The organism is Streptomyces sp. NPDC051105 (assembly GCF_040682795.1).
GTDB lineage: Bacteria > Actinomycetota > Actinomycetes > Streptomycetales > Streptomycetaceae > Streptomyces.
In genome coordinates this window covers 146,585-204,255 of the sequence record NZ_JBFBBR010000010.1, presented here as the reverse complement: position 1 = coordinate 204,255, position 57,671 = coordinate 146,585, and the positions used below count along the sequence as shown (strand labels likewise).

The 57,671-nt window shown below is 67.6% G+C and carries 44 protein-coding genes, 1 tRNA gene and 2 pseudogenes; 21 read left to right on the top strand and 26 right to left on the bottom strand.

What is annotated here, in order from left to right; all coding sequences use genetic code 11:
- Positions 1–336: 336 nt before the first annotated feature.
- The 3 genes from AB0N16_RS25305 to AB0N16_RS25295 all read left to right on the top strand — a co-directional run bounded on the left by AB0N16_RS25305 (position 337) and on the right by AB0N16_RS25295 (position 5,604).
- Positions 337–777: a hypothetical protein gene (locus tag AB0N16_RS25305; RefSeq protein WP_365800326.1), complete on the top strand. Its 441-nt coding sequence runs from the start codon at positions 337–339 to the stop codon at positions 775–777.
- Positions 777–1,712 (top strand): hypothetical protein, encoded by a 936-nt coding sequence (locus AB0N16_RS25300; protein ID WP_365800324.1) that lies wholly within the window; start codon positions 777–779, stop codon positions 1,710–1,712. Before AB0N16_RS25305 ends, AB0N16_RS25300 begins: the two co-directional genes overlap by 1 nt.
- A gap of 73 nt (positions 1,713–1,785) precedes the next feature.
- Entirely contained in the window at positions 1,786–5,604 is a 3,819-nt protein-coding gene (locus tag AB0N16_RS25295; RefSeq protein WP_365800322.1) for a CHAT domain-containing protein, read from the top strand.
- A 105-nt stretch (positions 5,605–5,709) separates the two neighbouring features.
- Here AB0N16_RS25295 and AB0N16_RS25290 read toward each other — a convergent pair whose 3' ends face one another.
- The 9 genes from AB0N16_RS25290 to AB0N16_RS25250 all read right to left on the bottom strand — a co-directional run bounded on the left by AB0N16_RS25290 (position 5,710) and on the right by AB0N16_RS25250 (position 24,189).
- Positions 5,710–11,259: a hypothetical protein gene (locus tag AB0N16_RS25290; protein ID WP_365800320.1), complete on the bottom strand. Its 5,550-nt coding sequence runs from the start codon at positions 11,257–11,259 to the stop codon at positions 5,710–5,712.
- On the bottom strand, positions 11,256–12,860 hold the full coding sequence (locus tag AB0N16_RS25285) for a hypothetical protein (protein WP_365800318.1): 1,605 nt from the start codon (positions 12,858–12,860) through the stop codon (positions 11,256–11,258). Before AB0N16_RS25285 ends, AB0N16_RS25290 begins: the two co-directional genes overlap by 4 nt.
- Positions 12,857–16,972: a protein kinase gene (locus AB0N16_RS25280; protein WP_365800316.1), complete on the bottom strand. Its 4,116-nt coding sequence runs from the start codon at positions 16,970–16,972 to the stop codon at positions 12,857–12,859. Before AB0N16_RS25280 ends, AB0N16_RS25285 begins: the two co-directional genes overlap by 4 nt.
- Positions 16,973–17,049: 77 nt before the next feature.
- The gene (locus tag AB0N16_RS25275) at positions 17,050–18,474 is read right to left on the bottom strand and encodes a restriction endonuclease subunit S (RefSeq protein ID WP_365800314.1); all 1,425 of its coding nucleotides are present in this window, start codon (positions 18,472–18,474) and stop codon (positions 17,050–17,052) included.
- Complete coding sequence (locus tag AB0N16_RS25270; protein ID WP_365800312.1) at positions 18,471–19,124, bottom strand: hypothetical protein; 654 nt, start codon at positions 19,122–19,124, stop codon at positions 18,471–18,473. The genes AB0N16_RS25275 and AB0N16_RS25270 overlap by 4 nt, the downstream gene beginning before the upstream one ends.
- On the bottom strand, positions 19,121–20,452 hold the full coding sequence (locus AB0N16_RS25265; RefSeq protein WP_365800310.1) for an AAA family ATPase: 1,332 nt from the start codon (positions 20,450–20,452) through the stop codon (positions 19,121–19,123). Before AB0N16_RS25265 ends, AB0N16_RS25270 begins: the two co-directional genes overlap by 4 nt.
- Positions 20,449–22,557 carry an N-6 DNA methylase gene (locus AB0N16_RS25260; RefSeq protein ID WP_365800308.1) on the bottom strand — a complete coding sequence of 703 codons (2,109 nt, stop codon included), beginning with the start codon at positions 22,555–22,557 and terminating at the stop codon, positions 20,449–20,451. Before AB0N16_RS25260 ends, AB0N16_RS25265 begins: the two co-directional genes overlap by 4 nt.
- 496 nt (positions 22,558–23,053) lie before the next feature.
- On the bottom strand, positions 23,054–23,311 hold the full coding sequence (locus AB0N16_RS25255) for a DUF397 domain-containing protein (protein WP_365800306.1): 258 nt from the start codon (positions 23,309–23,311) through the stop codon (positions 23,054–23,056).
- A complete protein-coding gene (locus tag AB0N16_RS25250; protein ID WP_365800304.1) occupies positions 23,308–24,189 on the bottom strand; it encodes a helix-turn-helix transcriptional regulator in 882 nt (293 codons plus the stop codon). The genes AB0N16_RS25255 and AB0N16_RS25250 overlap by 4 nt, the downstream gene beginning before the upstream one ends.
- Before the next feature lie 224 nt (positions 24,190–24,413).
- Here AB0N16_RS25250 and AB0N16_RS25245 point away from each other — a divergent pair, with 224 nt between their 5' ends.
- Positions 24,414–25,754 carry a hypothetical protein gene (locus tag AB0N16_RS25245; RefSeq protein ID WP_365800302.1) on the top strand — a complete coding sequence of 447 codons (1,341 nt, stop codon included), beginning with the start codon at positions 24,414–24,416 and terminating at the stop codon, positions 25,752–25,754.
- Positions 25,755–25,809: 55 nt separating this feature from the next.
- Entirely contained in the window at positions 25,810–26,514 is a 705-nt protein-coding gene (locus AB0N16_RS25240) for a 2'-5' RNA ligase family protein (RefSeq protein WP_365800300.1), read from the top strand.
- Here the strand turns inward: AB0N16_RS25240 and AB0N16_RS25235 are convergent.
- A complete protein-coding gene (locus AB0N16_RS25235; RefSeq protein WP_365800298.1) occupies positions 26,395–26,955 on the bottom strand; it encodes an ATP-binding protein in 561 nt (186 codons plus the stop codon). The two genes, AB0N16_RS25240 and AB0N16_RS25235, sit on opposite strands and share 120 nt — an antisense overlap.
- Before the next feature lie 212 nt (positions 26,956–27,167).
- On the opposite strand from AB0N16_RS25235, the gene AB0N16_RS25230 reads away from it, so the two are divergent.
- From AB0N16_RS25230 to fxlM, 6 genes are all read left to right on the top strand, one after another.
- Positions 27,168–27,575: a hypothetical protein gene (locus tag AB0N16_RS25230; protein ID WP_365800296.1), complete on the top strand. Its 408-nt coding sequence runs from the start codon at positions 27,168–27,170 to the stop codon at positions 27,573–27,575.
- On the top strand, positions 27,572–27,751 hold the full coding sequence (locus AB0N16_RS25225) for a hypothetical protein (RefSeq protein WP_365800653.1): 180 nt from the start codon (positions 27,572–27,574) through the stop codon (positions 27,749–27,751). Before AB0N16_RS25230 ends, AB0N16_RS25225 begins: the two co-directional genes overlap by 4 nt.
- A gap of 196 nt (positions 27,752–27,947) precedes the next feature.
- Positions 27,948–28,166 carry an FxLD family lanthipeptide gene (locus AB0N16_RS25220; RefSeq protein ID WP_365800294.1) on the top strand — a complete coding sequence of 73 codons (219 nt, stop codon included), beginning with the start codon at positions 27,948–27,950 and terminating at the stop codon, positions 28,164–28,166.
- A gap of 80 nt (positions 28,167–28,246) precedes the next feature.
- Positions 28,247–31,309: a lantibiotic dehydratase gene (locus AB0N16_RS25215; RefSeq protein WP_365800292.1), complete on the top strand. Its 3,063-nt coding sequence runs from the start codon at positions 28,247–28,249 to the stop codon at positions 31,307–31,309.
- Complete coding sequence (locus tag AB0N16_RS25210) at positions 31,306–32,481, top strand: lanthionine synthetase C family protein (RefSeq protein WP_365800290.1); 1,176 nt, start codon at positions 31,306–31,308, stop codon at positions 32,479–32,481. Before AB0N16_RS25215 ends, AB0N16_RS25210 begins: the two co-directional genes overlap by 4 nt.
- An 87-nt stretch (positions 32,482–32,568) precedes the next feature.
- On the top strand, positions 32,569–33,792 hold the full coding sequence (fxlM, locus tag AB0N16_RS25205; RefSeq protein WP_365800288.1) for a methyltransferase, FxLD system: 1,224 nt from the start codon (positions 32,569–32,571) through the stop codon (positions 33,790–33,792).
- A gap of 91 nt (positions 33,793–33,883) precedes the next feature.
- Here fxlM and AB0N16_RS25200 read toward each other — a convergent pair whose 3' ends face one another.
- From AB0N16_RS25200 to AB0N16_RS25175, 6 genes are all read right to left on the bottom strand, one after another.
- The gene (locus AB0N16_RS25200; protein WP_365800286.1) at positions 33,884–34,054 is read right to left on the bottom strand and encodes a hypothetical protein; all 171 of its coding nucleotides are present in this window, start codon (positions 34,052–34,054) and stop codon (positions 33,884–33,886) included.
- Between the two features lie 212 nt (positions 34,055–34,266).
- Complete coding sequence (gene haaN, locus AB0N16_RS25195) at positions 34,267–34,746, bottom strand: cyclophane-containing RiPP N-acetyltransferase HaaN (RefSeq protein WP_365800284.1); 480 nt, start codon at positions 34,744–34,746, stop codon at positions 34,267–34,269.
- A 92-nt stretch (positions 34,747–34,838) separates the two neighbouring features.
- Positions 34,839–35,999: an FxsB family cyclophane-forming radical SAM/SPASM peptide maturase gene (locus AB0N16_RS25190; RefSeq protein WP_365800282.1), complete on the bottom strand. Its 1,161-nt coding sequence runs from the start codon at positions 35,997–35,999 to the stop codon at positions 34,839–34,841.
- Positions 36,000–36,012: 13 nt separating this feature from the next.
- Positions 36,013–36,216, bottom strand: a complete 204-nt coding sequence (gene haaA / locus AB0N16_RS25185) for a HaaA family cyclophane-containing RiPP peptide (RefSeq protein WP_365800280.1) — start codon at positions 36,214–36,216, stop codon at positions 36,013–36,015.
- Positions 36,217–36,343: 127 nt separating this feature from the next.
- Complete coding sequence (gene haaT / locus AB0N16_RS25180; RefSeq protein ID WP_365800278.1) at positions 36,344–39,112, bottom strand: cyclophane-containing RiPP biosynthesis TPR protein HaaT; 2,769 nt, start codon at positions 39,110–39,112, stop codon at positions 36,344–36,346.
- A 321-nt stretch (positions 39,113–39,433) separates the two neighbouring features.
- A complete protein-coding gene (locus tag AB0N16_RS25175) occupies positions 39,434–40,141 on the bottom strand; it encodes a nucleotidyltransferase domain-containing protein (RefSeq protein WP_365800276.1) in 708 nt (235 codons plus the stop codon).
- A gap of 252 nt (positions 40,142–40,393) precedes the next feature.
- Between AB0N16_RS25175 and AB0N16_RS25170 the strand changes: the two are divergent.
- Positions 40,394–41,081, top strand: a pseudogene (locus tag AB0N16_RS25170) (DUF317 domain-containing protein).
- 43 nt (positions 41,082–41,124) lie between these two features.
- On the opposite strand, the gene AB0N16_RS25165 reads toward AB0N16_RS25170, so the two are convergent.
- The 5 genes and pseudogenes from AB0N16_RS25165 to AB0N16_RS25145 form a co-directional block, all read right to left on the bottom strand.
- Positions 41,125–42,837, bottom strand: coding sequence for a relaxase/mobilization nuclease domain-containing protein (locus AB0N16_RS25165; RefSeq protein WP_365800274.1), 1,713 nt, complete (start codon positions 42,835–42,837; stop codon positions 41,125–41,127).
- Complete coding sequence (locus tag AB0N16_RS25160) at positions 42,834–43,496, bottom strand: MobC family plasmid mobilization relaxosome protein (protein WP_365800272.1); 663 nt, start codon at positions 43,494–43,496, stop codon at positions 42,834–42,836. The genes AB0N16_RS25165 and AB0N16_RS25160 overlap by 4 nt, the downstream gene beginning before the upstream one ends.
- A 32-nt stretch (positions 43,497–43,528) precedes the next feature.
- Positions 43,529–44,860 (bottom strand): hypothetical protein, encoded by a 1,332-nt coding sequence (locus AB0N16_RS25155; RefSeq protein WP_365800270.1) that lies wholly within the window; start codon positions 44,858–44,860, stop codon positions 43,529–43,531.
- A gap of 90 nt (positions 44,861–44,950) precedes the next feature.
- Positions 44,951–45,646 (bottom strand): annotated as a pseudogene (locus AB0N16_RS25150) (ATP-binding protein).
- The gene (locus AB0N16_RS25145) at positions 45,643–46,584 is read right to left on the bottom strand and encodes a hypothetical protein (protein WP_365800268.1); all 942 of its coding nucleotides are present in this window, start codon (positions 46,582–46,584) and stop codon (positions 45,643–45,645) included. Before AB0N16_RS25145 ends, AB0N16_RS25150 begins: the two are co-directional and overlap by 4 nt.
- Positions 46,585–47,089: 505 nt before the next feature.
- Between AB0N16_RS25145 and AB0N16_RS25140 the strand changes: the two genes are divergently transcribed.
- From AB0N16_RS25140 to AB0N16_RS25120, 5 genes are all read left to right on the top strand, one after another.
- Entirely contained in the window at positions 47,090–47,347 is a 258-nt protein-coding gene (locus AB0N16_RS25140; protein ID WP_046494019.1) for a helix-turn-helix transcriptional regulator, read from the top strand.
- A 77-nt stretch (positions 47,348–47,424) separates the two neighbouring features.
- Entirely contained in the window at positions 47,425–47,802 is a 378-nt protein-coding gene (locus AB0N16_RS25135) for a helix-turn-helix domain-containing protein (protein WP_365800266.1), read from the top strand.
- Between the two features lie 38 nt (positions 47,803–47,840).
- Positions 47,841–49,358 (top strand): LacI family DNA-binding transcriptional regulator, encoded by a 1,518-nt coding sequence (locus AB0N16_RS25130; protein ID WP_365800264.1) that lies wholly within the window; start codon positions 47,841–47,843, stop codon positions 49,356–49,358.
- A gap of 119 nt (positions 49,359–49,477) precedes the next feature.
- On the top strand, positions 49,478–50,119 hold the full coding sequence (locus tag AB0N16_RS25125; protein ID WP_362327236.1) for a DUF433 domain-containing protein: 642 nt from the start codon (positions 49,478–49,480) through the stop codon (positions 50,117–50,119).
- Entirely contained in the window at positions 50,116–50,568 is a 453-nt protein-coding gene (locus AB0N16_RS25120; RefSeq protein ID WP_365800262.1) for a DUF5615 family PIN-like protein, read from the top strand. Before AB0N16_RS25125 ends, AB0N16_RS25120 begins: the two co-directional genes overlap by 4 nt.
- A 106-nt stretch (positions 50,569–50,674) precedes the next feature.
- On the opposite strand, the gene AB0N16_RS25115 is transcribed toward AB0N16_RS25120, so the two are convergent.
- Together AB0N16_RS25115 and AB0N16_RS25110 are read right to left on the bottom strand one after the other, a co-directional pair.
- Positions 50,675–51,409, bottom strand: coding sequence for a hypothetical protein (locus AB0N16_RS25115; RefSeq protein ID WP_365800260.1), 735 nt, complete (start codon positions 51,407–51,409; stop codon positions 50,675–50,677).
- A 135-nt stretch (positions 51,410–51,544) separates the two neighbouring features.
- The gene (locus AB0N16_RS25110) at positions 51,545–52,051 is read right to left on the bottom strand and encodes a hypothetical protein (RefSeq protein ID WP_365800258.1); all 507 of its coding nucleotides are present in this window, start codon (positions 52,049–52,051) and stop codon (positions 51,545–51,547) included.
- Positions 52,052–52,271: 220 nt separating this feature from the next.
- On the opposite strand from AB0N16_RS25110, the gene AB0N16_RS25105 reads away from it, so the two are divergent.
- The 3 genes from AB0N16_RS25105 (at position 52,272) to AB0N16_RS25095 (ending at position 54,650) form a co-directional block, all read left to right on the top strand.
- Positions 52,272–52,973 carry a hypothetical protein gene (locus tag AB0N16_RS25105; protein WP_365800256.1) on the top strand — a complete coding sequence of 234 codons (702 nt, stop codon included), beginning with the start codon at positions 52,272–52,274 and terminating at the stop codon, positions 52,971–52,973.
- A gap of 90 nt (positions 52,974–53,063) precedes the next feature.
- Positions 53,064–53,405 (top strand): hypothetical protein, encoded by a 342-nt coding sequence (locus AB0N16_RS25100; RefSeq protein WP_365800254.1) that lies wholly within the window; start codon positions 53,064–53,066, stop codon positions 53,403–53,405.
- Positions 53,406–53,651: 246 nt separating this feature from the next.
- Entirely contained in the window at positions 53,652–54,650 is a 999-nt protein-coding gene (locus AB0N16_RS25095) for a DUF4238 domain-containing protein (RefSeq protein ID WP_365800252.1), read from the top strand.
- A gap of 201 nt (positions 54,651–54,851) precedes the next feature.
- Here AB0N16_RS25095 and AB0N16_RS25090 read toward each other — a convergent pair.
- The 3 genes from AB0N16_RS25090 to AB0N16_RS25080 all read right to left on the bottom strand — a co-directional run bounded on the left by AB0N16_RS25090 (position 54,852) and on the right by AB0N16_RS25080 (position 56,849).
- Positions 54,852–54,925, bottom strand: a tRNA-Pro gene (locus AB0N16_RS25090).
- A gap of 74 nt (positions 54,926–54,999) precedes the next feature.
- The gene (locus tag AB0N16_RS25085; RefSeq protein WP_365800250.1) at positions 55,000–55,758 is read right to left on the bottom strand and encodes a Pr6Pr family membrane protein; all 759 of its coding nucleotides are present in this window, start codon (positions 55,756–55,758) and stop codon (positions 55,000–55,002) included.
- A 164-nt stretch (positions 55,759–55,922) separates the two neighbouring features.
- Positions 55,923–56,849, bottom strand: coding sequence for a metallophosphoesterase (locus AB0N16_RS25080; RefSeq protein WP_365800248.1), 927 nt, complete (start codon positions 56,847–56,849; stop codon positions 55,923–55,925).
- Positions 56,850–56,951: 102 nt separating this feature from the next.
- Between AB0N16_RS25080 and AB0N16_RS25075 the strand changes: the two genes are divergently transcribed.
- Entirely contained in the window at positions 56,952–57,419 is a 468-nt protein-coding gene (locus tag AB0N16_RS25075) for a GatB/YqeY domain-containing protein (RefSeq protein WP_351713699.1), read from the top strand.
- Positions 57,420–57,671 lie beyond the last annotated feature (252 nt).

The following is a 57,671-nucleotide window of genomic DNA, read 5'->3' as shown; positions in this document are numbered from 1 at the left end:
CCACCTGCTGTGGGTGGTATCTGCGCAGGTCAGCGCGTTGGTGGTAGTTGGTCTCGGGTGGTCTTGCGGGGGTTCTGGGAGAAGATCTTCTCCCAGATTTCTCCCAAGCGGCGGGGTGACAGCGTGATGGTCGCTTCAGCACGCCGCGTTACGCAGGCGAATTTGCACGACGCGGTGCGGTGTCAGCGGCCGCGTGGCGCGTGGTGCACCGCCGCCTACGCATCGCTCGCGCAGAGGAGATCGGCTGAACCGTCCTTTCAAGGACCTCGACGCCTCCCTGCTCTGCCAGAGGGAGTTGGCCCAACCCGGGCGTGCACCTTCACATTTGGAGCAAGAATGGCTGCCTGGTGGATCAACAGGGAACAGGGGGCTGAGTTCTGCATGACGAGCCAGGTGGAAGTAGTCGGCCTGAGGATCGCCAAGGCACTGTCGTACGTGTGTGGGCATCGGGACGAACTCGCCGCGCTGCTCGACGAGGATGACGCTCCCTTGCGTGCTGTCGAAGCCGCAGTCGGCAGGCCGCCCGCGGACGACGTCTCGCTCACTGCCCTTCTGGACGCCTTGCACGCAGCGGTTCGACGCGCAGGCGACCCGTCGGGGGTGTATGGGGGAACGGGCCGCAGCGCGATGCCGGCCGGTGTTGCTGATTTGGACGTCGTGTACCGGTGCCCCTTGCAGCTGTGCATCGGTCGATCCGGTCATGAAGTGGACGACGACGTGCCACGCTGCCAGTTTGCCCCCGCCGAGACGGCGCTGATCCGGGAGAGGCTCCCGTAGTGGGAGTACTTCTCGGCGAACTCGGCAAGAAGCTGGCCGAGCGGTGGCTGACCCTGCTCGTACTGCCAGGCGCGCTGTACTTGGCGGTCGCCGCAGCCGGACACACCCTCGGGCACAGTACCGCGCTGGACGTTGGCCGACTCGTCCACGCGATCTCGGATGCCGCCCGCTCTCCCCAGGTGACCACGGTGGGCGGCCAGGTCGTGCTGCTGGCTGGCGTCCTGGCCGGTGCGGCCGCCGCCGGACTTGCCGCCCAGTCCCTCGGCTCCGTCGTCGAACGTGTCGCTCTGGCCGCCGGCTGGGGTGTCTGGCCGTGGCCGTTCGGCGAGCTGGCCGAGTACCGCGTGGCACGCAGGCAGCATCGGTGGGACGAGGCGCGGGCGGAGTACGAAGCCCTGATGCTTCGGGAACGCGCTCCGCGTCCGGCTGACCGGCCCAAGACCCGGGAGCGTCATCGTGCGGCGCGCAAGTGCGAGCGCATCTCCGTAGAACGGCCTGAACGGCCGACCTGGAGCGGTGACCGAATCCATGCCGCGACGGCCCGGCTGGACCGAGACGCGCACGTCAATCTCCTCATCGTTTGGCCACATCTCTGGATCCTGCTGTCAGAAGAGATACGCGGTGAGATCGGAAGAGGCCGCGCCGCACTGACACGGGCTGCCGTTCTCGCTGGGTGGGCCCTGCTCTATCTGCCTCTGGCCTGGTGGTGGTGGCCCGCGGCGCCGCTCAGCGCCACGCTCCTGATCATTTCGTCACGTCGCCTCCGTACGGCTGCGGACACCTATGCCGCGCTGCTCGAGGCATCCGTGCGCCTTCACCTGACGGACCTGGCCGACAAGCTACGCATCGAGGAACAACCGATGGGACCTTTGCTGGGTGGCGAGGTCATGCGACGGCTGAACAGTCCGGCGCCCGTGTCGGAACCAGTTTTGTGAGCTCCATCGAATGCAAAGGTTCGCCTCGTCGGGCCTGAACGGTGCAGCAACCAGATCTACCGAGGAACGGGAAGTGACAGGGCGATTCATGCAGGGTCGTGAGCAGGACTTCGCAAGGGAAGACGAACTGGAGAAGCGGATTGCTGTAGTGGGCTTACGGCTGGAACGGATGGCCCGCGAACAAGACCTCGCTGTGGTGCTGGAGCCGGAAGCATTGGTTGAGGCACGCCAACTTGCCGCGATACTCCGAAACGACGAGTCCGACCTGGAAGGTCATCACGTCCTCGGCTGGTTGCACGCTTTCAGGTACCGGGCACTTCCCGAAGAGGCTGGGCAGCGGGACAGAGAGCAGGCCGTCGCCAAGTTCACGCCCTGCTTCCTGTTCGGTGCCGGTGAGGAGGAATTGCCGGACGAACTGCTTCCAGATGTGGCCCAGCGCGCGCTCGCTTTCGTCTGGAGGATCCAGCAAGGGATGAACCCTTCGCCGGACCCGGCGCTGCGCGCAAGAGTGACCGATCTCCTGCGGCGCATCGCAGGAGCTATTCCACATGGAGCAAGTGAGCACGCGGAAACGCTGTCCAATCTTTCCGTCATGCTGAAAAGCCACTTCGACGCCGGTGGCGAACCAGCGGATCTGGACGCGGCGATCGACGCTACCCAGGGCGCAGTGGAAAGCACGGCAACAGGGCACCCGAACCAGCCGGTCATGCTGTCCAACCTGTCAGGTGTGCTGATGCAGCGCTTCACCCATACAGGCGCGGCGGCGGACCTGGACGATGCGATCGCGACCGGCCGATTGGCAGTCCAAGCTTCCGCGGGCGCCCCTGCCGACAGGGCTGGCGGGCTCAACAACCTGGGTACCGCGCTGAAGACCAGGTTCACCGAGAGAGGCATCCTGTCAGACCTGGACGCGGCGATCGAAGCCTTTCAGGAAGCGTCAGACCTTTGTAGCGAGGACCACGAAAAGGCAGGAGTTCTTCATAATCTGGGGACCGCCTGGCACGGCCGATATGAAAGCACCGGCGTACTGGCGGATTTGGACAACGCGATCGAGTGCTGCCAGGCCGCAGTCGAAGCGGCTCCCGAGGAACATCCTGCGCGCTCAATGTTCCTGTCTGGGCTCGGCACCGTCACGCTGACTCGATTCCAGCGCACCGGTGAAACAGCATATTTAGACCGATCTGTCATTGCTTTCCGGGAAGCTCTGGAGATGCTCCCGCCGGGGCACCGGGCTCGTGGGCTTCGTCTCTCCGGCCTGGGTCAAGCTCTCCTGGCGCGATACCGTCTCGGCGGCGACAGATCTGACCTCGATACGGCGATCGAGATGAACCGCGCTGCCTCCCGGGAAATCTCCCCGCACCAGACCGAGTTCAACGCGGTCCTCAACAACCTGGCCATCTCCCTCGGGCAGCGTTTCGAATGCACTGGTGATATGACAGACCTGGACGAGGCGATCAGTGCCAGTCGCGCTTCCGCTCAGGCCACCGCGGACGGTCACGTCGACCGGCCGACCCGTCTGTCCAACGTCGGTCTGATGCTGTGGACTCGGTTCAAGAACACCGGGGCGTTGTCGGACCTGGACGCCGCGATCGAGTTCGCGCACGGAGCTGTGGATACGGCACCCCGTGAACACTCCGCCTTGGCGGCGATGCTGTCCAATCTCGCCACAGTGTTGTTGCAACGCTACGAACGGAACGGCGACCCTCAAGACCTCGACGAGGTGATCCGAAGGAACCGCGATGTCCTCGGCATTGTGGATGCAACCAGTCCTGACCGCCCTCGTTTCCTTGCGAATCTGTGCGCCGCCCTGCACGCCCGTTTCCAGCGCACTGGAGGCTTTGAGGACCTGGATGGAGCAGTCGCGGCGGGACATGATGCGACCGCCACCGTCCCGTCCCACCACCCTGAGCGCCCGAGGTACTTGTCCATGCTGGGAGGCGTGCTGACCGTCAGGTTCGAGAAGACCGGGTCTATAGCGGATCTGGATGACGCGGTGGTTGCGTGCCAGGCCGCGCTCGACGTCGCGCCCGCGGAACATCCAGAGCGCGCCGATTACCTGTTCCAGTTCGGGACTGCCCTGCATCGCCGGTATCAGCGGACCTACTCGCGACACGACTTTGATCGCGCACTGGCCGCCCACATGGAAGGCGCGCGAGCCGACGGGTCCAGGCCCTCGATTCGGATTCGGGCCGCTCAGGCAGCGGCCTCAATGACCGGACGGTCGGATCCTGATCTCGCAGCCGATCTCCTGGCCGGTGCTATACACCTACTGCCCGAAGTGGCAGACCGCCGGCTGAGCCGTCGTGACCAGCAGCACGCCATGGGCAAGTGGTCCGGGCTGGCCGGAGACGCTGCGGCACTGGCTCTTGCTTCTCACGAAGGCACACCCGCTGATCGGGCAGCGCGGGCACTGCAGTTGATCGAGGTGGGCCGTGGCGTCCTCCACAGCCAGGCGCTGGACATGCGGAGTGATCTCGCAGAGCTTCGCGAGTGCCATCCTGACCTGGCCCATCGCTTCGAGGTACTTCGGGACGAGCTCGACCGGCCGATGGAAATGGCCTCCCCCACGGAGGCCGAGGGGCAAGCCAGCGCCGCCGTACGTGCGGTCGATGCTGAGGAGCAACGACGCAGCCGCGCCGACCAACTTCAGGCCACGCTGGACAGCATCCGAACGCAGGACGGATTCGCCAGCTTCGCTCGTCCCCCCGCCGTCAGTGAGCTCCTGGCACAAGCCACCTCCGGCCCAGTGGTGAGCTTCAACGTCAGCCACTACCGCAGCGACGCACTGCTGTTGACGTCCGATGGAATCGAGTCCCTGAACCTGCCCGACCTCACGTACGACCTCGTCATCGACCAGATACAGACCTTCCACAGGGCCCTGGAAACCGTTGCGGATTCTCGCACATCGCCCCTCACTCGAAAAGAGGCGCAATCGACGCTTCACGCTGTCTTGGAGTGGCTGTGGGACGCGGCGGCCGAACCGGTCTTGCGTAGCCTCGGTTTCGCCGGTGAGCCCTTTCCCGGAGAGCCGTGGCCCCGCGTCTGGTGGGCACCTGGCGGGCTCCTCTTACTGCTACCCCTGCACGCTGCCGGCCGTCACTCCGAGTCGCCCCGGGCGGGCTTGAGAGACAGGGAACCGCCGACAGTCATGGACCGTGTCGTCTCCTCGTACACCACCACTATCCGCGCACTGCACCACGCGCGCCGTCATCTCACCTTCGCGCCAACTGTGAGCCGATCACTGATCGTCGCCATGCCCACAACCCCGGGCGTCCAAGGCCGCCTGGACCACGTCTCGGAAGAAGCCGCACTGCTGTGCGGCTTGCTGCCTGAGCCGACGCTCCTTATGGAGCCGGATGCAGAGGCTGAAGACGGCATGACTGTCCCCGGGCCGGAGGCACGACCGACCAAGGCTCGGGTCCTGAAGACCCTCTCCGATTGCGGGATCGTTCATTTCGCGTGCCACGGTGCCCACGACCCCGACGACCCGTCCCAGAGCCTGTTGCTTCTGCACGACCATGAACGTGATCCGCTGACGGTGGCGAGCCTTGCAGAACTGAGGATGGACTCGGCCCAACTGGCCTACCTGTCAGCGTGCCGAACAGCGTTCATGGAATCCGTGGAGCTGATCGACGAGGCCATCCATCTCACATCGGCCTTTCAGCTCGCGGGTTTTCCCCACGTCATCGGCACCCTCTGGGAGATCAACGACGAGGTGGCCTCGCATATGGCAGCTGATTTCTATGCTGAGCTCGGCGGGGACACCGACCAGCATGGTGGCCTCGACACGGATGCAGCGGCTCGTGCTCTGCACCACACCGTGCGTAAGGCCCGTGATCGTTATCCAAAGTCCCCCTACCTCTGGGCGGCCCACCTGCACGCCGGGATCTGAAAGCGAGCGGCTGCCGCGGCTGCTGAGCCGCGGCAGCCGCTCGCACCTTGGCCTCGACTGATCACGAGTGCGCGGTGATTGGTGTCCGTGACGCGAGTGCAGAGCTCACCCACCGTCCACCGCTGTCTTGGTCGCCCCCCCATGACGAGTCAAACGGGGACGCAAATCAATCCTGACGGCTCTTTGGGTGAACTGCCTGTCAGTAGCCTTCCCCGACCAGACATATGCGCTTCCGGGGGTCAAGGAGGCCATTTTGGCCGAGGTCAGTTCAGCAAGTGACGCGTTCGCCTTCTGGAGGTGCTTCAACCATGCTGGCGACGTGAATTTGTGGAGGATCACGAGGTCGGACAGCTCAATAAGGGCAATTGGCACAGACGGAGGATCTTGACTGGCGACCAGTACCGTCATCCCCTTGTGCCTCATCAGACGTACGCTGTCGACCAAGCCGGCGACTAGGTCGGGGCTATCGATGTACTTGTGGGCCTCGTCGAAAACGACCAGCTTATTGAAGCGATGATCTGCGTCCTGAGCTTCGGCGAACAGCTGCATCAGCACGACGAAGAGGCCCAGAGCCTCGTCCTTTTCGATGAACTCGTCTCGTAGATCAACGATGATCAACCGCCCCGGGCGGACCAGGTCCTTGACCCGAACGCTGTCGTCAATGTACTCGGCGGCCAGATCAAGGCGCTGATGTGCCAACGTCTTGATGTGGTCGGTGAGTGTGGACTCGTCAATGCCCTGGCGCAGAGTCTCCAGATCGAGGTCGTGCCGATGGGCACGCATGATCCTGCCGAGCTGGCGGATATACGTTGACTGATTGCCGACCGCACCCATCAGAAACCGCCAGTGCTCCGCCCGCAGCTCAGAGGACGCGAACTTGAGTGGACGCACTTCCAGCCCTGGGTGCTCGGCTTGCCGGTCCGCCAGTTGTGCCTCGGGTACCAGGAGCACGACATCCTCAAGAGCGGCCGGTCCCACTCCGTACCGCTCCTGGAGCAGGCGTACTTGATCCGGCTCGTCGTTCGCGGCGGCCATGCTGGTGAACTCTGGTGCGTAGTCGAGAGTCTGGCTGTAGTGGAAGACCACAGTAGCCAGCGGACTGGGCAGCTGGTTGACAGGAGAGGCCGACAGGGAAGCCGACTCCACGACTGATCCGAGTGTGTAACTCTTGCCGCCCCCCTGGACGCCGAAAAGGCTGATGGTGTGGGCTCCGTTGAGGTCGAGCGCGATGCGACGCCCCGCGACCTCCCCTAGCACTCCGTACTGGGGAGACTGTTCTGACACGCCCAGGTAGACATCCGGAGCATAGGCTGCCATGGCGGCCCCAGCAGACGGAGCTGACTCCGCTCCGGTCAGGGAGGCTTGCCCTCCAGTGCTCGTGTCACGTGACGGCTCACCAGCCGCTAGATCATCCCCGTGCGCGGCACTGTGGCTGGAGCCTGGTTCGTCTACGGTTTCCACGTGCTGATCCGGCTCCTCTACGCGCTCGGGTTCCGCCGACTCCACATCGAAAAGAGTCAGTTCGGGTGCTTCGGTGTGCTGTTCGGAGCTCGTTTCTCGAATTCGGCTCGGTGCCCGGAAAGCCGCCTGCGGAAGCCTGGGAACGGCCAGTTCCATCGTTGCGAGAGTTGTCGTGCCTTCAGTTGCGTCGCTGCCGAGAGATGGGTCGGTCGGCACCGCGTCGACGAGTTCGCGGATGAGGTCGCGGCCGATCCGGTGAAATTCGATACCACCCTCCACCTCCGTACCACTTCCGTTGCCCGCGAGGTCGAACAGCAACCCGGTGTGGGTGAACTCCAGCTCGTAGCCCAGGTCGAGAGCTTCCAGCACAGCGCGCGCCTCCGCAGCCGCGCCAGGCGTGCGCATGACGTCGTAGCGGATCGCGCGATCGAGGTGGAAGCGGAGCAAAGTAGCAAGCTCCGCATTCTTTACGACTCGGTCGGGACGGTCGGTCGATCCCACATCGCGTGCGAAGTGCAGTCTCAGGACTTCCTCACTGCGCCTGAGCTGCTCGGTCATCGTGGCCTTCAGCAGCTCGTGGGCGGCGATGCCGTCGAGCGAGCTGTAGCACTTGACCTCTACAAGGCGGCAGGTGATCAGCCTGCGCTGCGGGGCTGTGTGATCCAGTTCGAAGCCGAATAGGGCGAGATCGGTACGGCGCATACCCACCGTCTCGCCTACGGCGTCGGCACGCCGACGTGCTTCCCGGTAGAGGTTCTGATGAGCGTCCAACGGCACCAGCACCTGATCTGCGAGCACGCCCTGATAGTCCAGATAGAGACGTGCGAGCGCCAGCCCAAGGACTTCTGTCCGCTGCGTGGCCGATGCCGATGCCAGCTTGAAGGCCAGCCGTCCGGACAGCAGCCGCAGCTGGTCGAAGAAGGTGCCGGTGTGCCGCTCATCGAGAGCGATCGCGTGCCCATCGGCAACTGGAGAAAACAGGGTTCGTAGTTCCTGACTCGACCGTGAGCTCACGACGAGGTGATGTCCGAGTCCGCCAATGGTGTCGGCGTCGTAGTCGATCACGTAGTCGGGCCGGTCATCGCCTGCCGGGCGATCGAAGTAATCGACACCCATGGTCCGGTCCACGGTGATGACCCAGTCACTGATGCGATGGGCACGGTTCAGGAGAGCTCGCTCATCGGTGGTGAGCACCAGAGAGGTTCGGGGCACCAGGCTCCGGCCGGCCTGCCCTGTGGCGACCGTTGCCATGGCAGCAGACACGGCTGCGGGAAGCGAACCGAGTACGTCGCTGAGATCTTCAGCACCGGGCAGGCCGAGCGGGATGCCATGTCTGGGCCATTTACGCCAGGTGGCGTCCCCGCCCTCCTGGCGGTACTCCATCGCCATGTCCTGGACCAGGCCGTGCACTGGAGCGACCGAACGTGCGGCACTGGGAACCGCGTCCACTTGCTCGCTGCCGAAAACATCGAAGAGGAGTGTGAGGTGAGCGGCGTGCTCGGGTGAGGGGTCGTCGAGGTTGCTGAGAGGTCTCACAGCGACGGCGAGCTTGGCGGGGGCGCCGTCCGCGCTCGGGACATGGAAAGCTTCGGCGGCATTGACGGTGCTCCATTCACCGCGCAGCAGTTCGGCAAGTGCTTCACCGCTCCATTCCTGCTGGCCTGGGGCCGCATAGAGCCTCATGTCGTAGCGGATGTTCGGCACTGTGGCACGGCGCTCCAGTTCGATGAGCATGTCCGCCAGGTGCTCGGCCCGACCTGCACCAACCGCATTGATGATGAGGGTGCGGATGTAGGGATGAAGGCGTAGATAGCGCTCCACTCGGTCCGCCAGGGAGCCACCAGATACCACCGATGCGCCACCCCACTGCTGGGGCAGCTTAAGACCGGTCGCGAGCTGGGCGAGAATGCCTTGCGGGTCTTCCGTACCCGCCGGCAAGTACACGCCCCAGTACGGCGTGAGATCCACGGCCGCGGTAGCCAGTCGGCCGTCGGGACGCGGCACTGCCAGCGGAAACCCCAGCGGACTCAGGCCCTCCAGCAGTGTGTGCTCGATGGCTGCGAGAGTGGCCTTGTCGTACGTGCTGCTGTAAGGCTCATCCGACTCGGAACCACGGAGCCAGCTTCGTCCGAGTTCGGACCACGTCACCAGCCATAGCAGGCGCAGTGGATGCGTGGGCGGCACCAGGAGAGCTTCCTGGCGGCCCCCCAGCGGGTCGCTGTGCTCCACGGTGAGGGTGTCCAGCCGCAGCAGGCCGCCGAGCTCTGCGTGCAGTTGAGGCAGTTGGTCCGGGTCTGCGCTCTCGACCAGTCTCAACTGATGTCTGATCAGGGCTTCGTATGCTGCCGCGTATTCACCCGCGTCGGCGCGCAAAGCGGTCGGATCGCAGCCCTCGACCGTGGGTACCGGTGTGGCTGACCCGGTGTCTCCAGTGACAAGTTTGAAGATCGTTCGACGAGTCTGGAGAAAACGGTCCATCAGCTCGTCTTCGATGTGGCTCGGCCAGGGCAACGGCTGCGAACGCAGATCGCCCGTCTGGTCTCCGGAGATCTCCAGCCTGGCCTCGGTCATGTTGTCCGGGGTGGTGAGCACGGAACGCTGGTGATCGGTCAGCACCGGAGGCAGCGGAATCTCGACGGCACCGTGACCACCGAAGGAGGCCAGCAGGCTGTATTGGCCGCTTCCAGATGTGGCCTTGGCGACGGTGGAACGGAGCCGGACATCGGCAGGATCCCGGCGGTCACCAGCGGCTTGGACCCGCAGTCGGACGAGTGCCTGGGCAACTCCTATGTCCTTGCGAAAACGCTGGTCAGGAACCTCGTCGATGTCTCCGCCGGGAAGAACGAAGAATCGGTCGCTCTCCTGCGGCTGCTGCCGGTCGCCCGACGACCGCTCGACCGGCAGCGGCAGCCCGTCGGCGTCCACCGGTTCGACCCTCACGTAATGCCAGCCGGCGTCCAAGCCCGCTTTGTCGAGCTTTGTGAATGATGCCTTGAAGAATGTCTTGGCGGTCTTGGTGACATTCGCGTATGCCGTAACTCCGGTGGCTCCACCATCCTCGGAGATCAACTTTGCCGCGAAGCGGATCAGCCCGGTCACCTGGCGCGGGTCGGGTGACACTGCGAATTCCACGCTGAACTTGTTCATTCCCCTGGAACCCACGGGGAGGTAGTGCTGTCCGGAGATGGTGCCGAGGACCGGATCGGTCGCGTCTTCGGGACTGGCCCCGGCGACCGGTAGGGACAGTTCGGCTACGGTGACGCGGACCGCGGTCACCTGAGCCGGCTCTTTCAGCGGCCAGTGCTGAAAGGCCAGCGGCCAGTTGGTCCGGTCCACGGCGATGCTACGGGCCAGGGTCCGCGGGTCGTCAAGGCCCACCTTGTCAACGGCTTCCAGCAGCCGCTCCCGGAACTGCGGCTGAGAGAGTCCGAGATCCAGTACACGCTGCCGGGCCGTACGCTGGGGGTCGGCCAGGCTCTCCGCCACACGTACGTTCTGGGTAACTCGGCCGCGAATCGCGTCGGGATCGGCGAAGACGGTGAAGTCAGGCACCAGACCGACCTCGAACAGCGCTGCGCCTGCGGCTTCGGGGTCGTAGTCGTTGTGTTGAGCGCTGAGCAGGAATCGGGCCTGGTCCCGAGAATCGGCGCGGGCCTGTTTGGGATCCTTTGCCGCCGCCTCATCCAGGACTTCGAAAACCTGGGCGACGCCGTCCCGCAATGTGGTCGGCAGCGCTCCGCGCAGGCGCTCAACGAGGTCTGCGTAGACATCGCCTAGGTCAATCTGCTCGAACGTGGCCACCCCGAAGGAGTCCTCGGCGCTGGCGTGCGTTCCCGGTGGCACGAAGGCCAGCAGTGGCGGACGCAATACCTCCCCGTTGGGGGTGGGCATAGGGTTCCGCAGCTCCACGAGCTTTGTGCTGGTCACCGCAAGGTCCTCGGGTACCACGGCCGGGTCTCCGAGAACGTGTACTTGGGCACTCGTTCCGAGAGCGGACCGGATTCCTTGGGCCAGTCGTGCCGCCAACGGCACGTCCACGTCCGTGATACGCGCGCAGTGCCCGGCCCCTCGTTGCCGCATGAGTGCCACCAGGCGAGGGACCAGCATCTCCTCCAGCGCGTCGGTGAGATCATCCTCCCGGACCTCGCGCAGCCCGACCGGGACGGAGTTCTCGTGGCTTCCAGGCGTGCTCATGACGTTGTCCCGTCGGCAGAAACGGCGTATCGGGGCGTGATGGTCTGGGCGAGGTAGGCGTCGGACAGATCGGTGTAGAAGCCGATCTCCCGCAGCCGGGTGGTGAAGGCCGTCAGATTGGCGCGCAGTGCCGCATGGTCGGTGATGCTGGGGATACCGAAGCCGTCACCGGGAGGAATCCGGTCCACGTACAGGCCGTACCGTTCACGGATCACCTCCAGGAATTCGTCGATGCGGAGTGCCGCAGTGTGATAGCCTCGCGCGCCGCCGGGACGCAGCAACGCGATTTGGAGCAGTACCTCCAGCAGACGGCCGTCCAGGACGAAGCGCCGCCTGCCACCGCGCGGCTGAGTGATCATCGCGCCCGGTCGGTTCTTGAGGAGCAGGGAGTCGAGGCAGTCCGTGAGGTAGCGGCGGTGGAAGTCGACACGTTCCGCCGTGACAATCTCCACGAAGGCACTGAACTCGTCGAGTCCCAGGGCCAGAATCCGCTGGACGGTCTCGTCCTGCGCCGACTGGGCGGCGGCGATCACCGCCGACAGGCGGAAGTTGCCGTACGCCACACGGTCCGCACGGTACTTCGGGCCGAGCAGCCCGATGAGGAAGGGCACGGTGAAAGGTGTCGCACTCCGCTTGACGCCGTGCTTGTGCTTGGCCGCGAGATCGGCCGCGAAGTCCTCCAGCTTCCGGACGGTGAAGGTCGCGCGGACGAATTCCGGTATCCGCGCATACCAGGAGTCGGCACTTCGCTCAGCGAGCCGTGCGCTGTCGGTACCGGGCACTCCCGCCACGTCGAGGAAGAACCCGTAGGACTGCTGGACCGGCCCAGTGGCCCCCGGCTGCCGCACCATGGTGGGCAGCAGCTTCGTGGCCCGAAGGTGGTAGAGCGCCAGATGGAAGGCGAACAGCACCTTCAGGTACTCCACGAAGACGGAACGAGGCATCAGCGTCCGGTAGAACATCATCCGACGGATGTCCTCGACCAGCAGATCTGACCACGGCGCATGCAGCGGCTGATGAGAGACACGAGGTACGCGCTTGTCGGCGCTGTCGGCCACCTCGTTCCGCTTGGACTCCGAGAGGTTGATCAGCGCCTGGGTCTCCACATCGACATCGGGGCCCGGCGTGATGCGCAGCGTACGCAGATCGATGCCCGCGAAGAAGAAATCCTTCAGCTGCTTGAGGACTCCGTGGCCTGCGCCGGCCTGCGCGATCATCTCGTACAGGTGCTCATCGGCTCCATAGGGCCTGGCCTTGCGCGCATTGCGGAACTGGTACGTCAGTCCGTGCAGCGGTCGCAGCCCGGCCACGGACTGGGTGGCCCTGCCCCGCCCCACCAAGTCGGCCAGATTGGTCTCTACCCACCGGTAGGTCACCTCCCGGTTCTGGTCGAAACCGGCGAAGAGCTGCGGACTCTCCATGAAGAAGTCCGTGTAGTCCTCCAGCGTCAGCTCTCCGGTACGGGCCAGCCTGGCCGGCCAACCGTCATGCCTGAGCCGTGCCAGGAACGCGCTGAGTACCCGGTCCATCTCGACCTGTTTGTAGTCGAGGTAGCTCACACCGGCATGCCGGAACTCCTTGTCACCCGTGCCCAGCGTCACGACAGCTCCTCCTCGCGCGGGGCGGCGGTCCGCTCCATGACCAGCCGTCCGTCGTTCTCCCGGCGTACTCGGTGCGGCTCACGCCCGTTCGTGGTGAGCAGCACCTCCTGGTACGGAGCAGAGGACAGCGCGTTCTTGAAGATGGCCAGGCCCAGGTGGAGGCCCTGTTGTTCGGCCAGCGACGGCAGATAGCCACCGCGCAAGCGCTCTAGCAGCTCGAAAGTATCCAGGCGGATACGCAGGCTAGCCCGATGGCCCAGCGGCCCCCGGTAGTTGAGGGTGAGTGAGTCCGCTGCTTCTTCGATGTACGGGGACTGCGGGGCTCCCGATCCGCTGAGGGACAGGTGAGACGCCGGAAACACCCGGTAACTGCGGATCGTCGCTCCGGTAATCCGGCGGATCTGGAGCACAAGATCGGCCCCCATGACACCCGGTTCCAGCAGTCCTTCTCCCCTGTTGATCGCCGTGATGAGTTCGGGCAGAAGTTCTGGAAGCCGCTCCGGAGCGCCGAGTACGTTGAGGAAGCGCTGCGCCGACCGGTAGGGGAGCATCCTGGCGGCCCGCTCGCCGTCCAGGGACTCGAAGTAGAAGCGCCGCCGGGCCGCTGCCAGATACCACTGGTGCTCGGCGACCTGCTCCGGTGTGGGCGCGGCGGACCGCTCCAGTTCCTCATGGGTCCGACGCAGCAGAGCATGGTCGTAATCACCACGGCCGGCGAAGACCGCGAGCGCGGATCCGTCGTGAGGTCCGGTGTAGTCCAGCCGTCGGTCCAGTGCCGGTGCTGGTGTCGACGCCACGTCCACCTGTCTGAGCTCAGCCAGCAATCTGTCGTTTCCGCGCTCGGGTCCGATCCAGCTCGAAAAGTAGTAGCTGTCGAGGATCTCCTGCCGAGTGCCGTCCTGGTACAGCTGGTGGATGTCCGTGCAGTCCCGGCCGGAGGTGAGGGTGTAGGCGAGGGCCGACCGCAGATCGCGCAGGGTGATGTGCATGCGCCCCCGCAGATGCGTCAGCGCGTACAACTGGTGTAGTCGGGACCGTACTCGGGGCCCGGCGTCGGGATCGGCGAACGTTTGCGCATTGTGCCGTGCGTAGCACTGGTCCTTGAGAGAGCAACTGCCACAAGCGGACCACCGGACGGGGTCGCTGAGCTTCAGCAACATACGGTCGAAGAGCGAGCTGGAGCCGGGTAGTTCGCCGTCCGCAGCCTGAGTCGTCACGACACTGCGCCGGTTGAGGTTGACCACGGCGATCCGCTGTCCGCCGACTCCGCTTCCCGTCAACCCACCGTGCAGGACTTCGGCCAGGCGCTCGAATCGGGCCCGATGGGCGGTGAGGAAATCGACGAGCCGTCCCTCGTTGATGGCGATGAGTCGAGTGGCAGCGGCGGGGTTCCAGCTGCTCTCCGGCCCGCCATACGGGCCGAAGAACTCCGTCAGGACCTCGTCGTTGCCACGCGCTCCTTCGTCCTGACTGCCGTCGTTGTTGGTGTGGAACCAGCGGTCGCCCAGCTGGAAGTCCGCACCGTTGTCACGGCTGGGGCCCTGTATGGCCCCACGCTTGACCGCCTCTTCGAGGAGGTTCTCCAGGAAGGCTGTCTTGCCGTCACCGGCGTTGCCGGTGATGACCACGAGATCGAGTTCGCCCGACAACACATCCCGCAAGAGGTGATCGTCGAGAGCCGTACTGACGTAAAGGTGATGGATATCCCGGCCCCGCGTGCCTGCGTTGCTGTGGACGCTCTGGCTGTACAGCGATCGCAGATGGCCAAGATACGGATTACGGTCCGATACGGGTGCGGAAGTTGTCACGGGAACGGGGGCCACGGGCGGACTCGTGGAACTCCGCGCCTGTCCTACCGCCCTCAGTGTGGCCAGGAATTCGGCAGCGCTGCTGTAACGTTCGCTGCGCCGCGGGCTGATCGCACGCCGCACCGCTTGCACAAATGGCTCGGAAAGGTCGTCGAGCCCGACGAAGCCCCGCAGATCCGGTGCCGGCTGGCCGATCGGCGGCTGAGGCGCACGACCCCAGGGGTAGGCCCCGGAGACGAGCTGGTACAGCGTGATTCCCAGGGCGTACACGTCCCGGTCCGCGAGCTCGTCGGTGGTCGGCGTCCGGGTGCGGTCCGCGTCCGGCGGTACGTACTTGGGGGTACCGCCCGACTTCGAGAGGCTGTCGTCAGTCCTGACCGACACATTGAAGTCGATGATCAGGCAACCGCGGTCGGTGTTGATGAGGTTCGCGGGCTTGATGTCGCAGTGGAACACGCCATGGTCGTGCAGAAAGGACAGGCCGTCGGCCACCTCGCATCCGAGGCGCAGCACCTCGGCTGGCGACAGTGATCTCTCCGCGACCAGATGCGCGACGTCATGGCCTTCCAGGTGAGGGAAGGCCAGGTAGGGAAACCTGGTCCGGTCCACGTAGTTGGCCTCGATGACCTGGACCACGTGATCGTGCCGGGGTAGGGACAGCAGTGTCTGGTATTCCTGCCGGAGCCGCTCCACCAGGGACTCGGGATCCTTGGTGATGATCTTCACTGCGCGGTAGGTCGAAGCCAGGTCGTCGAAGACCTGATAGACCGCTCCGAACCGGCCCCGGCCGAGCTGTTTCACCACCGTGTACTTGGCGGTCAGCTGGAACCCCGGCTCCAGATTGCGGTAGTCGGGTTCCTCGGCGTCGGAGCCGGAGGACGGCACCATGCCGCCGCCTCCTCGGCCTCCGCTGCCGCCCCCGCCCAGTGCCCGCCGCAGGTCCCGCAGCGCCTCCGCCGCAGACGGACGACGATTCGGCGCCAGGGCGCACATACGTTGCAGAAGCCGGGACACAGCAGCGTCCACGCCCGCCCGCGCCAGCTCGGCTGCGGGGAGCAGGCTGCCCTTCTCCGCCTGGTCGGTCGCGGTCGCGAACGGCAGCTCGCCGGTGACGAGCTGATATGCGATGACCCCGGCTGCGTACACATCGGCGGCCTGAGTGAGCTGACTTGGCCTGCCCTGCGCCTCCGGAGCCACATAGTGTTCGTCCAGTACCGTTTCCAGCTGGTCGGCAACGGAGATCTCACGGGGCCCATCCGGCCGCGCGTAGTCGAAATCCGTGAGCAGCGCCCGGCCACCGGAACGGACGAGCACGGCAGCCGGGCTCAAGGCACGGTGAGTGATCTTGTGCGCGTGGACGTGGGCCAGCCCACTCAACAGATCGGTGATGATCCGCCACTTGGTGTCGGTCGCGGGTGCCTGGCGCGGGTTGACCAGCAACAGCTGGAGGGGTTGTGCCTGAACATCCTCCAGGACGAGCACATAACTGCTCTCGTCCTCCCCGGTGAAGAAATCCCGGTGCCGGACCACGCACTCGTGCCCCTGCATCCGGCGCAGCGCCGAGTAGGCGTTCGCAATCTTGTGCCGCTCGGTCTTCCGCTCGGCCTCGTCCAGCAGCGGATTGGCACGGTAGACCCGCAGCAGCGCGGTGTCGTTCGCCTCGCGGAAAGCTGTGCCTACCGCCCGGTAGTCCGTGACGCGGCCGTCAGGAGTGCCGCCGAGCCTCTCGGTCACCTCCCAGGAGCCGAACACCTTCGGGCCGGTCGGGAGCGTCACCGCTCCGGTGAGTGCTTGCACCAGTGGCGTGTGGTAGCTGCTGATGTCACGGACACAGGCGGGCTTGGTGACCCGTGCCGGATCGAGGAGTGCGGCGAGCAGGCCATCGAGTTCGACGACATCGGCGGCGTCTCTGCCGTCCCGGTCGATGAAATCCGCTTCATACGGGAGCACGACGAGGGAGTCCACAAACACCCTGGCCAATTCCGAATGCGACTGTGTCAGCTTCGACTTGAGCTTCCGCGCGACGTTCCGGATCTTGGCCACCGGAGACCCGTACGACTTCCCACTGCTCGTCACCCACTTCGGCCCGGTCACCTCGACCCGCCCCCGTACGCCCTTGACGTCGATCAGGTGGAGCGCGTGATCAGCGACCACGATGACGTCGATTTCGTACGGGCCTTCCCGGGTCGGGACCTCCACATTGCTCATCACGATCCAGTGCGGCGGACCATTCTCGACGAGATACCGGACCACCTTCCGCTCACCGTCATTGGCGAACGGACCTCCCGGGATGTGCTGTGCCATGCGCTGACGCGCCCCCTCCTGGTGCGTGGCGTGCGGTGCTGTGTCCTAGTCCGTTGCCTGCGCCCGTCCTCTACCGCCTACCGCGCCGCGTCCCGTACTGCCTCGTCGAGCAGCCGCAGCGCCTCGTCCTCAAGGCGGTCAGCCTCATCGCGATCACGGTACGCCGATCGGACAGTGTTGGTGATGCGTTCGCGGTCGGCCGGAGTGCAGAGGGGGATGGGGACTTCACGGCGGAGTATGGCGTGGATGTCCTGCGGGCCTGTGCCGACGCACAAGGAGCGCATAACTCGGAAGGACGCGTCGCTGCGCATGTAGGCAAAGAGGTATTCACCGGAGACGCCATACTTTTCGGGGCGCACCCGAAGGAAATGTTCAGAGAAGGCATATTTTTCACGCCATGCATCTGAGACGTAAGCAGCTCGACCGATAAGGGCGCTCTCAGTGAGCAGACCTTGTGAGGCGACAAGCACGGTACCCTTGTCAACTTGAACGAGCATTCGCTCCGATTCCTTAAGCGCGATCCTCCGCTCCACAGGACGCACCCAAAACACCTGGCGTTGCCCTACCAAGGGAATTCCATTTTCGCCTTCCACGTCAATTCGCTTGAACCTGTGCCCGCGCTCAAGTTCACCTCCCTCACAGATTTCACCCAGCGAGGCATGGGGCACTTCCCGAATCAACTTGGAAATCTCTCTGGCTCGCTCGTCGTGGTTGAGTGCCCTGAGAGACATCGAATTGATTCCCTTTACCTCGAAACCCAACGGCCGGGGCATCTCGTGCCATCGCAGGTCTGCCAGCGCTGGGAGCCCCGCGCTCTCGAACAGATCCTCCGTCGCTGCTCGGACCTTCCCCTGGAAGCCCGCCCGCAGATCAGCTGCAGTTTGGATCAGTTCGTGGATGCGCTCTTCGATCTCGTCCTCGAACCGTGGCACCGGAAGATTGGTGAGATGTGACGCCTCGATGTGCTGGATGATCGAGCCGGCCGCCTGCGAAACAATGATGGGGATCCCGTAACGGCTTTGCAGGAAGGCATTCAGATAGCCTGGGTGGATCTTCTCTTTATCCGGGCTTACTTTCATGACATGCTGAGATGACCAAATACCGGCCATATCCGCTCGGACATATGCCGTGCGCCCGACTGTGCCAGAGCAAGAGATGAGCGTCATTCCCGGCTCAATCTCCAGGTAAGAAAGCTTCTCGGCATCCTTCTTCCGCAAATATGGAAGCCAGCTGAAGTCGGCTTCCAGCATGTCGGTGCTACCCATGAAGGGCACGCCGTACTTGCTGTCGTCCATGTACACACGGCGAAACTTTGGGCCATTAAAAATTCCACCATCGTGTCCCTGCGTGAGGTGGTGCAGCGGCTCCTTGGGTACCGACAGCCGCTCCAGCAGCTTCCGCGCCTCATACGCCCCCGACAGGTACGGCGCCGCGTCCAGCCGCGCGCTCTGTTCAATGAGCCAGCCCGCACGCACGGGATTGTCGGTATTGACGAGCTTCACGAGTACGTAGTCTCCGGGAACCAGGCGCACAGAGTGTCGCGCAACAGTGTGAATGCTGGGTCGACGCACCCCTTGACCGAAATGCTGGCAGTGAGCCGTCTGAACGCCGCGTTGGACTGGTCGGCGCCGTGGTGCTTCTTCATGTGCTCCAGCGCCTTCTTGGGCAGGACCGGTTTCCGACTGTCCGTCGGCCAGTGGCCGGTCTTCTCCAAGATCTGCCGGTAGTCGCTCGGAATGCGGAGTTCCCGGGCGATGTTGGGGTTGTTCTCCTGCCAGAGCCATGACTCCAGCTCCGGCTTGAGGACGATCACAGCAAAGGAACCGGCCTCCCAGTCCTTGGCCATGCCGAGCTCGATGTGAGCGGTGATCGCGTCGGCGCCGGGGCTTCCCTCCCACTTTTCGTCGATCATCACGATCGCCCGTCGGTGGGTTTCTTGGTAGAAGCTGAGTAATCCCCGATGATGCCCGTAGACCTCGGGATCACAACGTGGGGCGACGACAATGTCCTCCAGCGGGTCGAAGTCGAACGACGCACAGCCAAGCCCCCGGTGGGCGTACTCGCGCCCCAGGTAGCCGTCCAGCATCTGCTGCATGCCGCCGTCGGCGACCAGGAAGACGACGTCTCGCCGTTCCTCCTCCCCCTGCGTCATGCCAGCACTCCCGCCGCGAAAAGGGTGCCGAGGTCGAGCCCGTCCACCGTGCCCTTCCAGTTCTTCATCCGAGGGTGCTCGGTGCCTGGCAGGACCTCCACAGCACCGTCCTTCCTGATCCGTGCTGCCAGGACCTGATCCAGTTCGGTGTGTGCGAGGACCAAGGGAGAGTGGGTGGAGACCCACACCTGGCTTCCGTACAACGAGCTGAGTGACTGGACGACGGTCTCGATCGCCCGGGGATGGATGCCGTTCTCCGGCTCCTCGGTAACCAGCAGGCTGGGTACGGCGTCGTTTGGCAGATACGGCAGCAGGGTCAGCGCCAGGACGCGCAGAGTCCCGTCGGAGAGGCCGGAGGACGTGACCTTGTGACCACCCCGATAAGCCACTGTGAAGTAGGCGCGGCGGTCCTCTTCTCGTACCCGCACCCCGATGTCCTCGACCTGGGGCAGCGCGGTACGGACATGGTCGACCCAGTCGCGGTGACGGCGAGGGTCGGTCTCGTACAGGTGGAGTGCGAGCCAGGGGGTGTTACGCGCGTCGGGCCGGACGGCGAGTTCGTCGCCAGGGGGTGCGGCTTCTCTCAGTCGCTCCCAGTCCGGGTCGTAGAAGACGGTGCCGTCCTTGAGGAAGCCACGCAGCCACAAGGCGGCCGGGAAGAGTGAAGGGTCCGGGAGGACAGCCTCCAGGGCGAGTTGGTCGACCGGCACCTTGAAGGCAGGCAGTTGCGGGGCGGTCGCGGTGGTCTCCGGAGTGAGCCGCGAGTAGGCCAGGCCATTACGGGCGATCACCGATTGCCAGTCGGGGTGCGCCAGGGTTCCACTCCCCTGGTCGGGCGCGCCCTGACCCCACTCGCCGGGTCGTGGTTGGTGCGCTCCCGGAATGACGCTGCCGTCCGGCTTCGGACCGGTGAAAAGGAACAGATACTCGGCGCCGACCTCGATCCGCTGCGGCTGAACCGTCAGCCGCAATTCGTACCGCAGATGGGTGGGCAGCGGGTTGTCGAGGGACGGAAGGGAATCCTCGGCGAGTTCAGCAGCTACGTCATCCGGCAGGCGTGCTTCGATGGCGAAGTCCACCGTCTCACCCTGACCACGGTGCAGCAGCTCGATCGGCCGGTGGGCCCGCGCGGTCCGGCGTTCGCCGAGGCGGCGCAGCACGGCGTCGGTGACGCGGCGCTCGCGCAGCAGATCACCGAGGAGCACTGGGATGTCGAGGAGTGTGGTCTTGCCCGCGCCGTTGGCGCCGGCCAGCACATGGTAGTCACCAAGTCCGAGGCTGAGCTTGGGGAAACAGCGGTAGTTGTATGCCTCGATGCGAGTGATCATCGCGGAAGCCCTGGCTCGGGGTGGACAGCGCGGAAACGCTGATAAGCCTCGGCGATCAGCGGCAGGTCGTCGTCGACGGCCTCACGGATACGGGGCACGGTGCGGATCTCGTCTCCCACCCGCTCGACTTCCTCGATGGTCTCCAGGATCACTTCTCCGTCAGGGCGGCGCTTGTGCACCGCCTTCCCACGGCGGTCCTTGCCGACCTTCTCGGCCACGGCCATGAAAACCGGATAGTCGGTCGGGCGGCCGTTCAGCGCCTCGGTATTGATCTCGTCCTGCGTCTTCTTCTTCAGACACAGCACAGTGGTGAGAATGTTGACGTTGGCGTCGGCGATGAAGGTCTCTACCGGCAGCTCGATACTGGCGAGCACCCAGCAGTTCTCCAGGATCCATTCGCGGATGCCCTCGTCGACCGGCCCGGGGTTCGACAGGATGCCATTAGGCAGGACCAGACCGATCCGGCCTCCCTCCTGCACCCACTGCACCGCACGCTCGATGAACAGCTGCTCTGGCGCGAGCGCAGTCACTGGCCGGTCCGCGACGATGACACCTCTGCTCGTCTTGTCACGTACGAAGGAACGTGCGACGCCAGCGCGGTACATGTCGAGGGTCTCGGTCTCCTCGATCTTGATGTCCGTACCGAAGGGCGGGTTGCTCATGAATACGTCGACACTGCCCAGCGGGATCTCGCGCTCCGCCTCAGCCACTCCGGACAAGTGTCCATGCGGGAAAGCGAGCGAGTCCATGTGGAAGACCTTGCCCGGCGCTCCGGTCATCAGCATGGTGCTCATCCGGGTGGCCCTGACGAGGAACGGGTCGAAGTCCGCACCGAACAGATGCCGGTCGGCGTACTCCCGCAACCGGGTCTGATGCTCGAGCAGGGCGTCCAAGTCATCCGGCAACTTCGCCGTGCCCTCGGCCTCTTTCCACTGTTTGAGCAGATGCTGCAGGGTGGCGCGGAGGAAGCCGCCGGTGCCGCAGGCCGGATCCAGGACCGTCTCGTGTTCCTGAGGATCGAGGATCGACACCATCAGGTTGACCGCACCCTGAGGCGTGAAGTACTGACCACGGTCACCGCGCAGGTTAGTACCCACCAGCTCCTGGTACGCGAGGCCCTTCACATCGATGTCGGTGCCGGAGAGGTTGTACGGAGCCAGCTCACCGACGATGAAAGCCAGCGCGTGGTCCGACAGTGAGATCTCGTCACGCACGGTGAACAGAGCGTATGTCTGCTTCACCTCGTCGAACAGTTCGAGTACCCGTTCACGGATCCGCTTGCGGCCCTCAGCTGTGAACGGCTCGTCGGGGTGAGCGAACAACCTCAGCGGGGTACGGCTGGCTCGGGAGGTCCGCTCATCATGCATCTTGCAGAACAGCAGATAGAGGAACTGCCAGAACGCGGCGTCCTTGGGCATGCCCTCGTTGCCGTGCACGTAGTTGTGGCAGCGGCGGAAGGCGGTCTTCAGCTTTCCTGCCTCACCGCGCCGCAACGTGGCGAGCGTGCCGGCCACGCTCCGGCTCAGCGCGGAATCATCGGCCATCGGCCAGTCCGAGCGCGGCTCGAACTGGGCTCCCATCCGGGTGACCTCTTTGCGGAGGAAGAAGAGATCAAGGCCGTTGGTCCACAGGCCATAGTGGATCTGCGGCATCTCCTCCGACCCCATGAGCTCCTTGAGCTCTTCCAGATCTTTGTTGGCCTGCTCGAAGGTACGGATCTTGGTCACCGCGCGGCCGGACTTCGGCTCGGGTTTGCAGACTACGACCCGGTGCAGGTTCTTCAGAGTGTGCTCCGCACCCGGCTCGAAGATCGCGATATCGAGTTTCTTGGTGCGCCGTCGCCCTCCCTCTGAGTGGACAGCGAGCGGAAAGTCGCGCTCCATGTCAGCGAAGCGAATGCCGTATTCATGCCACAAGGCTCGCGCCACCCACTGGCGCACCTGTTCCTTGGGGGTGTCCTTGACCGGCGAGTTTGTGATGATGTCGATCAGCTCGCCGTCTCCCAGCGAGGTGGTGGCGTTCGAGGTTTGCGGCGTGGCGGTCCCAGGCTGCACTGACTCTTGCGACTGTTCGCCGTCCGCCGCGTCGAAGCCCAGCTGCTCCACGACCCGTGCCTTCCCCTCTGACGCGTCGACCTAGGTCACACGTCCGCTTCTACCGGCTACTTTGTGTAACGGTTTGGGCTTCGCTCATTGCTCACCATGAACCGCAGGTGGTCCAGTCTAGTGTTCCGACCACGGGTTGATTCAGTGGTTCGGGTTCGCTGCGTGACAGGGGTGTGCCGATACCTGCTGTCCTCTCAGCTGAAGGCGAGTGCGCGGGAGGTATCGCGGACGTGGGTCAGGAACTGCCGATTGCGCACGTAGTGGAGCGTGTTGGTGGCAGGGTCGCCCATCAGCGCTCGCGAGGTGAGATCCGCATGCCGGTGCCGGTGATACTGGCGTAGCTCCCACGTGGCGCCGGCCGCGGGATACGTAGGCCCGGCAATCTTTTCGGCTACCAGCCGCACGGAGAACCTGGCCTCCAAGAGTGCCACGCAACGTCGTGAGGCCGGACACACCTGCGCCCACCACGGCTTGCTCTTCACGCCCCGCTCTCTTCTCAGCCCCAGCGCTCACCGATGGACCCGCGGGCAATTCCACTGACCAGCGCGCGCATCGCTGCCTTCGAGAACAGCAACGGACGACGGCTGATGTCCTTGGAGTCGCGCACTGCGGCTCGCTCGCCCAGTTCCGCAACTTCCACGCAGTCGTTCGCACCCCCGCTGTACGAGCTCTTCCGCCACCGCGCGTGCGCGAGATCGACGTCGTACTGGGCTGTCGTGACGTCATGCGGGGCAGCCATGCTGGGCGTGCTCACTCTTCGAGCTCCTTGCTGATGCGTGCGATGCGGGTGCGAGTCTCCGACGGGTCGAGGGCGCTTTCCCTCAACTGATCGAAGATTTCCGTGTAGTCGTCCACGTCCTCCGGGGACTCCAGATACACGGAGTTCTTGGGGTTCTCCAACCACACCAGGTCCGGCGTGGGATGCGGGAAGGTCAAGATGACGAACGGGCTGTACAGCCCGGGATGCGCGCCGAGCGAGAAGGGCAGCAACTGCACGGTGACGTTCGACTGCTCGCTCGCCTCCACCAGTTTCCGCAGCTGGTCGCGCATCACTTCTGCAGAGCCGACCGTCCTGCGCAGCACGGCTTCGTCGAGGACCGCCCAGAGCCTGGCCGGGGCCTCACCACCCAAGCGGCTGTTCTGCCGCTCCATGCGGACCCTGACCAGGGACTCGACCTGCGGCGGGGACAGGTCCTTCCTCATCTGGGAGATCACGGCACGGGCGTAGTCCTCGGTCTGGAGCAGTCCTGGCACGAGCATTGGCTGGTAGCTGGCGAGGTGTGTCGCGCCGGCCTCCAGCGCGAGGTACCCGTCGTAGCGGGTCGGGGTGAGCACCGTCGAGTACTTCCGCCACCAGGGCTTCTGCTGCTCCTTGTCCGCTCGCACGAGATCGAGTACGTCGGCGCGCCGGCCTTCGTCCTCGATGCCGTACAGGTCCAGCAGAGCGCGGACGAGGACCGGCGTCGTACCGCGTTCGCCGTTCTCGATCCGGCTCAGTGAGCCCTGGTTGACCTCCAGCTGGTCGGCGACCTCGGTGAGGGTGAGCCCGGTCGTGTCACGCAGTTCCTTCAGTCGTGCCGCGAGCTGTCGCCGGTAGACCGACTGCGGGACCAGGCTTCTCTTCAAGGCCATGCCGGAAGTCTCTCCGTACCGGCGCCGCCTCGACAAGCCCGTATGGGTCAACTTCTCAAGACATATTGCCTAGTTGAGGGTTGCGTCGGCATGCTGTCATGAGTCACGACGCGCGTTCGTACGGGTGCGCGCCGCAGCAGACCGATGGGCGATGTATCGCCACGACCCCGTCACCGGTGCGCGCCTCCACGCCGGTCCCGCACGCCGTACCAGGAGGGTGGGCCATGCCACGGACAACGCTGCTCCGGCAGCTGCTCCAGCAACGGCACCTGACGACGCACGAGGCTTTCGCCGCCCAGTACGAGCGGGCCGCGGTGCGGCTGGCGGAGCTCGACCGAGACCCTCGCCTGGCGTCCCTCCAGGTCTCTCCACGCCAGTTCGACCGCTGGTACGGCGGGGAGCTACTGACCCTGCCCCGTCCTGACGCCTGCCGGGTGCTGGAGCACATGCTGGGCAGACCGGTGTCCGAGCTGTTCTCCGCGGTGTACGACGGCGACTCCGAGTCCGGCCGCTCCGAGGAACCGCCCGCACGCCAGCAAGCGCCGAGTCCCCTTGCGCCACGAGAGGACGACGAGAACCCCCTGGACATCGTCGCCCGGACCCGGCAGCTCACGGCCAGCAACACCGACGCCGCGACGCTCGCGTTCCTGGATTCCTCCCTGGAGGGCATTGCCGGCCGGTACGAGCAGGACGGGCCGTACGCCCTACGCCCCCAGGCTCGCCAGGTGCGGCAGCTCGCCCACACCCTCCTCGACGGTCGCCAGCCACCAGGCACACGCCGCGAGCTCTTCCGCCTCGCCGCTCGCGCCTCCGGCCTGCTCGGCTACATGGCAGTGAACACGGGCGACTTCGCGCTCTCGGAGGCGTACTGCACCGAAGCCCGCGATCTCAGCCGCGAGATCGGCGACCTGGACACGGAGCTCTGGGCGCGCGGGACCCTCTCCTTCGGCCTCTACTACGCGGGCCGGTACGACGAGGCCGACGCTTGCGCCGCCGCTGCCGTCGAGCGCGCGCCACGCCACCCCCAGTCCATCCGCCTGCTCGCCAACGGCCGAGCGCGAGCCCTCGGCAAAACCGGTGACCGACGTGCCGTCGAGCAGGCGATCGGGCAGGCCCTCCGCCTCTCCGACCTCCACGAGGTACCCGTCGGGCTCACCTCCTGCATCTCCTTCGAGCCGTACGGACGGGCCCGGACGCTGGCCAACGCCGTCACGTCACACGTGGCCCTGCGCATCACGGCCCAGGTACTGCGTGACGCCGAGCACATCGACGACCTGGTGGAGCACTCGGCCTCCTCCTGGAGCCGTTCGCTCGTACGCCTCGACGTCGCCACCGCGCTGCTGCAGCAGCGCACTCCTGACATCGACCACGCGATGGCGCTCGGGGGTGAGGCCCTACGGCTGTGCGGAGACACCCCGATCAGCTCCGTCTACCAACGCTCCCGTGACCTGCGCGAGCAGGCCGGGCCGTGGCGTGATCACCCAGCGGTACGCGATTATGGCGAGGAGTTCCGGGCCTGGAGCTCGCAGCCAGCCGTCCTGGCCATGGCGTCATCCGCATCGTAGGCGCCGTCGATGTCGTCGTACGCCGGGGCAGTGTGAAGCCGAAGGAGTTCGACGGGTGCCCCTGCTCAGCGCCGATCCCGCCGCGTTCCCCGCCGAGCCTCCCGCCGACACGCATGATCCGGCGGTCACCGCGGCCCACGACTGGGCGGCGTTCAGCGCACTCGGCGAGATGACCGATCACTGGGCACGCCCCGGCTGGTCGGACGGCAGCCGGGCGTACTACTGGATGCTGACTTTCCCGGACGACCAGCCGCTCGCGACCCTCGCCGGACACTGCCAGGAGGAGCTGGCCCCACTCGGCCTCGACCCGGTGCCGACGGACGGACTGCACATCACCTTCGCCCGCGTGGGCAGGCCGGACGCTGTTGCCTCCGATCAGCTGGACAGCCTGGCGCGGGATGCGGAAGCGCAACTGCCCCCCGCGTTCTCCATACGCGCCATGCCGCTGGCCGGCTCCCGCGGTGCCGTCCGCCTGTCCCTCGGCCCGTGGGAACCCCTGCTTCGGCTGCACCACGCGCTGGCCAAGGCCGGAAGCAGTGCCGGTCTCGCCCCGAAGAAGCCGACATCCGCCTTCCGGCCGCACTTGAGCCTCGCCTACAACAACCGGCGGCGTCCCGCCGCCCCCGTCGTGGAGGCGGTCTCAGGTCTGCGTGCTCTCCCCGCTGTTGAACTCTCCGTGGACGCCGTTCAGTTGGTGGAGCTCCGGCGCGAGGGGCGGACGTACCGCTGGGATGTACGAAAGAGCGTCCCGCTCGGGTAGCCCACGGGCATCCAGGGGGAAGACCACGACCACTTCCTTGCCGATCGCGGTCGGCCGGACTGACCATTCGGAGGCCAGCGCCCCGACGAGCAGCAGTCCGAGACCACTTCCCGTCAGCTCATCCAGCGACGCCTGCGCTGGTCGCGCCTGGACCTTGGAGACGTCCCGTCCCGCGTCGTGGACTCGTAGTACCACTACGTCCCGGTAGACCTCGACGCACATGCAGTCCGGTCCGCCGGCGGTGTGTCTGACCGCGTTGCCCACCAATTCCGAGGCGATCAGAACGGCGTCGTCGACGCGCTCCGGTGAGGCACGTCCCTTGAGGGACTCGTGTACGTGTCGCCGCGCGAGGCCCGAAGGCTCGGCGCAGTCGGCCAGCTTCACCCAATGACGCCTCACCGGTGTCTGCCTGCAGAGGCGCTCTTCGTCTACCGCGTCCATCGCCGCTCTCGTTTCCGGTTGGGCACTGGACCGATCAGCCTCGCCATCCGTGAGCTGCGGCGGTACGCCGCAGCTCCGCCTCTTCGCGCGCCGCCGGACGGCGGACGAACGGCGTCCTGACGGCGTACCGCCGTCGGCCGCCCCCAGCGAGGCTCTTCTTCGAAGCGCCGGCCCTTGGCGTCTCGACCACAACCGGCTGGAGGTAACTCGGAATGAGCGGCAGCGCAAGGCAGATCGCACCGCACGAGGTGCCCCCGGGCGCGCGCCTGGTGCTGTACGCCTGCCTGCCCGCGTCGCTCGGTGAGATCGCCGACCACAGCGTGGCCAGCACACGGCGGTACGTCGCCGATGCCGGCTGGGAGGCGGTCGAGACATACGTCGACCGGGCGGCACCGTTCGAGAGCCGCGCCCTGTGCGAGGGCTGGCACAACGCTCTGGCCGCGGTCGAGCAGGGGAGGGCAGCAGGGATCGTCACCCCCCTGTTCGTGATGCTGGGTCATCTGGAGGAGGACAGGACGAACCTCGCGGCCTGGCAGGCCCGGACCGGGGCGTTGATCACGACGCCGTGGGCGGTCGTCGACGCCGCCGACCCGACGGTCTTACGGAGGACGGCGGCGTGATGACCACCATGCGGCGACGGCCTCTGCGGCAGCTGCTCGGCCAGATCGGATTGGTGCTGCGGCACCCGGCGAAGTATGTCGGCCGGTTCGGCTTCGGCGCCTTGCAAGTGCTGTTCCTGCCCGTCCTGGTGACCGGCACAGCGTTGACCACGCTCTACGCAGGCCAGATCCGGTAGCGACGGCCCGCGTCCTCGACTCCCTCTCCGGATGCTCCGAATCCCCGTCCCCCACGGAATCCGATCAGCCGGAGAGGGGCCGCACCGCAAGGTGCGAATGCAGGAACCCGGCCAGTGTGCGGCGCGGCGAACCGCACACCGGCCGGCCAGCAGTACGACGAACCGTTCGAACCCTTCCGACACGAGAGGAAGTGCGATGACCGCAACCACACTCAGCCCGATCAGCGCGCCACCGCCAGTAACGGCCGGCGCCGAGACGTACGTCGTGGCCGGCGCCCTCGACGTACCCGCCGACCCCTTCGACGTCGACCTCACCATCATCACGGAGGTCGACGCCGACCTGCTTCCCAGGGCGTGCGACACCGGTGACGGCTGCAAGCCGTCCTGCGCCTCGTCCTGCGCGAGCGCCGTCTGACAGCAGCTCGTACGCGAGGCCGGGGGCACTTTCGCTCCCGGCCCCGCCCCGGTCACAGCACTATGGCGGAGGCACTGGAAATGGGAAGTGACGGAAAGCTCTACCAGCACACGGGCGCGGCCCTGCTCCGGGCCGCCGCGACGCCGCTGACGAGCCTGCCGGGATGGTGGCCCGATCCGGCCGACACGGACGCCTGCCGCAGATGGCTGAAGCAGGTGTGGGCCGACGAGGGGTTCGCCGACGCCGTCCGGCAGACGAGCGGCGATCTTGCCACGCGGGTCGACGCGATCCGCGCGGGGCAGCCGGCACGTCCCAAGCAGGTCCGGCGCGCCGCCCTGGCCACCGTCCGCTATGCGCTGCGAGCCACCGGGCGGCCGACCCCGTTCGGCCTCTTCGCCGGGGTGGCGCCGGTCGGCGTGGGTTCCACACCGTACGCGAGATGGGGAGACGCACACCGGGCCGTGGCGCGGGTGGACACCGAGTGGCTGGACGACGTCGTCGCTCGTCTGGAGGCGAGCCCCGACCTGCTGGAACGCCTGGACGTGGTCCTGAACAACCTGGCGGCACGCCGAGGCGGACGCCTGCACGTCCCGCACGGCGGACCGATGGGGGCCACCGTCCGGCGCACCAGCGCGGTCCGTTGGATCGAGGACCTCGCGCGCGAGCCGGTCCGCTTCGCCGCTCTCGCCGAGAAGTTGGCCTCCGCCTTTCCCCGAACCGAGCCACGCCATATCACCGCACTGCTCGGCACGCTGGTGCGCGAGAAGTTCCTGATCACCAGCCTGCGCCCGCCGATGACCGACACCGATCCGCTGTCCCACCTGATCGAGCGACTGCACGGCGCGGACGTCGGTACCGTGCCGGAGGCCGCGCGGGTCCTACACGAACTGGAAGCGGTGCGACGCGCCGTGCACGAGCACAACCGGCTTCCCGCGAACCGCCAGGCGCCCCAACGGGAGGCGCTGACGCCGCTCTTGCGTCGGCTCTCCGGCGCGGGCCGAAGCCCTCTCGCCGTCGACCTGCGGCTGGACGCCGACGTACGGATCCCCGAGAGCGTCGCGCGCGAGATGGAGCGGGCCGCCGATGCCCTGCTGCGGTTGACGCGCCGACCGGCGGGCCAGGGTGTGTGGAAGGAGTACCAGGTCGCGTTCTGGGAGCGGTACGGCACCGGCACGCTGGTGCCGGTGAAGGAGGTCGTCGACGCGGCGGCCGGGCTCGGCTACCCGGCCGAATACCCCGGCAGCCGCATGACCGCGCCGCCAACGGTGGTCTCCGAGCGTGACGAGCGGCTGCTGGCCCTGGCCTGGCAGGCCCTGGCCGACGGCGGCAGGGAGATCGTCCTCACCGACGACCTGATCGACCGCCTAGCCGACGAGACGATGGCCACGCGCGAGGCGCCGCCCCACGTGGAGATGTGCGCGCGCCTGCACGCCGACAGTCTGCCCGCGCTGGAGCGCGGGGACTTCACGCTCACCGTGACGCCGGCCCGCGCCGCAGGAACACTCACGTCCCGGTTCTCACCGGTCGCCACCGGCTCGGGACTCGACAAGATCTACCGCCAGGTCCCCGCGAGCGTCGAGAACGCGCTGACCGCGCAGCTCTCCTTCCCGCCACTGTACCCGCACACCGAGAACGTCGCCCGTATACCCGCCTATCTCCCGCACGTGATCCCGTTGGGTGAACACCGCGGCGCTGCCGACACCGCGCCGACGCTCATCGGGGTCGATGACCTCGCGGTCACTGCCACGCACACCCGCCTGTACCTGGTCAGCATCTCCCGCCGTCGCATCGTGGATCCGCAGGTCTTCCACGCCATGGCCCTGGACAAGCAACCTTCGCCTCTGGCCCGGTTCCTGGCGCACCTGACACGCGCCTTCGGCCCCGCCTGGACCGGCTTCGACTGGGGTCCGCACGGCGCACGGCTGCCCTTCCTGCCACGCGTCCGCTACGGGCGCGTGATCCTCTCTCCTGGCCGCTGGAACCTGACCGCCGACGCCCTCCCAGGCCGAGGTACGGACACCCCGGAGTGGGTGGACGCCCTAGGCCGCTGGCGGAAGCGGTGGCACTGCCACGATGCCGTCGAGCTGCGGGAAGACGACCGGACACGGCGACTGCGGCTCGACGTGCCCGCCCATGTCGCTGTCCTGCGCGCCCACCTGGCCCGGGAAGGCCAGGCCGTGCTCACCGAGGCGCCACCCGAGGAGAGCTACGGCTGGATCGGCGGCCACGTCCACGAGATCGCCCTGCCGATGACCAGCACCCGCCCGCCGGCCCCCGACCCACTTTCCGGCCCCCTCCCCGTGCTCACCAACAGCACCCTCGGGCCCGTACCGGGATCGGTGTGGGCACCCTGGCTGAACGCCAAGATCTACACCCACCCCGACCAGTTCGAGGAGCTGATCGCCACCCACCTCGCACGGCTCATGGCCCAGCTCCAGGGCGCACCCGAGTGTTGGTTCGTCCGCTATCGCACCCCGCATGACCCCGACCACCTACGCCTGCGCATCCGCACCCGAAGCCCCGGGCAGTACTCCGCCCACACCGAGCTCGTCGCCCGATGGGCCGCCGGGCTGCGTCACGAGGGGCTCAGCAGCAGGCTCGTGTTCGACACGTACACCCCGGAGATCGGCCGCTACGGCCCTGGCGCCGCCCTGCGCGGTGCGGAGGCGGTGTTCACCGCCGACTCGGCCTACTCCCTCGCCGTCCTGCGGGGCCTCGGAGGCGACGGCGTCGACGGCCTCGACGGACGCGCGCTGGCCGCGGCCGGCATGGCGGACATCGCCTGCGGTCTGCTCGGTCCCGACGAGGGCATGCGTTGGCTGGCCAACCGTCCCGCTCCTCCGGCCCGAGCCGAGCGAGGCGTCAGAGACCAGACCGTCGAACTCGTTCGCCACACCACGCCCCGCGCCCGCGGCTGGGGCGAAGCGCTCGCACATGCGTGGCACCGCCGCGCGGTGGCCCTGAGGCTGTACCGCGAGCACCTCGCCGAGGACATGGACCTCGACTCGGTTCTGGAGTCCCTGCTGCACATGCACCACAACCGCCTGCGCGGCCTGGACCGGGAGGACGAGCGGATCTGCCGGCGCCTGGCCCGTCAGTCCGCTCTCGCGTGGACCGCACGGCCGGGGGAGAGCCACTCATGAACCACGACGCGTCGCCGACACCCACCAGGCCCGGCTGGGGCCAGTCGCTGTACTCCGGCGCGGCGGGAGCCGCCCTGCTGCACGCCGTCAGGGCCCACACCGGCGAAGACGACACGGACGCGCTCCGGCCGTGGGCCGCCGCCATGGTCAAGGGCCCGATACAGGCCGCCCCGGAGGCATGCGGCCTGTACGAGGGCGCGCCAGCTGTCGCGTACGTCCTCAGCTTCACGCACACGGACACCGCCACCCGCGCTCTCGCGACCCTGGACGCACACCTCACCGACGTCACCCGCGACCGCCTCAAGCGGGCGAACGCCCGCATCGACGGCGGCGCGCCGCCCAGCCTGGGCGAGTACGACCTCATCAGCGGACTGACCGGCCTGGGGGTCTACCACCTGCACCGCGGTCACCGGACAGAACTACGGGACACCCTCGCCTACCTGGTGCGGCTGACCGAACCGATCACCATCGAGTCCCAGCTCCTGCCCGGCTGGTGGACCAGCGAGAGCCCCGACCTGCGCCCGTCGCCGCGATGGCCCGGCGGACACGGCAACCTCGGTCTGGCCCACGGCATCAGCGGACCCCTCGCGCTGCTGGCCACCGCCGTGCGCCACGGCCACACAGTGCCCGGACAGAAACGAGCCATCATCCGGATATGCGGCTGGCTCGACCAATGGCGCGACGGTACGGGCTCGCGCGCCTGGTGGCCGGGCCTGGTCACCCGAGCCGAACACCGACGCGGCGCTCTCCAGCACTCGGTACCAGGACGTCCGTCCTGGTGCTACGGCACCCCGGGCATCGCCCGCGCCCAACAACTCGCCGGCATCGCCCTCGGCGACCGCGACCGGCAACGCCGGGCCGAACAGGCCCTTGCCGGATGCCTGGCCGACGACCAGCAGCTTGCCCAGCTCACCGACGCATCCCTCTGCCACGGCTGGGCGGGGCTCATACAGACCGCCTCCCGGGCCGCCGCCGACGCCGTTGACGACGAACTCGCGGCGCGTCTGCCCCGTCTTCGAACCCGGCTCGACGAGCACCTGGACCACAGCGGACTGCCGGACGGTGTCGGCCTGATGGACGGCACGTCGGGCATTCACCTGGTCCGTCTCACCGACCCCGTCAACACGGCGACCACCGGCCCCTGGGACCGCTGCCTGCTCCTGGCGGGATGACGCTCGTGAACCGCACCCCGCACCAGATCACCTGAGTACGCTCTGCCCCTGCCGTACGCACGGCCGGGCACCTTCCGGAAGGACGCGATGAACACCACCACCGGCGCCTCCCCCGAGGACCTGCGCAACCGCCTGGTCGACGCCATCCTGCAGCAGGACGTCTCCGGCCCTCGCGACGCACGCGTCGAAACCGCGATGCGTGCCGTACCCCGCCACGCCTTCCTCCCCGGCGCACCCCTCCAGGAGGCGTACGCCAACAAGAGCGTGACCATCAAGGAGAACCCCGACGAGGACGAACTCCCACTGAGCTGCGCCTCCCAGCCCGACGTCGTGCACTTCATGCTGGTCCAGCTCGCGGTCCGCGAAGGTGACAACGTCTTCGAGGTCGGAGCCGGCACTGGCTACAACGCCGCCCTGCTCAAGCAGCTCACCGGGACGTCCGGGCAGGTCACCACGTGCGACATCGCCCCCGACGTGACGGCCTACGCCCGCCGGATGCTGGACGCGAACGGATACGCCGACGTTCGCGTGGTCACGAGGGACGGCGCCCTCGGCGCCCCGGAGTTCGGCCCCTACGACCGAATGATCGCGGCGGTCGGCATGTGGGACCTCCCCGGAGCATGGTGGGACCAGCTCGCTGTCGGCGGACGCCTCGTGGTTCCGCTGCGATGGCGCGGGCTGTCCAGGTCCGTGGCGTTCCGACGGGAGAAGGACCGGATGCGGTCCGACTCCGTCAGGATGTGCGGCTTTCTCCCGGTCATCGGCCAAGACGGCGAGCGGAACGACAACATCGACGATGACCGGCTCGTCAGGCTCTACTGGGACGAGGACCAGCCCATCGCCCCAGAGCTGCTGCGCGATGCCCTCACCCGACCGAAGTCGGCCGTCTGGACGGACGCGACGGTCGGCTCCGTCGAGTCCTTCGACGGCGTCTGGCTGCGCCTGAGCGCCACCGAACGAGCGACCTGCCGCATCACTGCGAAGCCCGCGGCACTGGAAGCCGGCCTCCACCGCCCCGCCTCACCGGCCCTGAGCCCAGCCCTCGTCGAGGCCGACTCCATCGCCTACCTCACTCTGGAGCGCACCGCCGAGCCTCAAGCCACCGAACCCCGGTTCCGGCTGGGAGCCGTCGGCTACGGCCCGGCCGGCGCCGAGCTCGCCGAGCGGATCTGTGCGCAGATCCGTGCCTGGAGCCCGGCCAGGACCGTCGAACCCGCGATCACCGCCTACCCTGCGGACACGCCGGACAGCGACCTCGCCGACGGAGCCGTGATCGACCGGCCGTCCGTGCGGCTCGTCATCGCCTACTGACCCTGCTGATCCTGACGCAGGCGGGCGCGGCTGTCGGCAAGTACGGCCGCGCCCAACGAAGCGGGAGCAGAGTGGTGCTGGACGACGGTGGTCAGCCCTGGGCGAGGTTCGCCTCACAGGTGGTGCACCGCCGCACGGCCATCCGCTTCGGATTGCCCGCGGTGGCAGTCGCCGGGTAGGCGCTGCCCAACCGTTCCCAGAGCCCGTGCGGAGGATTCGGGATCCACCCCCACCGCGGGGGCCGTACGTCGTCCTCGGTCATGTGGTCGCACCAACCGGGCAGGTGCGCGCACTGCCCTGGGGAGATCAGGATGGTGTCATCCGGATGAGCACGCCACTCCCTCTTCACGGACGTCTTCGCCGAACGAGGGGCCGCCGAAGCGGACGAGCCCGGCGGGCAGTCGCATCCGAGCCCGATGACGATCTGGCTGCCGCACTCCTCGCAGCGCTCCACTTTCACAGTCCCACTCACCCTCACGCGGCGCCGGAGTCGATCCGGTAGACGATCTTCCCGTCGGACTCGGTGAACCCGCGCGACTCGTAGAAGGCCCGTGCGCCTGGGTTGTCGCGGTCAGCCATCCATTCCACCCGGCTGCACCCGGGACGCGCGGCGGCCAAGGTGCGGAGTTCGTCCATGAGACGAGCACCGATGCCCTGTCGGCGCAGGGTGTCGCGGACGTAGAGCTCCTTCAGGAACAGGGAGTGCGTGGAGCCGGCTGCCGGCCAGAGGAAGGAGTAGGCGGCGAGACCCACGATGTCCCCGGCCTCGTCCTCGACGAGAAGGGTGGACGCCAGCGGTGGCGCGCCGAAGAGGGCCTCTTCCACCTGGAGGCGGCGCTCCTCGATCGGCTGGATATCTGTGTCGGTTGCCCCGTAGAACCGCTCGACCTCCTCGATCAGCTCGGCCACGGCAGGCACATCCCGCTTCTCCGCGGGACGGATCGTCACGGTCATCGGCGCCTCCTGTCCATTCTCGATTGCTTCGGTATCTGCTGTATTCGCTCTTTCCAACGCGTGATCCCCTTCCGGCGGTACGGCACACGCGCCTACGGCGACGCCGCAGCCCGTGCGTATGGGTTCCAGCCGTGCTGCCGCAGGGAGCCCTGCACGTGTCGGATGAGGTACTCCAGGTCCGCGCAGTAGATAGACGGATTCCGGTAGCCCTGGGCTTCGCTGAAGCGGTGCGGGAGGTAGCCACCGCCGCACACGTCCACGAGTGGGCAGGCTCGGCACTGTTCGGCGAGCGCATCCTTGCCGTGCTGCCGGTGCAGCAGCTTTGGATGCGACAGAGCTTCGTCGAAGGAGTGGCGCAGGACGTCGAGCCCGAGCCAGGAGGCACCCTCCTCGACCGACCGCAGGGTGTCCACCGCCTCGATGGAGCCATCGGACTCGATTACGACGCTCGTCGGCGGTGCCAGGCCGAGCGTCTCCACCGAGCCGCGCACGCCTGAGCTGAGGGCCACGATGTCCTCCAGCATCCGGATACTGTGCCCGTACTCCGGCCGGGCGAGCCAGGCGTCGTAAACCCTGCTCATCCACAACCCGTACTCGGGCACGCTCGGGTCGGCGCGGTGCGGCGGATCGTCGTGGGTTGCGTGCGGCAGGCCGAAGTCGATCACGGGCGGTTCGAACGCCGCTATGTAGTCGTGGACCTCTACGGGGTTGTTAGCCAGGTCCACGACGGCGAGCAGCCCCGCGAACAGGTGTGGCCGCGACCGGAGGAGTTCGATGCCGTGCACGGCGGAGGCGGCGCTCGACCGTCCGGCGTGGGTCAGCCGGTGCCGGTCGTTCGCACGCGGCGGTCCGTCGAGGCTGACGCCCACTGCGACCTCGTACCGCTCGAAGAGGTCCAGCCAGGCACTGGACAGAAGCGTCCCGTTGGTCTGGAGCTCGAAGAGAACCCGGGTCTCGGTCGGCGCCTCGTCCCGGACGGCCTCCAACAGCTCGGCCATGTGTCGGATGCCGACGAGAAGCGGCTCCCCGCCATGCAAGACGACGTGGATGGTCCGAAGCCCGTGCGTGGAGGCGTGCTCACCGATCTGCCGGGCCGCAGACCGGGCCACAGCGAGGTCCATTCGGGCGGGCAGGCGCCGCGCCACCTGGTCCTTGGAGTTGAAGACGAAGCAGTAGTCGCAGTCGATGTCGCAGCGGTTGGCGACCTTGAGGATGAACGTCCCGAAAGGAACGGGGACTTCGGGTTCTGTCATCGAGCGGACGTGCTCACAACGGCCAGGGCCAGATGAGTGAGGCCGCGTGAGTACCGTCACCGAACCGGCTCGTCGCGCCCTCCTCGGCCTCCAGCCGCTGCCGTACGCGCGCGGCCACGCGGTCCAGGACGGCGGCTCCGGCTGGCGTCGGCTCCGCGGAGTCCGGGCTGACGGGCGTGATGGCGTGTGGCTCGGTGACGGACGTGGGTGACGGCATCCAACGCTCCTCGTGAGATACATGCGGGAGGCGGCACGGTGCGACGGGGCTGAAGCGACAGATCAGCGGGGAACATAGCATCCTCAACCACCCATCCAGCACCGGAAATTCGGCCACATGGTCGGCTTCAACCGGACCGCGGCACCAGCAACCGTTCGATGTCGTCCACGGCCACGCTCACTCCCAGCCGCCGGTACACGCTTACGGCGGCTCGCAGTGAGCCCACGCCGTGACCAGGCCCGTCAACCGTCCAGTCACAGCGGCCGATGCCCTCCAATGCCCGCGCCTCCTCCAGCGGGCAGCGAATCTCCCGCGCGAGCGTGAGGGCCTGATCGAAGTGCCGATGGGCGGCAGCCGCTTCACCCGAGTTGAGGATCAGCATCCCCCAGTGGTTCAGCACCTCTGCCTCTCCGCACCGGTCGCCCAGGCCCCGCAGGATCCGCAGTCCACCCTGGAACGCCTCAATCGCTCCGTCCAACTCCCCAACGATGCCGCGCGCCACACCCAGCTCACTCAGCGAGGCGGCCTCACCCCCGCGGCTGCCGAGTTCGCGGTAGGTCTCCAGGGCCTCCTCCAACAGCCGGATCGCCTCTGCCGCGTCCCCGGAGACGCGGTCCACGACGCCAAGGTGGCGGATGCTGTTCGCGCGGCCGAACCGTTCACCGAGCTCGGTGAAGTGCGTCAGGGCCTGGCTGTGTGCCGTCCGAGCTCCCTCGATGTCTCCGGTCAGCCGTCGGACGACGCCCAGCTCGTTCAGTGCGTAAGCCTGGTGAGTACGGTCGTCGAGCTCCAGGTAGATGTCGAACGCTTCCTGGTGATGCCGCTCGGCCACGTCGTATGCGCCCATGAGGCAGTGCACGACGCCCAGGTCGCGCAGGGAGTTCGCTTCCCCGTACCGGTCACCGAGTTCCCGGTAGATCGTCAGGGCCTCGCTCTGTGCCTCCAGCGAGGCATCGAACCGGCTCAGCTGCCGGTGTGTCATGCCGAGATCGGCAAGCGCGTTCGCCTGTCCGAGCCGGTAGCCCAGCTCGCGGTAGAGGGCGAGGGACTCGGCCTGGGCACGGGCCGCGTCCTCGTTGTCAGCGGTCAGGTACCAGACGATGCCGAGCTGGTTCAGAGCATCCGCCTTCCCCCGCCGTTCGCCGACCGTCTCGTACGCCGTCACGGCGTCGCTGAGGGCCTCGATCGCCTGCGGATAGGCGGCCATGAAGCGGCGCACGACACCGAGTTCGGCGAGAGCGTCGCCCCGGGCCCGCTGGTCGCCAGTGTGGCGGGCGGCCTCGGCGGCGGTCCGGTGGAGCCCGACGGCCTGGTCCCAGGGACCGGCCTGGCGCAGGAAGGGCGCCATGGCCGCAGCGAGCTGGACCACGAGGTCGTACAGGGAGAAGCCGTTCGCCCGCCGGACCGCGGCGAGGATGTTGGCCCGCTCGGTCTCCAGCCAGCCCAGGGCGTCCGCCCGCGACTCCAGGACCGGAGTCTCCACCCGCGAGGCGTCGTCCGGGGCCGGTGGCACGGCGGCGCCGCTACGCACGATGTGCCCGTTCGCGACGGCGAGAGCGGCCAGGTAGTAGGTACACACACGCTGGACGGTCTGTACGTGATCCATGCTGTCCCCCTCGGCGGCGAGACCGCGAGCGTAGTCACGCAGGAGATCGTGCAGCCGGTAGTGACTCCCCGGTTGCTCGTCGATCAGGTGGTCGTCGTAGAGCGCCTCAAGGTACCGACGTGCCACCACGACCGAGACCCCACCCAGAGCTGCCCCGACGTGCACGTCGAGATCCGTGCCGGGGAAGAAGCCGAGCCGCCGGAAGAAGCGCTGCCGCTCCGGTGCGAGATCCCGGTAGGAAAGATCGAACGTCGCGGTGACGGTTCGCTCCCCGGCCCGCAGTTCTCCCAGCCGGTCCCGCGCCGCCACCAGCCGCCCGCGCAGGTCCTCGGCGATCCAGGACGGATGGTGCCGCAACCGTGCCGCGAGCAGAGACACCCCCAGCGGCAGACACCCGCACAGCCGGACCAACTCGTCCACCACATCCCGGTCCAGCGCGTCGGCCGGCCGCCCACTGAGCCGCACGAAGAGATCGACCGCGTGATCCGGCGGCAGCGCGTCCACCGACATGACCACCTCCTCGTTCGCCACCAGTCGTTTGCGGCTGGTCACCAACACCAGACATTCGCCCCCACCGGGAAGCAGAGGCTCCAGCTGCCTATAACTGGCCGCGTTGTCGAGAATCAGCAGCGCTTTCTTGTCCGCGAGTCTGCTCCGCCACATGGCGGCCCGGGCTTCCGTCACCGCTCCGACGTCGTCCCCGACGGGTATCTGCTGCGTCGGCACGCCGGCAGCCGCGAGAAGAGAGGCCAGTGCCTCGCCGGCCTGCACCGGAGTGCGACCCGGCGTGTATCCGTTGAGGTTCACGAAGAGCTGCCCGTCGGGGAACCGCTCGGAGAGCAGGTGGCCGGCGTGCACGGCGAAAGTGGTCTTTCCGACGCCCGGCATCCCGTCGATCACGTGAACGGGCAGCCCCTCGCCCTGCTCCTGCGATGCCCGTACCGAGCCCACCAGCTGTTCCAGCTCCGCAGCCCGGTCGGTGAACGCGGCGGTGTCGCGCGGCAACGAACGCAGTACCTGGGCGGCCCCCGGCGGTCCCGTTCCATCCTCCGGCCTCGCTGTCGGCGCGGGAGGCCGCGACTCGGATAGCCCGGCGAGCAGAGCAGTCATCCCGGCCATCGTCACGCCCAACACGACGAACGAGAACCAGGCGTGCTCCTGTAACCACCCCAGCCAGCCGGGCCACCGCGACTGGTTGGACACGGCATTCGTGACGAGCCCGACCAGCAGTGTGGTCACGGCGCCGCCTCCGGCGACGACAGCAATCGCGACCCCGCGCCGGAGTCTCATACGGAGGCCCCAGCAGCCGGGGGAGCGGCCGATTCCCCCGTGGTGTCGCTGATGAGACACCACGCACCGCCAACCGACTTGGTCACGAAGGCAACCCCCGAGTCCGACGCCCCAACTTCCCTAACCGAACAGTCCTCGTAGACCTTGGTCAAGAGCGCGTCTGAGCCACAGCGTGCGCCAGCTTCCGCAAGGCGCGCTGTCTGCTACAAGCAACGGTGCGAGGGTTTCCGCACCGGACTCGGCGAGGGCCACGGCCTGTCCGTCGCTGAGTCCGTCTACTCCGTCGTCACCTGCGGGTCCTGGCAGCCGTGCCGTACCCACTCACGGCGTCCCGCCACCGCGCTTGTAGCCCTCCCACAACCGGCCGCCGACGTGCCCCAGTACCTCGTCCACCACGCCGACGAGGGAGTCGTCCCGCCCCTCCAGCACCTCACGAAGGGCGTGATGCAGATCCATGCCGAGCCTCGGCGCTGCGGACTCCAGACGCCGTGCCAGCCACTTCCCCCCTCCACCCCAAGATCCTTCGATGGCCAGCGCCAACTCGCCCGTTCGCCGTGTGAGTTCGGTAGCGATGAACAGTCGCTCGCTTTGGTCGGCACTCCCCGAGAGGTCGTCGAGGAGGTCAGTGATCGCGTAGCGGCGGTCATCGATCTCTTCAGCCGGCGCAGGCGGTGGTCCGGCCGCAGGCCGCCTTTGGGCTTCGTCGTCGAGGCGCGCACCGACTCCGTCGGTGTCGAAGAGCAGCAGCCCGTCGGCGCACATCCACAGCAGGGGTGACCGGCGCTTACGGATTTCCCGTTCGACGTACGCGTGCCAGGTTTCCTCGGTGTGCACGAACAGCTCCACCGGCCAGTCACCGTGCCGGAAGCTTGCCCGGTACGGGGCTGGGGCTCCATGCAGGAGCACCACGATGTCGAGGTCCGACGTCGCCGTGCGGCGGCCCGTCACGACGCTGCCTCCCAGGAACGCCGCGCGAGCGTCAGGGTGGTGTTCCTCGACAACGGCTCGCGCCGTGTCAATCGGATCCATGGAGTAACTATCCGGACTCTGTGGGCAGCGCGCACGGGGTTTTGCTGCGGCACCCGCGATGGCACCCGCAGATCCCGACGTCGGCACAGTTCGCCGGGGGCAGACACGAAGATCCCGGCAATGACTGGTGCACTGCTGCAGAGACATGTCAACGTACAACGCCTGAGGGAAAACCCTTCCCCTGAGCCTACGGAGGCGCCCCTGCGTCCGCATCACCCCAGCGAACTGTCCTCTTCCGGCTCACCGGACCCGGTGTATTGGGTCTCCCCGCGCCACCTGGCCGGTGATGACGGCGTTCTCGCCGAGCAGATCGGCGCTACCTTGGACGGCCTCGGTTGGCGCATGTGGCCCACCTCCCGCCACACCCTGTTGTACGTCAGCCCGGACGGGCTGCGCGGTGCCGAGTGGATCCTCGCGGCCTACCCGTTCGAGCTGGGGGGGACTGCCGGTTGCCTGGCAGCTGAGCGCCCGCCCGCTTGCCAACTCCGCGATGACGGAGTGGAACGCGTATTTCACCACCGGCGTTCCGTACGAGGCGCTCGCCGATCTCCTCGTGGCGATCGATGCCAGTGAAGTGCCCAACGTCGGATTGGATAGGCCCGAGACGGTCGTTGACACCCTCAGTGCCCAGGGCTGGGTCCGTGACGTGGACCGGCCTCGGACCACCGCCATGGACCCCGGGTTCTCCGTTAGCGTCTCCCTGGAGATGCTGCCGCCGCTCGTTCAGGACGCCGATCCGCACCCCGACCTGATGGGCTGGCAGGCGTGGGCGGAACCCGTTTTCGGCGCCCCCTACCTGTGGTGCGCCAGCTTCAGCGCCAGCGTTCCGGACGACTTGGTCGCCGCGTTCGCCACGTCGCTCGCCTCACCGGTCCCAGTGCCCCGCCGCACCGTGCCTGAGAGTGCTGTGGGTCGGCTCACTGTCGTCCGCCGCAGCTGAGGAACCTCTGCCTCTGGAGAAGCCGCCGGTTTTGACTGGGTGGTCACCGTGACCGTTGCGGATAGGACGTTGGCGGTGCGACCGCCGAAGGGGGCTGCTCGGCGGCCCTCGGCCTGGAGGGGGCGTCAATAGTGGTGCTGCGCGCTTGTGCGGCACGGGCGCGGGGGCTGGGTGGGTGGCGTTCGCCGAGGCGCTGGATGCGCCAGGTGAGGACTTCCGCCGGGGAGTGGGCATCGTCCAGCGGGCGTTGCCCGGCCGCTTGTTGGAGCAGGATGGCGGGGTCGTGGCCCGCGCGCTCGGCGTCCGCGAGCACGGCCGCCAGTGCGGCCCAGGCGGCCTCGCCGAGGACCTGCTCGGCGTAGGCGGGTACGGCCTTGCGCAGGTGCTCGGCGTATCGGCGTGTGACGTCGGGCGGCGGCTTTCGTTCGGCGAGCCGAGTCAGCGGGACCGGTGCGGCCTGCCCGTACGCGGTCTGGAGGTGGAGCAGGGCCTGCTGGGCTGCGGCCACCTGCTGGTCGTGCTGCTGCAGAGCGCTCCTGCGGCGCACGGCGATGACCACGAGGATGGCGGTGTCCACGAGCATGGCCACGAGACTGTCGTCGGCGGGGTGGGAGCGCATGGTCTTCAGGGCGCCGCGCAGCATGCGGGCATGCTGATGGTCCACGCGGGCACGGGTGTTGACCGCGTACTCGAATGCGAAGGCCGCTTGGCGCAACTCGGCGCGGAGGTGAGTGGGGGCGAGGGCGGGCAGGGCGTAGAGGATCTCCCCGAACACCACCAGGTGTGCCGAAGCTGCCGCCGAATCGTCCTGGGCGAGGTGGTGGGGGATGCGGTCGATGCCAGCGGTGGCCTGGTGCCATGGGTTCGGCCGGGGCCGGCCTGCTGGCTGTGGGGCGGCAGGGTCGGTGGCGGCGAGGCGTTCTTGGATCTTGGGTAGGGACAGGTCGGTGGCGAGACTGGAGCCGGAGTACCAGATGGGCTCGAAGTCGGCGTTGGTGTCGTCGGGGAGGGCTACCTTGTAGCCCTTGAGGTCGCCGGAGGGCAGGGTGCGGGTTTCGACCTGCAGGCCCGCGTCGGCGAGCAGGTTGAGGAACTCCTCCACGCTGTGAGCGTGGGAGAGCGCGGTGCGCACCATGATGCGCAGCTGCTCGCGCACGGGCCGGTCGCGCCCGTTGCGGGCGGCCTTCTCCGTCTCAGCCCGGGTGGGGCGCTTGGTGGCGGACCAGGTGTCACGGGCGCGGTTGACCTGGTGGAGGCCGAAGTCGGTCTCGATCTGGGCGAGTTCTGTCATGGCGCGGTGGTAGTCGTTCCAGTTGCGCGGCGGGCGCAGGTCCCCGCGCATCTTGGTGGCGACGATGTGGATGTGGTCATCCGCGTGGCGTACGGCGATCCAGCGGCAGCCGTCCGGATCACCGTCTGGGGCGATGCCGGTGGCGTGCAGGACGCGGCGGGCGATGGTGGCCCATTCGGCGTCGGTCAGGGTGCGGTCCTCGGGTGCGGCGCGGAGCGAGCAGTGCCACACGTGTCCCTCTGGGGCCTGGTCGCCGGCCTGCTTGACCCGCAGGTCGAGGGCTTGGGCGAGCTGGTCCATCCGCTCCGTGTGGCCGGGGCTGCCTTTGGGGCCGGGGTCTGGGGCGAAGCCGTCCCAGGAGGCGACGATGTGCTGGTCGGTGTGCACGGTCGCCGTGCCCGGCCCGAAGAGGTAGATCAGCACGCCCCGGGTCTTGTTGCCCGGTTTGACGATGTTCGCGATCACGCTCGGCCCGCCTTCTGCCCGGCGGCCCGGAAAGCTGCCTCGTCCACGGCCTTCACCGCGTCCTGGGCAGTGGACAGGACGCGTTCGGCCCGCTCCAGGACGGCGGCGTCCACAGGGTGTGGATCGCCCTCGGAGTTGAGGCGGCGGGCGATCTGGTTGACGTTGGTGCCGATCCGGGCGATCTGGGTGCGCAGGGCGGCGAACTCGTCGATCACGTCGTCGTAGACCGTGCGCTGGTCGGGCAGGTGTGCCTCGCCGTTGACGAAGGCCATGACGACCGCGCCGACCAGGTGCGCGCCGGTGATGCCCAACGTCTTGGCCTTGGCGAGGATCTTGGACTTCTCGTCGACGCTGTAGCGCACGTCGACGCGCTTTTCGCGGCGCTCGTCAGCACGTTCTCGGCGACGGGCGACGCGGTGGAGCGCGGCTTCGTCGGCAGCGGGTACGACGACTGGCGACTGTTCGGCGACAGCGTCTTCGCCCACCCCCTCCTGCTCCGGCGCGCCCTCGCGCCGGAGCCTCTCCTCCGCCACCCCCGGGGCGGAGGAGTCTGCGATGGACCGGCCCTTGGACGGTCCATCGCCATTGCTTGCTGCCGTCGAGGTGGGCGTGGTGATCTCCCTTTGGGTGTCGTGTAGTTCGAGGTGCGAGTCGTGCATTGAGCGGTCTTCCTCGGATTTTGGGGGGCGTCTCAGCGCGGGTGGCCGGCGGGCGCGGTCGGCAGCTCGGCCTTGACGGCGCGGACCACCTCTCCGGCGGTGTCGCTGGCCACGCTGTAGCCGTCCTTGCGCACGGCTTCCTCCAGCAGGTCGCGGGAGAGACGTCCGTGCTCGCGGTAGAGGTCCTGGGCGTACTTATTGAGGAGGCCCCGTGTCGCGCGCGGTTTGGAGCCCGGGCGCTTCGACTCCGCCCGCGAGGCCGTGCCTGGATCGTCGCCTGGTGGCCCCTCGCCCGGTTCTGGTTCCGGGCTGACAGTGGTGCGGGCGGGCTGTTGCGGGCGGGTTTCGGGCTGAGGGCGGGATGCCCGGTCGGCGGTGTCATCGCCCGCGACCTTGGTGGGCGGGCGGCCCGGAGTCTCTGCCCGTTCTTCTGCCGTGGCCCGCGGGCGGGCCGTCGCGGAGCCGCCCCTCGTGCGCGCGGTGGTATCGGGCCATCGCGCGGGCAGCGGCTTGGAGGCCAGGGCAGTGGCCTGTTGGCGGGTGGCGAGCTTGCGCAGCAGCAGCTCGTCTTGGCGTTCGTCGCGGTCGATGTCGGCCTGCTCCAGGGCCTGGTGCAGGCGGCGGGTGAGGCGCTGGCCTCGCCACTTGGTGCGTTTCGAAGGCGTCATGGCTTCTGCGCGGAGAATCAGTGTGACGGCCTGGTCGAGGGCGCGCTCGCGGATGATCCGGGCGGCGTCCGCGTCCCGGTCTGCGATCGAGAGCCGGGCGAGGAGCCGTTCGCGTGCCTGTCGGGCGAGGACGGCGGCCAGGCTCCGGGAGTCGGCGTGCGGGCTGCGGTGGCGCAGCTCGATGCCCATGGCCAGGTGCCAGAGCATGGCCGCCATGACCGGGCCGACGAAGCCCCGCACCGTTCCGCCCACCGGCCCGGATTCGGCGTAGGCGGGCAGGACCTGCACGGCGGTGATCACCCAGGTGAGGGTGCCGGGCAGGCCGGGTGCCTGCTTCGGGCTGTTGAGGTTCTGCCGGGCCAGCAGGGCGGTCGCGAACAGGGCGAGCTCGGCGGCGGCGAACATCGCGGCGCGCTCGATGGTGCTGCCCATGTCGAGGTAGTCGGCGGCGAACCGCCAGCTGGTGTCCGCGCTGTAGGCAGTGCAGCCGATCGCGGCGACGGCGGCGATTGGGATCGCGGCGGTGTTACGGCGCCGTCCGGCGTCCTGCGTTCGTAGGCGCCGACGCAGGAGCCGTGTGGCAGACAGGACGGCGACGAGGAGCAGCGCCGCGATGGCCGCGGGAGCGGTGGTCCAGTGCGGCATGGGTGTTCCGGTGCCATTGGCGCTGATGAGCGTGGTGGTGCCAGGCGTCATGCAGAGGCTCTCCAAGGGGCCCTCACGTTCGAGGGCAGGCGGAAGCGCGGGCGGGCGATGCGAGACGGTGCGGAAGAGAGCGCCAGCCGGTCAGACGGCTGGTGCGGTGCGGCGTCGGTCGGGGCCGGTGAGGATGACGCGTTCGGTCATCTCGGCGAGGCGGGAGGCGACGCGGTCGCCGAGGGTGGCGCGGAGCTCGGCGGTGGGGAGATTGGTGGTGATGAGGGTGGGGAGCATGTGCTCGTACCGGTGGTTGATGAGCCGGTAGGTCAGCTCCTCGGTCCACTCGCTGGTCTTGGCCGCGCCGAGGTCGTCCAGGAGCAGTAGCGGGCAGCGGGCCAGGGTCTGCAGGTCGCGTTCGGCGTCGTGGCCGGCACGCGGACGGATGCGCGCGTGCAGGTCGGCGGAGGTGGTAGCTTCCTAGCGCAGTCGGACGCCGCGGCTGAGGAGGCCGCGGACGGCGCCGTACGCCTGGTAGGTCTTGCCGGTGCCGGTGGGGCCCGCGATCAGTAGCGACGGGCCTTCGGCGATACCGGGTCCACCGGGGCCGGGGCGTCCGGCGCGGGCGATCTCGTCAGCCCAGGCGGTGACCTGCGACTGGTCGGCCAGGGCGCGGCGGTAGCGGGCGGGGATACGGGCGTCCGCCAGCTCCAGGGCCGTGACAGGCTCCGTCGGCGGAGCCTTGGCTGTGGCACCAGGGTCAATGCCGCGGCTGGCCAGGATGCCGTTGAGCCGGTCGGTGAGCGGGCCGACCCGGTGGGGCTCGCGGGTGAGGGTGGAGGTCAGAGGTCACCTCCGAAGGCGGCTTCGACGTCGGTGGGGTTTGTCCACGCCCTGTGGGCAACCGGCGCGGTTGGTGTGGCGGGGGTCGCGTTCATGGCCTCGTGCACCAGGCTCGGCAGGGTGCTGGGGTGCAGGCCCTTGGCGCGGTGTCGTTCGAGTCCGGCCCGGATGTGGGCGGGGGTGATGCCCTCGTCGACGAGCTTGCGTATCTCCCGGCCGAGGTGGCCCAGAACGCCCTTGGGCGGGCGGTGTGCGCAGGCGGCGGCGTACTCGGCGATGAGCTGCTGTGTCGAGGCGGTGTCGGGTGCGGGGTCGCTCGCGCCCCCCGAAGGGGTATTTCCTAGATCCATGATCCTAGGTCCTAGATCCAGACCGTGAGGCGTCACTGCTGTCTCACTGATCCCTCCCTGCTCCCTCACGGAGGGCTCCGTGAAATCGCTCTGAACTGCGGGTTCGTCATCGGTGCAAGGATTCATCGCAGGCTCGCGCACTTGCCCGGAGCTGTCACGGAGGGTTCCGTGAGGCTGCACTGCGGGCTCCGTGATGCTGGCCCGCGCGGTCAGCGCGACGACGCCTGGCGCGGGGCCGACCGGTGTGTCGTGGTGGGGGCAGGCGGGGAGGCGGCTCTTGCTGGGCCGGTTGATCTTCTGGTGCTGGTGCCAGGTGACGATGTGCAGGTAGCGCTTGTCGTCCGGCCCCTTGTAGCGGCAGATCAGCCCGGCGTCAGTGAGCTGGGCGAGGTCCGTCTCGACATCGGGCGGGGTGTGCTCCGGGCGCAGGACCCACAACTGGCCCGCGATGATCGCGGCGTGGTCGCGATGGCGGCCTTGGTCATCGGCCTGGGTAAGCAGGCCGAGGAAGGTGCGCTCCGCGGTCAGGGAGACGGTGGCCAGGGACTCGGAGACGAAGGCTTCGGGCTTGATGGTGCGGATTCGTGCCAAGAGCGGGGCGGTCCTTACTCGGCGGCCTGTGGGTGGACACCACGGCTCACCGTCGGTCGGGGCGGGATTCGAACGGAGGGGGCGGGCTGTTGGCGCGGGGTGCACTGCGAACCGACTGCGTTTTCCGGGAGGTGTCGTCAACATAGCCACACCCAAGTCGCGCAAGTCCAGCCCGATCCGGCGCAATCTCTCACGGCAGAAAGGCCGCAAGAAATCAGGCTGGTAGCGGGCGGGACCAAAACCGTAGGGCACGATCGCCGGTTGACCAAATAGTTGCCCTGTCGACCGAGCCAGAAGCATCACACCGGGAAGCCGTTGACGCGTCGGCAACGGCGAAGCTACAACACAACACCCCACGTCAGAAGCACATCGAGGTGTCTGTGTCGGGTCGCGTGACGTCAGAGTGGGGGACTGGAATTTCGCCCTGCTCGCTGACCAAGCGGGCGCAACATAGCCGACGATCCCCGGTTAACCAAACCGGGGAATGCGCGCTACAAATGGAGCTATGGCAGCACGTTCTCTGGAAATGGGTCCGGCGGGAATACGGACCGCCCACACCATCGAAATCCTCCGCACCGAACGCGGTCTCGCCCAGCGCCAGTTGGCCGACCGCGTCACCGCCCTTGGCCGGCCGATGTCCAACACGATGCTGTCCCGAATCGAACGTGCCCAGCGGCGCTGCGACGTCGACGACCTCGTCGCGATAGCCGAAGCACTCCTCGTCTCACCCCTCGTGCTGCTGGAGGGACCGAGCACCACCTGAGGCGGGCCCGCCACCCACCGCCCCTGACCGAGCATCCTCCACCGAGTAAGGACCCACCCCTCTTGCCCCACCCCCCGATGCCCCCTTCCCTTGCACGCCTTCCGCACCGAACGGATGGTGAAGCCGCCCTGCCCCGTCTCTACCGCGCCGAGGAGATCGCCGAGACCCTCGGCTGCTCAGCCTGGTGGGTCAAGGACCGCGCGCGCCGGCGTCTGATACCGCACACGCGAGTCGGCCGCGCGTACCGCTTCACTGCGGACCACCTGGCCGAGATCATCCGCATCCACGAAGAGCCGGCGCCACAGCGAGCCCAGGGGACGCCGTCACCGGCCGGTCTGCCGGAGTCGGCTATGACGTCGCCGCGTCCGACTCGGCAGACGCGGCCCTCCACGTCCTCCGTCCCACGTCTCAGGGCTCGACCGCCCCGCAGGTCCCAGTACGGCACTGCTGCGTAGCTGTACCCGGCACATCCGAGGAAGGAGGGGTACGAGGCTTGGGCTTCGCAGAGAAGCGCGGCAGTTACTGGCGCGGTCGATACAAGGTCAGCGAGGGCAAGTACGGCACCGTCATCGACCCGACGGGCGCGGTGCTCAAGTTCGCCACCAAGCGGGAGGCCAAACAGGCCGCGGACGAGGAAGAAGCCAAGGTCCGGCGCGGCACCTGGCGCGATCCGGCGGCCGGACAGGAGACGTTCGGCGGGTACGCCAGCCGCTGGTACGACGCCCAGGACCTGGCCGCGTCCACCATGCAGAACTACCGGCGCCACATCGAGGAGCATCTGCTCCCGGAGTTCGAGGACAAGGCTCTCGCCGGCATCCTCCGCACGGACGTGGACACCTGGGAGAAGCGGGAGAAGGCCGTCTATGCGGCATCCAGTGTCAAGACGTGGCGCTCGACGCTACACCTCATCCTGGAAGACGCCGTGGACGAGGGCCTCATCGCCTCCAACCCCGCAGCCAAGCGGCGCGGGCGCGGCAAACGCGCCGGCCGCTCCCGCGACCGAGGTCCGGAGAAGGTCATCACCGACCCGCTCGGTCTGCTCCTCATCGCCGAACGCGCGGCCCTGCTGTCCGGCCGCGACGACGAGTTCGTGGCCGTGATCCTCAAGGGCTACACGGGGATGCGGTGGGGCGAAATCGTCGGCCTGGAGACCGAGTTCGCCCGGCCCGGCGCCATACGCGTCGAACACCAGCTGTACGAACTGGACTCGGGTGAGCTGATCCGCTGCCCGCCCAAGGACGACAGCTACCGCACCATCGACGCGATGGACTGGCTGTCGGCCCTGGTCGCCGACCACGTCGCCCGTACGAAACCGACGTCGTGCCCCTGCCACGGAAGGCGCTACGTCTTCCGCGGCCAGGGCACCGCCCGCACCGGCGGACACACCGGTGCCAAGCTGGTGGACGTCGCCCGCCGCGCGGACGTCTCCACCGGCACCGTGTCCAACGTCCTCAACCATTCCGAACGCGTACAGGAGGACACCCGCGCTCGCGTCGAACTCGCGATGGCCGAGCTGAACTTCGTACGTGGCGGCACCCCGACGGAGAACGCCGCCCACTGGCGCCGCAACGGCTTCGCCACCTGGCTGTTCGCGCCCGCCACCTTCGGCTGGTACCCGAAGAAGGCACCGCAGGAGGCCCGCCCGGTCCCGCTGCTCGGCGAGCCCTGGCCCGGTGTCCCGGTGCGCGGCCGCAACGCCCACGGCCGGGCCGACGCCTGCTGGCTGCCCATCGCCAGGGGGCTCACTCCGCATGGGTTGCGCCACTCCCACCGCACGCACATGGAGGACCTCGGTACCGAGAAGGTGCTGATGGACGAACGCATGGGCCACATCGACGGCTCAGTCTCGGCGCGGTACGCCCACGTGACCCCTGGCATGCGTGAGCGTCTCAAGGCTGGTCTGACCGGGCAGTGGGAAGCAGCGCTCGACGTCCGTCGGAACCTGCACCCACGCTCGCCGGTCACCGTACTCGATCGGCTACTGCGCGCTCGCACCACGACGATGGCCTGATGGTCGGGAGACGGGCTCCGATTACCTCGAACGGAGCCTGTCTTTTCCGATCTCGGCGGAAGGCATGAGAATGGAGTACGGTCACCAAAGATCCGATGGGGGCGGAGAGGAGGAACGCGGTGTCGTATGAGCCCAAGCTCGCCGCAGCCCTTTCCGGCGCGACCCTGCGGCAGCTCTCCCACTGGCGCCGCGCTTCCGGCACGAAGGGCGCGCTCCTCGTTCCGGAGGTCTCCGACTCACGCCCGATCCTTTATTCCTTCCGCGACGTGGTCGCTCTGCGGGCCTGCGTGAAGCTTCGCAAGGAGACGTCGCTGCAGAAGATCCGCAGGGCGGTGGACACGCTCCGAGAGGACCTGGGCGAGCGTGAGCACCTGTCTTCCTACGCGCTTGTCGCGGGACCGGACACGATCTACCTTGCGGAGCCCGAGCAGGCGGTCGATCTGATCAGAGGCGGGAACGTGGTCATCCACCAGTTGGTGGATGTACTCGCGCCCTTTTACAAGGACGGCCGCCACATTCCGGACCTGCTGAAGCCGCGTGACCACGTCGCCGTCGACTCCGCGGTGCGTGGCGGTGAACCCGTCATCGAAGGAACGCGGATCCCGGCGGCCGAGGTGGCTGCCCTGGTGCGGGATGGTGTCCCCCCGGACCGGGTCGGCGACTTCTACCCAGGGGTCAGTGCTGCGGCTGCACGCGACGCGGTCGATTTCAGCGACTACGTGGACAGCTACGTCGATGGCTCTCGGCAGGTTGCCGCTTGAAGCTGCTGCTCGACGAGAACGTCCCCAGGCCCATGGCAGAGATCGTGCGCATTCTCCTTACCGCGCACGACGTGGTGCACGTCCACGAGCTGGACGGTTGGGCCGGCACGAAGGACATCGAGCTGTACGCGAAGGCCAAGGCGGGGGGCTTCCAGGTGATCATCACCAATGACGCCAAGCAACTGAACCGGCCCATGGAAGTCGAGGCGATCGCGCGGTCGGGACTCCACCGCATCCAGTACCGCCAGAACAACAAGCACGGCGGCCTGGTCGGCCTCGGCACCGCGATAGCCACCGTGTGTGCCGCGCTGCCGCACGCCATTGCCGAACTCGAAGGGGCCGACGGGCAGCGGCTGGTGTCCCTCACCGCCGTCGACCCCTCGCGCCACAACCGTCTGCAGATCACCGACCCAAAGGCATCCCCGCCGAAGCACTGGCCCACATCCTGAGCCCGGGTCGCCCGCCAGCGTCAGCTCCGCGAATCAACGCCGAACGGGCTGCCCTGTGGCTGGCTCGCCTTGCACCGGGGCGCAGTGGTCCGAGACAGGAACCCGCCTATGCCAGCAGTCGGCGGACCACGTCGTCGTCCGTCACCTCGTACACGTCGATGCGCAACAGCCTGCGAACATGTGCCGGAACGCGCTGGACGGCCTTGACGGACGAGGACGGCACCACCAGCGCGTACCGTGTGTGGGGTTCCTGGCTCGTCATCCTCCGCAGCAACTGCCCGTAGGCGATGTCGGCGTCGATTCCCTTCTCACTGGTGCGGTCCTTGGCTTCGCAGATCAGCCGCTCATCGCCTCGCACGGCTTCGAGATCGGTCCAACGGTCCTTGGGGTCGACCGTTGTCCAGCCCTCGGCGAGAAGCCACGTTCGGAAGGCGTCGGTGACCCGGTCCTCGTCGCTGTGGCGTGCCAGGATCCTCTTCAGCGCGGCCAGGTCCGCCTCCTGGGTGCGGCGCAGTCGTCCGCGACCGTCCGCATCGAGGTCGGCCGGCCGGATCACGATCAGCCGCAGTCCGTGCGCGGGAATCTCCGCATCACGGCGGGCGTCGTACAGTGCCCGCTGCTCGCCCCGGTGGACGCCGCTGACGGTGAGCCTGTCGGGCTTGTCGAAGTGGGGCATGGGCTGGTCGTGCTGGAGTTCTCGGTACTCGACCACGAGTTGGTGGCCGGGCCAGTAGGCGTCGACCGGGAGTTTGGCACGTCGGCCGCCCGTCCCGGGGTCTCCCTGCAGCCAGTCGAACTTGTGCTGGGTCAGCGCGGTCTCGCCGAGAACCTGGTTGCACAAGCCGACTACGTACGCCTCGTCACTGTCGTCTCTGGTTCCGATGTGCGCGCATCATGCCAGCGTTCGCAGGCATCGAGGCGGGTCCTTTGACGCTGCTGTCACGCTGGCACGTACGGATTTCAGAGGTCGTCTTCATCAACGGGTTCGCGGATGTAGGCGAGGTCGAGGACGTAGCGTTCGGTGACGGGGCAGTTGTTCCATGCTTGGGTGAGGCGGTCTTCGAAGGTGTCGTCCGTGGGGTGGTCGAGGCTGTTTCTCGTAGTAGTCGGCGGTCGCCTGGCGGCCTTCCCACCACGCGTGGCCTTCGTAGACGCCGGGGCGAGGCAGGGTCATTTCTCCTGCTGGGCCGTATTCGAGTTGGTTGACGACGAGGATGCCGGTTTCGGACTCGATACTCACGGGGACCTGGCCTTCCACGTCGGCGGGCGGGGCCGGCGGGGTGTCCCAGACACGGATGGTGACCTCGACGCCGATGTCGGGTTGCAGACTGCGGATGTACAGGTGGTAACCGTTGCCGGCCACCACCTGCCTGTGGGCGGCGGCCATGGCCTCGTCGTCGCTTAGGTAGGCGTCGGCGTCGTACACCTCCACGACACGGCGGGCCGGTGTGGCCTTGCAGCTGTATTCGGCCAGGAGCGCCATGAACCGCTGCCCTTCTGCTAGTCGGTGATCTTCATGTAGAAGGCGTCACCGTCGAGGATCCGGTTGAGGGTGTACATCTGGTCGAGCCTGCGGCCGCCGGTCTCGTTGCCGTCGCCGTCAATCAGCCGGACTCGATGCGTAGTGTTCGTGATTGAGCGGATTCCTTCCCGTCGTGCGGCACATCCCTGCCAGGATCAGACGCGTGACATACGTAGTGACCGTGGACGCCCACATCCCGGAGGGCACTCCGGAGATGGACCCACTTCAGCGCGCCGGCGCCGTGGCGCTCATCGAGGACGGCTTCGACTCGGTCGAGGCCATCGAGGGACCCGACGGCATGGAAGTCGATCTCCTCGACTGCATCGTGGCCGTCTACCCGGGCGGAGCGCTTCTGAAAGTGTTCGTGGATGCTCCTGCCCTGGAATTCGCCGAGGAGGCGGTGCGTTCCGTCGTGGGTGAACTGCTGGACCGGTCCGAGCTGTTGGCTGACTGGCAGATCGAGCGATGCGAGGTCGAACTGCACCCGGAGCTCGCTCAGGAGAGTCTCGACGCCGCAGACGGTCCCGAGGCCCCGCCCGATAATCCGGCTGACCGTAAGGCCCGGCATACCGAGCATCCCACGGCCGAGGACGACAAAGAGAGCTACGACGCCGAGGCGAAAGCCGAAGAAGTGCGCGGTCAGATGCTGGCACTGGCAGACGAGCTGCGCTCCTTCCCGCCCGTAATGTTCGGCGTCCTCGACGACGAAGACGACGAAGACGACGAGGAAGAAGACGGTGACAACGAGTTCACCGTCTCGCCGGAGGACGCCAAACTCGCTGCTGGTGCCTTGGTGTACGCGACGGACATCTTGGTGGAGGAGCTGTTCCAGGACGTGCAGACCCTGACACAGGAGGAGACCAACGCCGCGGAATGCGACTGACCTCTGTGGCACTTCGAGGACCTTCCCGAGCGATACGCCCTCCAGTACGACGCCCGCTTCGCCCGCCGCTTCCTGGTGACAGTGATCGCCATGACCACACGCTTCACGGACGGCAGCTTCCAGCAGTTGAGCTGCGTCGCCGAGGAACTCGCCCTGAGGCTCCTGCTGAATGAGACGAACGTAACACTGGAGACCTTCGGGCTGCTCAACGACGGCGTCTCGGCCGCTCTCGACGCGTTCGCGAACAACGTCTACGAGGACATGGATCACGAGTGGCTCTACGACGATTCCACGGACGGGATTGACGAGAGCGCCGTCGGGGCGGCTCTCGGAGTAGCGCCCATGTCGTTCAAGGCGTGGTTCACCCCGTTCAACGAAGGAAGGTACGTCCACCCGTCCGCAGCGGACGAATCCGAGGGGGCAGCGCAGTGAGGTCCCCCGAATCGTATGGCGTCATCCATAGCGGCTTCTGGCTCGCTGCGGAGACCGGTTCCGCGGCCAGCGACGGATCGAGGACAGCGGCGAGCCATTGGGGCCAATGACCGCCCGGCTCGTGCTCCGCTCCCCAAGTCTCCTGCCCAGGCGCCCGGGCGAGTCAGTACGGGGCGGCGAGGCGGTCGGCCGGTCCACCCGAAAAATGCCCACGTCGATGTCAGCGCCTGCCCGTATCGTCACGACATGAGCAAGTCCTCCGAGAAGGCGAAGCTGAAGCGCCGCCATCACACCGTTCCGCGCCTACTCCTGCGACGATTCGCCGACGGCGAGCGTCTCGTTCGCGTCCCCCTCGACGGAAGCGAGCCCCGCTTGTGCGGGATCGCCGACGTCACAGTTCACCGCGACTTCTATTCGATGCGGGACGCGTCGGGCGAGCTCGACGACACCGTGGAAGACCTGCTCGCCGAGTTGGAGGGGAAGGCCGCGAAGGTCATCCGCAAGGTCATCAACGGAACATGGCCCCTGTTGGTCGAGGACCGGGCGATAGTCGCCGAGTGGATCGCAGCGCAGCACGCGCGGATCCCGGCCGCTCGCACAGCCCACAAAGAGATGGCGGACCAGCTCGGCAAGATCCTCATCGCCATGGGAGGGAAGCCCGAAATCCGTCGACGCCTCGAAGAGGACGCCGCAGGGCCCGTCTCGGATGCCGAGGTGGAGGCGCTGTGGGAGGAGATGACGGACTTCGACAGCTACTACGTCGAGATGCCGGTCAACGACCACATGGCGTCAATGGCTCAGTCCATGAAGACGGCCTACGAGGTGTTCATGAGGCGCTCCTGGGGCCTGTGCCGGTTCCAGCGCCGGACGCTGCTGATCCCGGACCATCCGGTGACGCTGATGCGCCACCCGGAGACGCCGAGTTGGCGCGGAGTTGGCATAGGCAATGCAGCCGCGATCCTCATGCCGATCGACCGGAGGGCGGCCATCATCATGACGTCACCCGGACCGGACTTCGTATTCCCGGCGACCACCAAGGTGGCCAAGGAGCTGAACCACCGCCTCGCGTGGAACGCGCGCAAGGAATTGTTCCACCATCCGGAGGACAACCCCCTGGAGGGGATCGAACTGCCGCCAGTGCGAGAACGCGAGATGGAGATCAGCCAGCCCCTGGAGAGCTTCCTGCTGCCAGACGGCCCTGCCGGTGCCCCCGAGGCCGCTGCTGCTGACGGGCCCGCCGCCTGAATTGCATACTCGGTAGACCCCGGATTCGCGAACGTGTAGCAGCCAGCCCCTGGATGGGACGCACCCCGTGCGACAGGTGCTGGCACCCTCTGGGAGAAGCCGACCAAGATCTTCTCCCAGATTTCTCCCAAGCGATCTCCAGGAACCACTCAGGGGCCCGACCCGCGATGCGGATCAGGCCCCTGACCTGGTACTTCAGCGTCGGGGTGGCGGGATTTGAACCCACGACCTCTTCGTCCCGAACGAAGCGCGCTGCCAAGCTGCGCTACACCCCGATGTCGCTGCTGTGCTGCTTGCCGCGGCGACGTCGTTTACTCTAGCCCACTGGTGGCTGGAGACGAAATCCGGTTTATGGGCGGCGGCCGACCGGGTTCGGGCGGGTGTGGTCCAGGGCCACCAGGAGCACCGCCAGGGCGTAGAAGGCGAGGCCCACGAGGAGGGCGTTGGCGAGGGCGCCGCGGTAGCCGTGTTGCTCTGCGTCCAGGAAGGGGTAGAGGTAGCGGCCCGGCGTGCCGGGGAGGAGCAGCTCCGCTCGGGTGAGGAAGAACGCCAGGTAGGCCAAGGGGTAGAGCATCCAGGCCGCCGTCTGGCGGAGGTGGAGGCGACCGGGGGGCGTGAGGATGAGCCAGTCCACGAGCGCGGCCACCGGTGACGCCGTATAGAGGAGCTGCAGGGCCAGCCACTGGCCGTGCCAGGCCACCGGCGGGTGTGCCGCCCCCGTCATGGAGAAGGGGGGAGTGGTGTGGCCTAGGAGCAGGTGGTAGACCAAGGCCGAGGCCACGATGTAGAGCAGCGCCGCGCCGGTCAGGGACGAGGTCAGCGGGCGGGATGCCTGCCAGGCGCGGCGGGCCGAGGCCAGGCTGACCAGGGCCAGGAAGATCGCCGCCTGTATCCCGAAGTAGCTCATGATCCGCCCCGGGCTGCCCAGGAGCAGCTCCAGGGCCGCGCCCGCCGACGCCAGCGCGGCCGTCAGGAGGCGGAACACCGCGGTCAGGGGGCGGCGGGTGGGGGCCACCACCGCCGTCGCCGGAACGTATCCGGGCAGCAGCACGGGCGTGCCCGGGACCGCGGGGAGGTCCGGGATGTCCCGGGGTATCGGAGCCGTCATGCCCTCAAGGTAGGAAGAAAGGGGCATGGACGGCATGTTGGTCTACGCCGAGTGGGTTACGAGGCGAGCGGCTACCCGGTGGGTGGGTTACCCGGGGAGAGGGCGGTTCCCGGGCGGGTGATCCGGTGATTCCCGGCCGGCTCCCCGCCCTCGCCTCGTCCCTCTTACTCCCGCCCCACCAACGTCAGCAGCGTCGCCTCCGGCGGGCAGGCGAAGCGGACCGGGGTGTAGCGGTTCGTGCCGCAGCCCGCCGAGACGTGGAGGTACGACGTACGACCCTCCGCCGTGTGCCGCGAGAGGCCCTTCACGCGGTCCGCGTCCAGGTCGCAGTTGGTGACCAGGGCGCCGTAGAAGGGGACGCAGAGCTGGCCGCCGTGCGTGTGGCCGGCCAGGATCAGGGGGTAGCCGTCGGCCGTGAAGGCGTCCAGGACGCGCAGGTACGGGGCGTGGACCACGCCCATCGAGAAGTCCGCGGTACTGGACGGGCCGCCCGCCACCTGCACGTACCGGTCCCGTTTGATGTGCGGGTCGTCGAGTCCCGTCAGTTCCACCGAGACGCCCTCGATCTTGAGGACACCGCGTGTGTTCGTCAGGTTCAGCCAGCCCGCCCCGTCGAACGCGTCCCGCAGGTCCTCCCACGGGAGGTGGATCGCGCCGACCACCGGCGGATTGCCGTTGAGGCCGTGCTTGCCGCTCGTCTTCTCCAGCAAGTAGCGGGCGGGGTTGCGGGGTTTGGGACCGTAGTAGTCGTTGGAGCCGAAGACGTACGCGCCGGGAAAGTCCATCAGGGGCCCGAGCGCGTCCAGGACCTCGGGGATGCCCTCCGGGTCGGACAGGTTGTCACCCGTGTTGATCACGAAGTCCGGGCGCAGGCCCGCCAGCGACCGCAGCCAGCGCTGCTTCTTGCGCTGCCCGCTCACCATGTGGATGTCGGAGACCTGGAGCACGCGCAGCGGGCGCATCCCCGGCGGGAGGACCGGGACCGTCACCCGGCGCAGGCGGAACGAACGGACCTCGAAGCCGGCCGCGTACAACACACCGGCGGCCCCGAACGCCGCGATTCCCAGGGGTACTCCGTATCGAGCGCGCATATGACCATCGTGTCAGACGCGTGGCGGGACTCGTGACCGGCCGCCGACAGGGCGGGTAAAACGGCGGGCGGCCCCCGTGCGGCACCTGCGACAATCGGAGCCATGACCACCACGCTCAAGTCGAAGCTGCACGACGACCTCAACTCCGCGATCAAGGCACGTGACGAGCTCCGCTCCTCGACGCTCCGGCTGACGCTCGCCGCGATCACCAAGGAGGAGGTCGCGGGCAAGGAGAAGCGCGAGCTCTCCGACGACGAGGTGCTCAAGGTGATCGCCAAGGAGGCGAAGAAGCGCCGGGAGGCGGCCGAGGCCTTCGCGCAGGGCGGCCGTACCGAGAGCGCCGAGCGGGAGAAGGCGGAGGGCGAGCTCCTCGACGAGTACCTGCCCAAGCAGCTCAGCGACGAGGAGCTGGGCGGGATCGTCGCCGCGGCCGTCGAGGAGGCGAAGGCGGCGGGCGCCGAGGGACCGCGGGCCATGGGCGCCGTGATGAAGATCGTGAACCCGAAGGTGGCCGGACTGGCCGAGGGCGGCCGCGTCGCCGCCGCGGTGAAGAAGCGGCTCCAGGGCTGACACCAGAAGCACCGGAGACACCGGAGGCACCGGCAGCACCGGAGGCACCGGCAGCACCGGCAGCACCGGAAGCCCTGGAGGCACCGGAAGCCCTGGAGGCTCCGGCAGCACCGGAGGCTTCGGGCGGTACGACGGCGGGGCCGCGCCTCTGCGAGAGGGCGCAGGGGGGGGGCCCCCCCGGGGGAACCGGGTGTCAGCCCGCAGGGAGCCAGCCGGGCTGTGGGACGAGGTGCCGCAGGGAAACCCGGGGCC

Coding starts and splice junctions, on each gene's coding strand:
- AB0N16_RS25305 (WP_365800326.1), top strand. CDS start 337: ATGGCTGCCTGGTGGATCAACAGGGAACAGGGGGCTGAGTTCTGCATG.
- AB0N16_RS25250 (WP_365800304.1), bottom strand. CDS start 24,189: ATGGCCTTGAAGAGAAGCCTGGTCCCGCAGTCGGTCTACCGGCGACAG.
- AB0N16_RS25230 (WP_365800296.1), top strand. CDS start 27,168: ATGAGCGGCAGCGCAAGGCAGATCGCACCGCACGAGGTGCCCCCGGGC.
- AB0N16_RS25190 (WP_365800282.1), bottom strand. CDS start 35,999: ATGACAGAACCCGAAGTCCCCGTTCCTTTCGGGACGTTCATCCTCAAG.
- AB0N16_RS25235 (WP_365800298.1), bottom strand. CDS start 26,955: ATGGACGCGGTAGACGAAGAGCGCCTCTGCAGGCAGACACCGGTGAGG.
- AB0N16_RS25075 (WP_351713699.1), top strand. CDS start 56,952: ATGACCACCACGCTCAAGTCGAAGCTGCACGACGACCTCAACTCCGCG.
- AB0N16_RS25265 (WP_365800310.1), bottom strand. CDS start 20,452: ATGATCACTCGCATCGAGGCATACAACTACCGCTGTTTCCCCAAGCTC.
- AB0N16_RS25245 (WP_365800302.1), top strand. CDS start 24,414: ATGCCACGGACAACGCTGCTCCGGCAGCTGCTCCAGCAACGGCACCTG.
- haaT (WP_365800278.1), bottom strand. CDS start 39,112: ATGAGACTCCGGCGCGGGGTCGCGATTGCTGTCGTCGCCGGAGGCGGC.
- AB0N16_RS25095 (WP_365800252.1), top strand. CDS start 53,652: ATGAGCAAGTCCTCCGAGAAGGCGAAGCTGAAGCGCCGCCATCACACC.
- AB0N16_RS25200 (WP_365800286.1), bottom strand. CDS start 34,054: ATGACCGAGGACGACGTACGGCCCCCGCGGTGGGGGTGGATCCCGAAT.
- AB0N16_RS25175 (WP_365800276.1), bottom strand. CDS start 40,141: ATGGATCCGATTGACACGGCGCGAGCCGTTGTCGAGGAACACCACCCT.
- AB0N16_RS25140 (WP_046494019.1), top strand. CDS start 47,090: ATGGCAGCACGTTCTCTGGAAATGGGTCCGGCGGGAATACGGACCGCC.
- AB0N16_RS25280 (WP_365800316.1), bottom strand. CDS start 16,972: ATGGCACAGCACATCCCGGGAGGTCCGTTCGCCAATGACGGTGAGCGG.
- AB0N16_RS25220 (WP_365800294.1), top strand. CDS start 27,948: ATGACCGCAACCACACTCAGCCCGATCAGCGCGCCACCGCCAGTAACG.
- fxlM (WP_365800288.1), top strand. CDS start 32,569: ATGAACACCACCACCGGCGCCTCCCCCGAGGACCTGCGCAACCGCCTG.
- AB0N16_RS25110 (WP_365800258.1), bottom strand. CDS start 52,051: ATGGCGCTCCTGGCCGAATACAGCTGCAAGGCCACACCGGCCCGCCGT.
- AB0N16_RS25080 (WP_365800248.1), bottom strand. CDS start 56,849: ATGCGCGCTCGATACGGAGTACCCCTGGGAATCGCGGCGTTCGGGGCC.
- AB0N16_RS25085 (WP_365800250.1), bottom strand. CDS start 55,758: ATGACGGCTCCGATACCCCGGGACATCCCGGACCTCCCCGCGGTCCCG.
- AB0N16_RS25160 (WP_365800272.1), bottom strand. CDS start 43,496: ATGCACGACTCGCACCTCGAACTACACGACACCCAAAGGGAGATCACC.
- AB0N16_RS25100 (WP_365800254.1), top strand. CDS start 53,064: ATGACCACACGCTTCACGGACGGCAGCTTCCAGCAGTTGAGCTGCGTC.
- AB0N16_RS25135 (WP_365800266.1), top strand. CDS start 47,425: ATGCCCCCTTCCCTTGCACGCCTTCCGCACCGAACGGATGGTGAAGCC.
- AB0N16_RS25155 (WP_365800270.1), bottom strand. CDS start 44,860: ATGACGCCTGGCACCACCACGCTCATCAGCGCCAATGGCACCGGAACA.
- AB0N16_RS25290 (WP_365800320.1), bottom strand. CDS start 11,259: ATGAGCACGCCTGGAAGCCACGAGAACTCCGTCCCGGTCGGGCTGCGC.
- haaA (WP_365800280.1), bottom strand. CDS start 36,216: ATGCCGTCACCCACGTCCGTCACCGAGCCACACGCCATCACGCCCGTC.
- AB0N16_RS25215 (WP_365800292.1), top strand. CDS start 28,247: ATGGGAAGTGACGGAAAGCTCTACCAGCACACGGGCGCGGCCCTGCTC.
- haaN (WP_365800284.1), bottom strand. CDS start 34,746: ATGACCGTGACGATCCGTCCCGCGGAGAAGCGGGATGTGCCTGCCGTG.
- AB0N16_RS25270 (WP_365800312.1), bottom strand. CDS start 19,124: ATGACGCAGGGGGAGGAGGAACGGCGAGACGTCGTCTTCCTGGTCGCC.
- AB0N16_RS25210 (WP_365800290.1), top strand. CDS start 31,306: ATGAACCACGACGCGTCGCCGACACCCACCAGGCCCGGCTGGGGCCAG.